This window comes from Rhodococcus sp. KRD197, from assembly GCF_017168235.1.
Classification (GTDB): Bacteria; Actinomycetota; Actinomycetes; order Mycobacteriales; family Mycobacteriaceae; genus Rhodococcoides.
In genome coordinates this window covers 57672-115342 of the sequence record NZ_JABFAO010000010.1, presented here as the reverse complement: position 1 = coordinate 115342, position 57671 = coordinate 57672, and the positions used below count along the sequence as shown (strand labels likewise).

51 protein-coding genes and 1 tRNA gene (2 of these 52 cut by a window edge) are annotated in these 57671 nt (G+C 65.4%); 30 read left to right on the top strand and 22 right to left on the bottom strand.

The window, feature by feature from the left end; translation table 11 throughout:
• From J1M86_RS15375 to dcd, 6 genes are all read right to left on the bottom strand, one after another.
• On the bottom strand, nucleotides 1–734 hold the 5' portion of the coding sequence (locus J1M86_RS15375; protein WP_206510546.1) for a fused (3R)-hydroxyacyl-ACP dehydratase subunits HadA/HadB. The gene continues 322 nt to the left of window position 1, outside the view; 734 of the gene's 1056 nt are visible here — the first part of the coding sequence; it begins with the start codon at nucleotides 732–734; the stop codon falls past the left edge of the window.
• A 103-nt stretch (nucleotides 735–837) separates the two neighbouring features.
• Nucleotides 838–1827: an Hsp70 family protein gene (locus J1M86_RS15370; RefSeq protein WP_241260132.1), complete on the bottom strand. Its 990-nt coding sequence runs from the start codon at nucleotides 1825–1827 to the stop codon at nucleotides 838–840.
• Nucleotides 1828–1918: 91 nt separating this feature from the next.
• Complete coding sequence (locus J1M86_RS15365; RefSeq protein WP_206510545.1) at nucleotides 1919–2887, bottom strand: hypothetical protein; 969 nt, start codon at nucleotides 2885–2887, stop codon at nucleotides 1919–1921.
• Between the two features lie 111 nt (nucleotides 2888–2998).
• The gene (locus tag J1M86_RS15360; protein ID WP_206510544.1) at nucleotides 2999–4447 is read right to left on the bottom strand and encodes a CYTH and CHAD domain-containing protein; all 1449 of its coding nucleotides are present in this window, start codon (nucleotides 4445–4447) and stop codon (nucleotides 2999–3001) included.
• A gap of 40 nt (nucleotides 4448–4487) precedes the next feature.
• Entirely contained in the window at nucleotides 4488–5903 is a 1416-nt protein-coding gene (locus J1M86_RS15355; protein ID WP_206510543.1) for an Hsp70 family protein, read from the bottom strand.
• Between the two features lie 107 nt (nucleotides 5904–6010).
• Nucleotides 6011–6589, bottom strand: coding sequence for a dCTP deaminase (dcd, locus tag J1M86_RS15350; protein WP_206510542.1), 579 nt, complete (start codon nucleotides 6587–6589; stop codon nucleotides 6011–6013).
• 117 nt (nucleotides 6590–6706) lie between these two features.
• Between dcd and J1M86_RS15345 the strand changes: the two genes are divergently transcribed.
• Nucleotides 6707–6777 (top strand) — tRNA-Gly (locus J1M86_RS15345).
• A gap of 227 nt (nucleotides 6778–7004) precedes the next feature.
• Complete coding sequence (locus tag J1M86_RS15340; RefSeq protein WP_241260131.1) at nucleotides 7005–7958, top strand: glycoside hydrolase family 16 protein; 954 nt, start codon at nucleotides 7005–7007, stop codon at nucleotides 7956–7958.
• Between the two features lie 6 nt (nucleotides 7959–7964).
• Here the strand turns inward: J1M86_RS15340 and J1M86_RS15335 are convergent, their stop codons facing one another.
• Nucleotides 7965–9134: a CdaR family transcriptional regulator gene (locus tag J1M86_RS15335; protein ID WP_206510541.1), complete on the bottom strand. Its 1170-nt coding sequence runs from the start codon at nucleotides 9132–9134 to the stop codon at nucleotides 7965–7967.
• Nucleotides 9135–9324: 190 nt separating this feature from the next.
• Between J1M86_RS15335 and J1M86_RS15330 the strand changes: the two genes are divergently transcribed.
• A complete protein-coding gene (locus J1M86_RS15330; protein ID WP_206510601.1) occupies nucleotides 9325–11043 on the top strand; it encodes an aldehyde dehydrogenase family protein in 1719 nt (572 codons plus the stop codon).
• An 8-nt stretch (nucleotides 11044–11051) separates the two neighbouring features.
• Nucleotides 11052–12626 carry a GMC family oxidoreductase gene (locus J1M86_RS15325; protein WP_206510540.1) on the top strand — a complete coding sequence of 525 codons (1575 nt, stop codon included), beginning with the start codon at nucleotides 11052–11054 and terminating at the stop codon, nucleotides 12624–12626.
• Here J1M86_RS15325 and J1M86_RS15320 read toward each other — a convergent pair.
• Complete coding sequence (locus J1M86_RS15320) at nucleotides 12610–13452, bottom strand: sulfurtransferase (RefSeq protein ID WP_206510539.1); 843 nt, start codon at nucleotides 13450–13452, stop codon at nucleotides 12610–12612. The two genes, J1M86_RS15325 and J1M86_RS15320, sit on opposite strands and share 17 nt — an antisense overlap.
• A gap of 382 nt (nucleotides 13453–13834) precedes the next feature.
• Here J1M86_RS15320 and J1M86_RS15315 point away from each other — a divergent pair, with 382 nt between their 5' ends.
• Genes J1M86_RS15315 through J1M86_RS15300 form a run of 4 tightly spaced genes read left to right on the top strand, consistent with a single transcriptional unit; the run spans nucleotide 13835 to nucleotide 16976 of the window.
• Nucleotides 13835–14536, top strand: a complete 702-nt coding sequence (locus tag J1M86_RS15315; protein WP_075840354.1) for a hypothetical protein — start codon at nucleotides 13835–13837, stop codon at nucleotides 14534–14536.
• Between the two features lie 36 nt (nucleotides 14537–14572).
• Nucleotides 14573–15820, top strand: coding sequence for a molybdopterin-dependent oxidoreductase (locus J1M86_RS15310; RefSeq protein WP_206510538.1), 1248 nt, complete (start codon nucleotides 14573–14575; stop codon nucleotides 15818–15820).
• Entirely contained in the window at nucleotides 15820–16314 is a 495-nt protein-coding gene (locus J1M86_RS15305; RefSeq protein ID WP_206510537.1) for a hypothetical protein, read from the top strand. Before J1M86_RS15310 ends, J1M86_RS15305 begins: the two co-directional genes overlap by 1 nt.
• Complete coding sequence (locus J1M86_RS15300) at nucleotides 16311–16976, top strand: methyltransferase domain-containing protein (RefSeq protein ID WP_206510536.1); 666 nt, start codon at nucleotides 16311–16313, stop codon at nucleotides 16974–16976. The genes J1M86_RS15305 and J1M86_RS15300 overlap by 4 nt, the downstream gene beginning before the upstream one ends.
• On the opposite strand, the gene J1M86_RS15295 is transcribed toward J1M86_RS15300, so the two are convergent.
• Nucleotides 16963–18288 carry a hypothetical protein gene (locus tag J1M86_RS15295; RefSeq protein WP_307786653.1) on the bottom strand — a complete coding sequence of 442 codons (1326 nt, stop codon included), beginning with the start codon at nucleotides 18286–18288 and terminating at the stop codon, nucleotides 16963–16965. The two genes, J1M86_RS15300 and J1M86_RS15295, sit on opposite strands and share 14 nt — an antisense overlap.
• A gap of 50 nt (nucleotides 18289–18338) precedes the next feature.
• On the opposite strand from J1M86_RS15295, the gene J1M86_RS15290 reads away from it, so the two are divergent.
• The 5 genes from J1M86_RS15290 (at nucleotide 18339) to J1M86_RS15270 (ending at nucleotide 21768) form a co-directional block, all read left to right on the top strand.
• Entirely contained in the window at nucleotides 18339–19139 is an 801-nt protein-coding gene (locus J1M86_RS15290) for an S-methyl-5'-thioadenosine phosphorylase (RefSeq protein WP_206510599.1), read from the top strand.
• Nucleotides 19139–20185 carry an NAD(P)-dependent oxidoreductase gene (locus tag J1M86_RS15285; protein WP_206510598.1) on the top strand — a complete coding sequence of 349 codons (1047 nt, stop codon included), beginning with the start codon at nucleotides 19139–19141 and terminating at the stop codon, nucleotides 20183–20185. The genes J1M86_RS15290 and J1M86_RS15285 overlap by 1 nt, the downstream gene beginning before the upstream one ends.
• A gap of 28 nt (nucleotides 20186–20213) precedes the next feature.
• The gene (locus J1M86_RS15280) at nucleotides 20214–20861 is read left to right on the top strand and encodes a glycosyltransferase family 2 protein (protein WP_206510535.1); all 648 of its coding nucleotides are present in this window, start codon (nucleotides 20214–20216) and stop codon (nucleotides 20859–20861) included.
• Entirely contained in the window at nucleotides 20858–21505 is a 648-nt protein-coding gene (locus J1M86_RS15275) for a DUF2064 domain-containing protein (RefSeq protein WP_206510534.1), read from the top strand. Before J1M86_RS15280 ends, J1M86_RS15275 begins: the two co-directional genes overlap by 4 nt.
• Nucleotides 21506–21606: 101 nt before the next feature.
• Nucleotides 21607–21768 carry a hypothetical protein gene (locus J1M86_RS15270; RefSeq protein ID WP_187346816.1) on the top strand — a complete coding sequence of 54 codons (162 nt, stop codon included), beginning with the start codon at nucleotides 21607–21609 and terminating at the stop codon, nucleotides 21766–21768.
• Between the two features lie 2 nt (nucleotides 21769–21770).
• On the opposite strand, the gene J1M86_RS15265 is transcribed toward J1M86_RS15270, so the two are convergent.
• On the bottom strand, nucleotides 21771–22205 hold the full coding sequence (locus J1M86_RS15265; RefSeq protein ID WP_083667996.1) for a MarR family transcriptional regulator: 435 nt from the start codon (nucleotides 22203–22205) through the stop codon (nucleotides 21771–21773).
• Nucleotides 22206–22246: 41 nt separating this feature from the next.
• Here J1M86_RS15265 and J1M86_RS15260 point away from each other — a divergent pair, with 41 nt between their 5' ends.
• Nucleotides 22247–22870, top strand: a complete 624-nt coding sequence (locus J1M86_RS15260) for a bifunctional 2-polyprenyl-6-hydroxyphenol methylase/3-demethylubiquinol 3-O-methyltransferase UbiG (RefSeq protein WP_075840361.1) — start codon at nucleotides 22247–22249, stop codon at nucleotides 22868–22870.
• Nucleotides 22871–22950: 80 nt separating this feature from the next.
• Nucleotides 22951–24786: an acyl-CoA dehydrogenase gene (locus J1M86_RS15255; RefSeq protein ID WP_075840362.1), complete on the top strand. Its 1836-nt coding sequence runs from the start codon at nucleotides 22951–22953 to the stop codon at nucleotides 24784–24786.
• A 91-nt stretch (nucleotides 24787–24877) separates the two neighbouring features.
• Here the strand turns inward: J1M86_RS15255 and J1M86_RS15250 are convergent, their stop codons facing one another.
• The 3 genes from J1M86_RS15250 to J1M86_RS15240 all read right to left on the bottom strand — a co-directional run bounded on the left by J1M86_RS15250 (nucleotide 24878) and on the right by J1M86_RS15240 (nucleotide 29260).
• Entirely contained in the window at nucleotides 24878–25369 is a 492-nt protein-coding gene (locus tag J1M86_RS15250; RefSeq protein ID WP_075840363.1) for a flavin reductase family protein, read from the bottom strand.
• Nucleotides 25370–25493: 124 nt separating this feature from the next.
• A complete protein-coding gene (locus tag J1M86_RS15245) occupies nucleotides 25494–27743 on the bottom strand; it encodes a VanW family protein (RefSeq protein ID WP_307786652.1) in 2250 nt (749 codons plus the stop codon).
• A 251-nt stretch (nucleotides 27744–27994) separates the two neighbouring features.
• Complete coding sequence (locus J1M86_RS15240; protein WP_307786651.1) at nucleotides 27995–29260, bottom strand: helix-turn-helix domain-containing protein; 1266 nt, start codon at nucleotides 29258–29260, stop codon at nucleotides 27995–27997.
• A gap of 150 nt (nucleotides 29261–29410) precedes the next feature.
• On the opposite strand from J1M86_RS15240, the gene J1M86_RS15235 reads away from it, so the two are divergent.
• The 5 genes from J1M86_RS15235 to J1M86_RS15215 are packed head-to-tail and all read left to right on the top strand — an operon-like array spanning nucleotide 29411 to nucleotide 34226.
• The gene (locus J1M86_RS15235; protein ID WP_206510532.1) at nucleotides 29411–30205 is read left to right on the top strand and encodes an ABC transporter ATP-binding protein; all 795 of its coding nucleotides are present in this window, start codon (nucleotides 29411–29413) and stop codon (nucleotides 30203–30205) included.
• A complete protein-coding gene (locus J1M86_RS15230) occupies nucleotides 30195–30917 on the top strand; it encodes an ABC transporter ATP-binding protein (protein ID WP_206510531.1) in 723 nt (240 codons plus the stop codon). Before J1M86_RS15235 ends, J1M86_RS15230 begins: the two co-directional genes overlap by 11 nt.
• A gap of 24 nt (nucleotides 30918–30941) precedes the next feature.
• Complete coding sequence (locus J1M86_RS15225) at nucleotides 30942–31820, top strand: branched-chain amino acid ABC transporter permease (protein ID WP_206510530.1); 879 nt, start codon at nucleotides 30942–30944, stop codon at nucleotides 31818–31820.
• Nucleotide 31821: 1 nt separating this feature from the next.
• Nucleotides 31822–32913, top strand: a complete 1092-nt coding sequence (locus tag J1M86_RS15220) for a branched-chain amino acid ABC transporter permease (RefSeq protein WP_206510529.1) — start codon at nucleotides 31822–31824, stop codon at nucleotides 32911–32913.
• Entirely contained in the window at nucleotides 32910–34226 is a 1317-nt protein-coding gene (locus tag J1M86_RS15215) for an ABC transporter substrate-binding protein (protein WP_206510528.1), read from the top strand. Before J1M86_RS15220 ends, J1M86_RS15215 begins: the two co-directional genes overlap by 4 nt.
• A gap of 181 nt (nucleotides 34227–34407) precedes the next feature.
• Here the strand turns inward: J1M86_RS15215 and J1M86_RS15210 are convergent, their stop codons facing one another.
• Nucleotides 34408–35706, bottom strand: a complete 1299-nt coding sequence (locus tag J1M86_RS15210; protein WP_075840365.1) for an acetyl-CoA C-acetyltransferase — start codon at nucleotides 35704–35706, stop codon at nucleotides 34408–34410.
• A gap of 129 nt (nucleotides 35707–35835) precedes the next feature.
• On the opposite strand from J1M86_RS15210, the gene J1M86_RS15205 reads away from it, so the two are divergent.
• The gene (locus J1M86_RS15205) at nucleotides 35836–37182 is read left to right on the top strand and encodes a 3-oxoacyl-ACP reductase (protein ID WP_206510527.1); all 1347 of its coding nucleotides are present in this window, start codon (nucleotides 35836–35838) and stop codon (nucleotides 37180–37182) included.
• A complete protein-coding gene (locus tag J1M86_RS15200; protein WP_206510526.1) occupies nucleotides 37179–38036 on the top strand; it encodes a MaoC family dehydratase in 858 nt (285 codons plus the stop codon). Before J1M86_RS15205 ends, J1M86_RS15200 begins: the two co-directional genes overlap by 4 nt.
• Nucleotides 38037–38228: 192 nt before the next feature.
• Here J1M86_RS15200 and J1M86_RS15195 read toward each other — a convergent pair whose 3' ends face one another.
• Together J1M86_RS15195 and J1M86_RS15190 are read right to left on the bottom strand one after the other, a co-directional pair.
• Entirely contained in the window at nucleotides 38229–38834 is a 606-nt protein-coding gene (locus tag J1M86_RS15195) for a TetR/AcrR family transcriptional regulator (RefSeq protein WP_206510525.1), read from the bottom strand.
• An 80-nt stretch (nucleotides 38835–38914) separates the two neighbouring features.
• Complete coding sequence (locus J1M86_RS15190; protein ID WP_206510524.1) at nucleotides 38915–40087, bottom strand: glycoside hydrolase family 3 N-terminal domain-containing protein; 1173 nt, start codon at nucleotides 40085–40087, stop codon at nucleotides 38915–38917.
• A gap of 92 nt (nucleotides 40088–40179) precedes the next feature.
• Here J1M86_RS15190 and J1M86_RS15185 point away from each other — a divergent pair, with 92 nt between their 5' ends.
• From J1M86_RS15185 to J1M86_RS15175, 3 genes are all read left to right on the top strand, one after another.
• The gene (locus J1M86_RS15185; RefSeq protein WP_206510523.1) at nucleotides 40180–40647 is read left to right on the top strand and encodes a universal stress protein; all 468 of its coding nucleotides are present in this window, start codon (nucleotides 40180–40182) and stop codon (nucleotides 40645–40647) included.
• Between the two features lie 109 nt (nucleotides 40648–40756).
• On the top strand, nucleotides 40757–40927 hold the full coding sequence (locus J1M86_RS15180) for a DUF2613 domain-containing protein (protein WP_075840369.1): 171 nt from the start codon (nucleotides 40757–40759) through the stop codon (nucleotides 40925–40927).
• On the top strand, nucleotides 40924–45177 hold the full coding sequence (locus tag J1M86_RS15175; RefSeq protein ID WP_206510597.1) for an alpha-(1->3)-arabinofuranosyltransferase: 4254 nt from the start codon (nucleotides 40924–40926) through the stop codon (nucleotides 45175–45177). Before J1M86_RS15180 ends, J1M86_RS15175 begins: the two co-directional genes overlap by 4 nt.
• Here J1M86_RS15175 and J1M86_RS15170 read toward each other — a convergent pair.
• Nucleotides 45160–46323 (bottom strand): acyltransferase, encoded by a 1164-nt coding sequence (locus J1M86_RS15170; protein WP_206510522.1) that lies wholly within the window; start codon nucleotides 46321–46323, stop codon nucleotides 45160–45162. The genes J1M86_RS15175 and J1M86_RS15170 overlap by 18 nt on opposite strands.
• Before the next feature lie 183 nt (nucleotides 46324–46506).
• On the opposite strand from J1M86_RS15170, the gene J1M86_RS15165 reads away from it, so the two are divergent.
• A complete protein-coding gene (locus J1M86_RS15165; protein ID WP_206510521.1) occupies nucleotides 46507–47640 on the top strand; it encodes a DUF3068 domain-containing protein in 1134 nt (377 codons plus the stop codon).
• 37 nt (nucleotides 47641–47677) lie between these two features.
• Here J1M86_RS15165 and J1M86_RS15160 read toward each other — a convergent pair whose 3' ends face one another.
• The gene (locus J1M86_RS15160) at nucleotides 47678–48871 is read right to left on the bottom strand and encodes a polysaccharide biosynthesis protein (protein ID WP_206510520.1); all 1194 of its coding nucleotides are present in this window, start codon (nucleotides 48869–48871) and stop codon (nucleotides 47678–47680) included.
• A gap of 26 nt (nucleotides 48872–48897) precedes the next feature.
• Between J1M86_RS15160 and J1M86_RS15155 the strand changes: the two genes are divergently transcribed.
• Nucleotides 48898–50616: a hypothetical protein gene (locus J1M86_RS15155; protein ID WP_206510519.1), complete on the top strand. Its 1719-nt coding sequence runs from the start codon at nucleotides 48898–48900 to the stop codon at nucleotides 50614–50616.
• On the opposite strand, the gene J1M86_RS15150 is transcribed toward J1M86_RS15155, so the two are convergent.
• Entirely contained in the window at nucleotides 50551–51774 is a 1224-nt protein-coding gene (locus J1M86_RS15150; RefSeq protein WP_206510518.1) for a glycosyltransferase family 4 protein, read from the bottom strand. The genes J1M86_RS15155 and J1M86_RS15150 overlap by 66 nt on opposite strands.
• Before the next feature lie 104 nt (nucleotides 51775–51878).
• Between J1M86_RS15150 and J1M86_RS15145 the strand changes: the two genes are divergently transcribed.
• The 3 genes from J1M86_RS15145 to J1M86_RS15135 are packed head-to-tail and all read left to right on the top strand — an operon-like array spanning nucleotide 51879 to nucleotide 55055.
• Complete coding sequence (locus J1M86_RS15145) at nucleotides 51879–52664, top strand: class I SAM-dependent methyltransferase (RefSeq protein WP_307786650.1); 786 nt, start codon at nucleotides 51879–51881, stop codon at nucleotides 52662–52664.
• Nucleotides 52665–52685: 21 nt separating this feature from the next.
• A complete protein-coding gene (locus J1M86_RS15140; protein WP_206510516.1) occupies nucleotides 52686–53570 on the top strand; it encodes an ROK family protein in 885 nt (294 codons plus the stop codon).
• A gap of 39 nt (nucleotides 53571–53609) precedes the next feature.
• On the top strand, nucleotides 53610–55055 hold the full coding sequence (locus J1M86_RS15135; RefSeq protein ID WP_206510515.1) for an aldehyde dehydrogenase: 1446 nt from the start codon (nucleotides 53610–53612) through the stop codon (nucleotides 55053–55055).
• A gap of 69 nt (nucleotides 55056–55124) precedes the next feature.
• Here the strand turns inward: J1M86_RS15135 and J1M86_RS15130 are convergent, their stop codons facing one another.
• From J1M86_RS15130 to J1M86_RS15120, 3 genes are all read right to left on the bottom strand, one after another.
• Entirely contained in the window at nucleotides 55125–56954 is a 1830-nt protein-coding gene (locus J1M86_RS15130) for a phosphoenolpyruvate carboxykinase (GTP) (protein ID WP_206510514.1), read from the bottom strand.
• Nucleotides 56955–57271: 317 nt separating this feature from the next.
• The gene (locus J1M86_RS26435) at nucleotides 57272–57613 is read right to left on the bottom strand and encodes a DUF6802 family protein (protein WP_241260130.1); all 342 of its coding nucleotides are present in this window, start codon (nucleotides 57611–57613) and stop codon (nucleotides 57272–57274) included.
• 31 nt (nucleotides 57614–57644) lie between these two features.
• Nucleotides 57645–57671, bottom strand: partial view of a hypothetical protein gene (locus J1M86_RS15120; protein ID WP_206510513.1) — the 3' portion only. The gene runs 1485 nt beyond the window's last position; the window shows 27 of its 1512 coding nt (coding positions 1486–1512); its start codon lies beyond the right edge, outside the window; the stop codon is at nucleotides 57645–57647.

Genomic DNA, 57671 nt, shown 5'->3' with positions numbered 1-57671 from the left:
TCGCCGGCAACACCCGCGTAGTTGACGAGGTCGCCGCGCGTGAGGCGGAACGTCTTACCCGGCAGGGTATCTCCGACAGATACGTCCTCGAACTTCACCGACGGCGCCGAGCGGTGGTCCACGGTCATCAGAGGTGGGTGCTCGACCTGCTCCTCGTCGTCGTGGTCCGATGCACTCGCTCGCGCGGCCATCGTGGTCGCGCCATGCATGACGAGACTCTCGGCGGCCTCGATGATCCCTTTGTCGACATCGCCGTCCCGGCCGATCAGCAGCGTGGTGTACGTGATCTCGACCAGCTCGTTGCGTTGGTTGGACACGATGTTCTTGGTGACCATCATGTCCTTGCCCATCACTTCCCGGTAGGAATCGAGGGAGACATCGCAGTACAGCTGGTCGCCGGCAACGATCGGCTGGTAGAACTCGAGGATCTGATCCGTCTGCAACATCTGGCTGAGGTCGAACCCGACGGCGATCTTTTCCAGCAGGCGTCGCTGCGCGAGCGTTCCAACGAGCGACATGAAGGTGAGCGGAGCGATCACATTGCTATGGCCGAGGGCTTTGGCCGCGTCGCCGTCCCAGTGCAGCGGGTTGAAGTCCTGCACCGCCCGCGCGTATTCGCGAACCTTCTCGCGGCCGACCTCGTAGTAGTCGGCGGTGCGGTAGTGACGGCCGATCATGGCCCGAACATGCTCGGCCGGGTCGAAGTTCTCGGTTGCTGCCACGTTCTCACTCATTCGTGGCAACCTACCGGTCGGGACGTCCCGAGTACATGCGCACCCTCGAGCTTGTGCAACGTCATAGGCATGCCTCTGTAAGTCTGGGCGAGGACCATAGTGTTCAGGCGCTGCTGCGATGGCGGGCCATCGGGCCGTACGTCGGAGTGCCGTAGGTGGTCGGCGGAGCTTCGATCGTCTTGACCGACACGAGCGGGCGACGCGTCCGGCGCCGTGCTGCGTCGGATGCGAGCAACGCCGCCCCGTGTGCGGTGAGCGATTCGGGCATGTTGGGAACGAGCACCGGCAGCCTGAGATCGCGTCTGAGGACGCGACGCAATATCGGCAGGTGCGCGCACCCACCGACCATCACGAGCGCGTTCACTGACTGGGGCGCGTCGACGATGACGCTGGCGGTCCAGCCCTCTATGTAGCGGACCGCTGACTCGACGATCTCGTCGAAAGAGCTACGCCACAACCGAACAGCTCCAGCGACGAACGGCCCGGGGATCTCGGCCACGCGTAGGCTCGATAATTGTTCGCGCGCGAGACCGATCGCCACCATGAGTGCGTCGACTCCGCTGCTCGACACCAGCTCGTCGGCCCCGTACGTCGACAGCAGATAGTCGCGGACGGCGTCGTCGCACACCTTTCCGCCGAACAGTGTTGTCCGTCGAGAGATCAGGACGCGGCCCGTCGCGGGTTCAGCGAGGGACACCGTCGTGCCCGAAGCCCCGATATCGCACACGGCGACGGTGCGGATTCCATCAAGTTGACCGGTGCCGCGAAGGAAGCGTAGTTGCGCACCCAGTTCCGACACCACGGTGAACCGTTCGGCCTCGTGCATCGCGAAGGCCGAGCGCTTCGCGCGTCCAGCGGGGTCGTCGGGGACGGCAATGACACGGTCGGCGGGGACGACGTGTTGGGCTGCGGCCGTCGTTTCGAGGAGTTGGACTGCTGCGGCGACCTGGCCGGCTGCCCCGAAGGATCGGACGACTCCAGCCGAGCACACTGATTCGTCGGCGATCGCGAGGGCGGCAGCTCGAGCTGTGGTGGAGCCGACAGAGACTCCCAACACCGTTTTCATGGCTTCCTCGGCTTCGACAGCAGGCATTCCGACCGTCGGATCGTATCGTCATCACCCACCCTTGGGTAGGCTAATGGGCCAATTTACAATCCTCAGGTTTGTTTGAGCTATCGGGTGACTACTCGGCCTCTGTCGTCGATTCGGGCGCTTCGACGGTGGGCTCGGCAGTGACCTCGTCCGACGGTTCGGGCTCCTCGGTGGGGCTCTCCGTCGGATCAGTTGTCGGATCGGGCGTCGGATCCGTTGTCGGATCGGGCGTCGGATCGGGCGTCGGATCAGGTTTGGGATCAGGTTTGGGGTCCACCGGACCTGACCCACCACCAGGAGTCGTGGGGTCGCTGGTCGCGGTGGGGGGCTTCACGGGATTGCCTGGCGTCGTCGAAAAGGGCGGTCCGACGGTCGGCTCGACCACCGGCGGCACCAGCACCGCACCGGCGCCCGACGCGTAACCGGGGACGACGTCGGCACCGACCCCTTCGGGTTCGGCCGGATCAATAGGGGCCGGCGCGGGCTCGGGCGCGACCACACGCTCCGGGTCGGCCGTCGCGCCGGCTGCGCCCGACGGGTAGACCATTTCGTTGGTCGGGGTCGACTCGCTTGCCGGTTGCGAGGTCATCGCCCACGCGGTGACGCCGCCCAGCGTGGCCAGCACACAGGCCCCCACCGCGGCGACGGGCCATGTGCTGCGGTGTTCCACGCGCGAAGGCGCGGGAGCAGCGAGCGGCTGCACCTCACCGACAAGCAGGGCAGCGCTGACATCCGGGGTGAACGCATCCGACAAACTCTCGTGAAAAATATCGACGACGAGCGGCGGCGTCGACTCGCTCTCGGCCAACGCGTCGGCGATGATTTCGCGTTGCAGCGCGTTTTCGCAGACCACAGCAGCGCCGTCCACGTGCAGGTCGTTCTGCATCGCCTGTACTCGCATGAACCCGAGAGCGGCGGAGACCGCGCCGCCGATTCCACCGGGCGCAGTGGCCACAGGGACGATCCGACTGGCGACGGGGCCAAGCTCAGGGAGCGAGGTGTCGACGAGCGACGCCGTCACCTCGTACGTGCTGACGTGCACGCCCAATGCAATACGCATGGCTGTTGCACTCCCCCGGTTTCGTCGGACACCGCCCCCCGCAGAGAATGCGGACAATCAGTCGGTTTGTTCGGCGATGAGGTTACCCCGTACCGAGGAAATCCGTAATTCCTAGAGATCGAACGCAGCGATTTCGGCCCTGGCGTCGCTGGCGGCCTGCAGTTCTCTCGCGTAGAGCAGGCCGAACGAGAAACCGTTCTCACCCGGCGTCACACCTGCTGTGCGTCCGAGTTCGAGCAGTGCCGCGGCCGCCACCACTGCGTCCTGGTGCTCTCCGAGGATCTCCTGCACGGACGTGAACCGCTCGATTCGCGTCTTCGCCGCCTTCTTCCCGACGATGGGCTTGACCAGTTCCGCGGCGTAGCGGGCGCGTTTTGCCGCTTTGCGGGCCCGATGCATCGCCTCTACCTCGCCGCCGTCGATGGCCTGTGCGACGCGCTTGGCGGCCTTCTTTTCCGCCTTCCGCGCCATTTTGTCGAGATCGCCTTCAGTGGTCTTCGAGGCGCCCTCGGCGATGGGTAGCCCACGAGAGTACTCACGCAGCTGCGCGAGCAAGACCCGATAGCGATCCCCGTCGAGTTCGGTGGCAATCGCTTCACGGGCTCGGATCTGCGCGGCCAGCAAGTCGTTCTCGATTCGGGCGGCGACTGGGCCGAGCAGCAGATGATCCGGCATGTCGTGCACGGACTCGGAGAATCGGGCGCGCAAGACCTGGCGGTCGCGAACCTCACCGAGCACGCTCGCGTACCAGGTCAGTTCGGCATCGAGTTGGACGGCGCGATCCTCGTCGAAGACGTCGCCGAAGACGCGGAGCGTACTGCGGTAGCGGCGAATCGCCACGCGAGTCGAGTGGATGGGATCCATGCCGCGGCGAAGGTAGACGTCCCCGGCGAAGATGGCTTGCGTTTGCTGGTCGAGGTACTCCGCGACGACGCCCAACGCTCCGGTGTGGGCGGGCTCGGAATCGGATTTGAGGGCGCGATGCAGTTTGGACGAGTGCGCGCTGCGCACTGCCCCGGCGGCGACGAGCGCTTTGCCCACGCGCTTCAATGTCGACTCCGACCCGGCCGGTCCGAGTTCGACTTCCCATTCACGCCAGCCGTGACCGTCGGCTCCGGCGAGATCGACGGTGACTGTGTCGTCGGCGATCTCGGCGACCACGGACCCGTCTCGATCGAGCAGGCGGTGCGCGCGTCGCAGCGATGTCAGCGTCGCCACCCGAGCCAACGGCTTGCCGAGTGCGGCCCCGACGAGAAGGCTTTCCATTTCGTGCGGGACGGACGAATCCTCACCCGTTCCGAGTGGCAGTCGAATTTCGGTGCGCGCCTTGTCTGCTGGGACTTTCGCGTGCCATCCGGTGTCGGTGTCTCCGCGCCGACGCCGCACCGTGATACCGCGAGCAAGGAGGTCGAGGTCCTCGGTGTCGAAGTACGTGCTGATCAACTGCACTTCCGAGGTCTCCACGGACCCGTCCTCGGGAATCACTTTCTCCAGCGAAGGTAGGACGAGTTCTGAGTCCGCGTCGAATTTGTCCTCGCGCTCGGTCTGTATCGAAGCCATGAGAGGAGTGTGCCGGAAAAATGTGAACAACCGCCAGCAATCATCGCCCTCGCGTCGCGATCGGCGCTGCGGTGGTAACGGTCGTCGTCCTCGTGGTATCAGGAGGGGCGGTCGTGACCGGATCGCTCTCACGCGTCCGGGTTTCGCGCGTGGTGGTCTCCGGCGACGAGGTCGTCGTAGGGGTGCTCGTTTCGCGCTGCCGCCGAACTGTCGTGGTCACGTCCGCGGTGGGCTCGGCCTGTTCGGCGCTGGACTCCCGATACGAGGGGGCTGAGGGAATGTCACTGACAGGTGAGGTCGGCAGCACGGTTGGCGTCACCGACACTGCATCGGACGAGGGTGCGGCCGGCGGCAGCGCTGGGGACGTCTCGACTTCGGAGACGGTGATCACAGGAGTGAATTCGACCACCGGGGACGCGTCGGGCCCATTCGACGTGGTCCCCGCCGCCCCGGCGACACCACCCGCGGCCATCGCGATGACGGCCCCGCCGAGGTAGCGAGAACGTCGCAGCCGCGTGATTCGTCGTGACGAGGTGTCACTGTGCCGGGGTCGGTCCGAGGAGCCCCTGGGGTGGCTGGCAGCGGGCATGGCTGCGAACCCCCGCGCCAGTCCGACGGCTCCGCGGGCGGCGAGCATTTCCGGTCGGCGTGGCACGAAGATCGGCACTTCGATCGTGTCGAACAAGATCTGCCGGACAATCTGCATGTTGGCGCCCCCGCCGACCGCATACAGTGCGTCCACGCGTGGGCTGTCCGCGAACACCGAACGTGCCAGGGCGACGGCGCCGCGCACGTTCTCGCGGATGAGTGAGTCGAGTTCCGACCGATGCAGAACCACACTTCCACCGGGGAACGGCCCGGGCAGCTCGACGGCGGTGACGGAGGAGAGCTGTTCTTTGGCCGCGCACACTGCCTCGATCATCGAGGTCCGCTCCTCGGACCGGTCCGGTTCGGTACCGAGGAGGAAGGTGCTTATCGCGGCGTCGCAGGCATCCCCGGACAGCACGGCGCTGCGTCGACTTGCGTGGACGCGACCGGACTCGACGTCGACGACGGAGACGGTGACGCCACCGGCACCGACGTCGAACAGTGCGACCGTGCGTTCACTGACGATCTCGCCCAGTTCTTGCAGCGCGCCGATCTGCGATCCGATATCGGTGACGAGCGCCAGACCGTCGGAGTATTCGACGCCATAGGCCTCGGCGGGGTTCTTCTCGCGCAGCGCGAGGACAGCGGTGGTGGAAACGTTCTGCTCACGCGCAAGTCGGTGCACGGACCAGGTGACCGAACCCCATGGGTCCTCGGGCGACTGCGCTGGCTGCAAAAAAGACTCGGTGCTGTGCGGTTGCTCCGCAGACAGTTCCTGGGACGCGGACAGGTGCTGGGACACGGACAGGTCCATCGACACCGCACGCAGCCCTGCCACTCCGAGGGATGCGCCCAGTACGGCAGACATCGAAACCCCGCTCCGGTAGGTCCCGACCCACTTCGGCAAGCGCCAAGGCTACCGCCAAAACCGGGAACGCACCATGTTGCGGGCTCCGGAAAAGACCTTTCGACGGCTCAGTCGGTGGGTGACCGAACGAAGTTCAGGTATGCCTTCGACGGTGTCGGGCCCCGTTGCCCCTGGTACTTCGACCCCACCGAGGCGCTTCCGTACGGGTGCTCGGACGGACTCGACAACCGGAACAGGCACAGCTGACCGATCTTCATCCCTGGCCACAGGGTGATCGGCAGGTTCGCCACATTGGACAGCTCGAGGGTGATGTGGCCGCTGAATCCCGGGTCGATGAATCCGGCCGTCGAGTGCGTCAGCAGGCCGAGTCGCCCGAGTGAGCTCTTGCCCTCGAGCCGCCCGGCCAGGTAGTCGGGAAGCGTGGTGAGCTCGAGTGTCGACCCGAGTACGAACTCCCCGGGGTGCAGCACGAACGGTTCACCCTCGGCCGGTTCGACGAGAGAGGTCAGCTCGTCCTGCTGTTTCGACGGATCGATGTGGGTGTATCGGGTGTTGTTGAAGACGCGAAAGAGCTTGTCGAGCCGCACGTCGACGCTCGACGGCTGAACCATCGAGGCGTCGAACGGGTCGATGCCCAGGTTGCCGGCGGATACTTCGGCTCGGATGTCGCGGTCGGAAAGCAGCACAGCGGAAGGTTAACGTCTGCACTGGTGGATGGCTGGACCGGCCGCGCGACCACACCGATCAGGGCACCCGGGGGCGGTGCTAAAGTAGTCCGGCGCAGGGCCCCCGGCCCTGCCCGCGCCGGTGTAGTTCATTGGTAGAATGCGACCTTCCCAAGGTTGAGAGGCGGGTTCGATTCCCGTCACCGGCTCTCCCCGTTCGGCCCTTCACGGTCCGATCCTTGCCAACGCGAAACAAACCGCTACTCGGCAGTCGGCAGCAGAATCGGAAATACTGACCGTAAATTCCCAAGCGTTTCCCACCGTGCCGATGCACAATTGTTTCTTCTTGTCTTTCCGATCATTGATTGCATTAACTTCGTGCTAGACCTTTCTCATGCATTTGTTCCTCCACAATTGACATGACAGGAATACGCTCATGAAGTGGATCGCGCTCGCAATGGCACCGGTCATTTTGGCTGCCCCCTACACATATCCGTTCAACCCGCCGCCGCCTCGCCCGACCGTTTCATTTCCTCGCCTGGAGAATCCCTTTTATCCCCGTCCGACCACACCACCTGCCCCCACCACGACTCTCACGACGACGCAGCCGCCGGTGACAACTCCGCCGGTGACATCTCCGCCGGCGCCGACGACGCTGCTCTGGGAGGATCAGTTCAACGGCAACGGAGCGGTCGATCCCAACAATTGGGGATTCCAAATAGGCCGGTGGGGAGCAACTTCGGGTGAACAGCAGTACTACACCGATTCAACCAACAACGCATCGGTCAATGGTGGGTCGTTGAACATCACCGCACGCAAGGAACGACCACCGGACAGGAAAGGTACACCCAACAACTTCACCAGCGCCCGGGTCGTGAGTATCGGAAAACAATCCGTAACCCCGCCGGTGCGTCTGGAAGCATCCATCAGGATGCCGCAGCAGGCGGGGCTGCTCCCCGCATTCTGGTTATTGGGCCTGGAACCGGGCCATGAATACAGTTGGCCGCGTCAGGGCGAAATAGATATCGTGGAAATTCCAGGAACATACGGACCGTCCTTCAATATTCACGGGCCCGCAGTAAACAATTCGAATACAGATATCAAGACGGGTAGTGACATCCCCCCGCTTTCCGACGGATTTCACACATATCGGGTCGATTGGTACCCGGATCGAATTACGTGGTTCGTCGACGGCACCGCGCACTACACGGTGACGAAGGCCCAGTACGAAGCAATGGGCGGGAACTGGACTCCCTTCTCCGGCGCCTGGCCGCACTACGTGTTGTTCAACCTGGCCGTCGGCAACGATTGGGTCGGCAAAGTTCCGGCCTCTACGCGGTTCCCGCAGACGATGAGCGTGGACTGGGTCAAAGCGAGTCGCATCAACTGACTCGCGTCAGGTGCGGGCGCACAGCTGGTGCGCCCGCAACCCGACGAACAACTCCGAGGCCTGAATCGGGTCGAGGAAGTCGCGGCCGGTCAGCTCGCCGATCCGCCGGAGCCGGTACAACACCGTGTTGCGGTGGTAGTGCAGGTGGGCGGCAGCGTCGCTCGTCGACCCCCCGGATCGAAACCACACGTCCAAGGTGGTGAGAAGACTGCTTCGCTCCTCCTCGGGCAGAGCGAGGAGCCCGCCGAGGATCTGACGCGACGCGATGCGGGCCGCGACGCGATTGCCTACGAGCAGCAGCGGTATCGGGACCGATTCGTAGCGGGTGGAGGCCCCGTCGTCGACGACGGCACATGCGCGCGCCAGCCGCGCCTGCTCGACAGCCCTGGGTATAGCGGATGATGACCCGAACACCGCACTGACGCCGATGTTTCCAGTTCCGTCCGCGATACCGTCGATAACGGCGTCCAGCGCTGCGTCCGTTTGGGCGAAGAACAGCCCGACCACTCCGTCGACCGCGGTGTCCCAGACCGTCTCGACGCCGGGAGCGGAGATCTCGGCGCACCGACTTCTCGCGCACCGCGCATCCGCGAACACGACGACGAAGCTGCCGCGTTCGGGTATGCGGAAGGTTCGCAGCGCGTCGGCAACGGACGCTGAGTTGGCTCCCTCGGCGAACAATGCACGCACCAGCCGGCGCCTACTGTCGGCATCCTGCTCGGCGCGGGTGTCGACGCTGATCCGGTAGGCCTCGGCGGCTGCGTCGGAGCAGACGTCGACCAGTGCCCACACTTGAGCGGCCATCTCGAGCAGGGTGCGCGAGGCGTCGCCGTCGGAGCGCGCCATGAGTTCTTCCCAGATGAGGCGACCGCCCAATCGAAACGCGTGCAACAGCGCGGCGAGCGGCACTCCCTGCTCGGCTTTGAGTCGCCCCGCGGCTCTCGCGGCGTCGAGGTCGACCGGTCGTTCGCCTGCCAGATCGACGATCATCTCGGTGATATTCGCCAGGCAGGCGCCGCGAAGTTGATCGGTGCTCAACAGCGTGGATTCAGCGTAGGCGTGCTCGGCGGACAGTATGCGGCGGACCAATTCGTCGGCCATTTCCTCCACGGCGTCCAACAGGGGCGCGGCCAGCTCGCTGGCGCTGGGTGCGATGACCGAGTTCGTGTTCGCCATCGGCCCAGGCTAGCCCGCCTACTGTGCTCCGCGCCACACCCAGCTTGTGCCATCGCACAACAAGATCATCGAGCTGAGCTGCGGGCGCCTATGGCGCCGCAACGACCGGGAAGACGACAATCACAGGCACCTGCGTCGCCAGACCGAACGAGACGAGTGAGCCGAATTGACCGATCGAACCGACAGCCATCTGCACGTCGCCGATGCCTCCGACGCCGAGACCCGCACCGGGATCGACTCGGCTCTCGAGGACCTGCACGGCGGTGAAAAGACCTGGGCTTCGCTGTCGTTGCGCAAGCGACGCGAGCTGATCGAGCGTGTCCGTGACCTCACGGTGCGGCACGCGGCGGAATGGGTCGCTGCTGCGGTCTCCATCAAGGGACTCGACGACTCGTCGCCGTTGGTGGGTGAGGAATGGATATCGGGACCGTATGCCTTCGCCGGCGGCACGGCCACCATCGCGCAGACGCTTCGCGCGCTCGACGAAGGAAACAGCCCGCTCGACGGTGCCGAGTTCGGTTCCGCCCCCGGAGGCCGCACGACGGTGGAGGTACTCCCGCGAGGAGTCTTCGACAAACTCCTGCTCAACGGTTTCAGCGCGCAGGTCTGGCTCGAACCCGGAGTCGACGCCGACACCGCGAAGCAAACAGCGGGTCTCGCGCAGCTCACGCCCTCGGACACACAGGGCATCGGGGTCGTACTCGGAGCGGGCAACATCATGTCGATCGCTCCGCTCGACACGCTGTACGAACTGATCGCCAACAACCGGGTCGTGGCGTTGAAGCTCAACCCGATCACAGACCCGATGCTGCCGGTGCTGACCAAGATACTGGCTCCGCTGATCGCTGTCGGAGCTGTTCGAATACTGACGGGCGGAGCAGCGGTCGGCACCTATCTCGTCGGTCATCATCTAGTCGATCACGTTCACATGACCGGCAGTGCTGTCACGCACGACGCGATCGTGTTCGGGCCGGGTGAGACCGGTGCCGCCCGCAAGGCCGTCGGCGATCCGCTGCTGACCAAGCCGATGACCAGCGAACTGGGGGGAGTCTCGCCGACGATCGTGCTGCCCGGCGAATGGAGCAGCGCGGACATCAAGTATCAAGCCGAACATGTAGCCACACAACGACTTCACAACGGTGGATACAATTGCGTGGCCTCGCAGGTCGTCGTGGTTTCGTCCGGGTGGAAGCAGCGCGACGAGTTCGTCGCCGCAGTGCGCAGCGCGCTCGCGTCGGCGCCGGAGCGCCGCGCCTACTACCCGGGCAGCAACGGACGCGTGGAGTCGGCGGTGGACAGTTACCCCAGCGCTCACCGACTTGCCGGCGGCCGCATTCTCATCGAGGACCTCGATCCCGGCGAGGAGACCACCCTGCTCAACACGGAGTACTTCGCACCCGTGCTGGGGATCGTCGAACTTCCCTACGAGGGAGACCAATTCGCCCGTCAGGCCGTCGCCACGGTGAACGAGCAGTTCATCGGAACGCTGGGTGTGAACGTGATCGCACATCCGAAGACCATTGCCGAGATGGGTTCTCGGTTCGAGAACATGCTCGCAGACCTGCGCTATGGTTCGATCGCCGTCAACGCGTGGACCGGTCTGGCATTCCTCAGTCCCGCCGCGACGTGGGGGGCGTTCCCCGGGCACACCATCGAGGACATCCAGAGCGGAATCGGCATCGTGCACAACGCTCTTCTCATCGACGGTGCCGAGCGGACGGTGGTGCGGGGACCATTCCGTCCGTCGCCACGCTCGTTGCTCAACCAGGAGTGGACCATCTCACCGAAGCCGCCGTGGTTCGTCACCAATCGCACGGCAGCGACGACCGGGCGCTTGCTGACCGCTTTCGCCGGAAGTCCGTCCTGGGCGAAATTGCCCGCCATTTTCGCGTCCGCACTGCGTGGGTGAGGAGAACCATGTCTGATCAGGTGATAGCTGACTACGTGGTGGTCGGGGCTGGATCGTCCGGCGCCGTGCTGGCCAATCGGTTGAGCGCAGACCCGCGCAACTCCGTCGTCCTCCTCGAGGCCGGCCCCGAGGACAAGAACAAGTTCGCGCACATTCCTGCCGCGTTCTCGAAGCTGTTCCGCAGCGACGTCGACTGGAACTACGACTGCGAGCCGCAGCCGGAACTGAAGGGACGCAGCATCTTCTGGCCGCGCGGCAAGATGCTCGGCGGATCGTCTTCGATGAACGCGATGATGTGGGTGCGCGGCTTCGCCGCCGACTACGACGAATGGGCATCGCTGTCGGACTCGACATGGTCCTTCGAGAACGTGGTGCCGTACTTCCGCAAGATCGAGAGCATCGAGAACACCACGGCCCTCGACGCCGGGCAGGCGGGGCCGTTGGTGGTGTCCAACCAGCGAAGCCCGCGCGCATTGACACAGTCCTTCCTCGAAGCCGTCCAGCAGGCAGGCTTTCCCGTGGAGGAGGCGAATCTACCGGAGCCGAAGGGCTTCTCGCAGACGATGGTGAACCAGAAGCGCGGTGCGCGGTGGAGTACCGCCGATGCGTATCTGAAGCCGATCCGCAAACGCTCGAATCTCACGGTGCTGACCGAAGCCCATGTAACGCGGGTAATTTTCGACGGATCCGCCGCCGTCGGCGTCGAGTACGTCCGCGCCGGTGTCACGAGAACCGCCCGGGCCACCAAGGAAGTGGTGCTGGCCGGCGGTGCTGTCAACACACCTATGCTGTTGATGCACTCCGGGATCGGCGACCGAGAGCAACTGGCTGCGCACGGCATCACCGTCAAACATCATGCACCGCAGGTCGGCAAGAACCTTACCGATCACCTGTCCGCACTGATCGGCTGGAGTGTCGAGCGCGACTCGCTGTTCTTCGCCGAGAAGATCCCGCAGCTGATCAACTACCTCGTTCGGCGCCGCGGAATGCTCACCTCGAACGTTGGCGAGGCGTACGGCTTCATGCGAAGTCGCGACGGTCTGAAGTTGCCGGACGTCGAATTGATCTACGCACCTGCGCCGTTCTTCGACGAGGGTCTCATCGCCCCCGATGCGCATGCTGCCGTGATCGGATCGATTTTGCTCAAGCCGGAGAGCCGCGGCGAGATCAGCCTCCGATCCGCGGATCCGACAGCCAAACCGATCATCGAACCCAACTACCTCAGCGATCCCGAGGGCGCCGACCGGGCCGCGATGATCGAGGGCTTGCGCATGTGCACCTACATCGCATCGCAACCGGCACTGAAAGGGCTGCTGGGCAACATCGTTCGCCCGAGCGGAGACCCGGATGATCTACTCACCGAGGCGTTGGAGCAGAACGCGCACACGCTGTATCACCCGGTGAGCACATGCCGGATGGGCAACGATTCGACGAGTGTCGTCGCGCCCGATCTCCGAGTGCGCGGCGTCGACAAGCTTCGAGTGGCCGACGCGTCGATAATGCCGACCATCATCCGAGGCCACACCCACGCACCTGCCGTCCTCATCGGGGAGAAGGCCTCGGACCTCATTCTGAGGGGTTGAATTCTGAGGGGCCTGTCGCGACCGGGCGCTTCGGGTCGTTCGACCACTGCGACCACGACCCCGGGTAGAGCGCGGCGTCGACGCCGATCATGGCAAGAGCTGCGATTTCGTGTGCCGCGTTCACCCCGGAGCCGCAGTAGACGCCCACCGGTCCGTCGAGATCAGCGAATCGTTCACTCAGGGCGGCGGGGGTGAGGAACAGTCCGTCCGAGTCGAGGTTGCCTGAGGTCGGGGCACTGACGGCGCCCGGGATGTGCCCTGCTCGCGGGTCGATCGGTTCGGTGATGCCGCGGTAGCGCTCGACGGCTCGGGCATCGAGCAGGGTGCCGGACTCGGCCCGCGCTGCTGCCTCGTCGGCGGTGAGCGTCGGTAGGTGGCCCTCGCCCAGTTCGATGTCTCCCTCTACGAGGGCATACTCCTGACCCGCAGCCGTCTCGTAGCCGGCGGCCGTCCAGGCACCGAGTCCGCCGTCGAGCATGGTCACGTCCTTCAGCCCGGCCCACCGCAGCAGCCACCAGGCCCGCGCGGCGGCGAGGTTGCCGGCGTCGTCGTAGACCACCACCGGTACTCGCGAACTGATGCCCCACCTGCGTGCCGCAGCCTGCAAGGTATTTACAGACGGCAGCGGGTGGCGTCCGAGTTCGGGTGTCCCGGGTGCGGCAAGCTCGGTAGGCAGGTCGACGTACACCGCGCCGGGGATGTGCGCGTCGAGGTAGTGGCGGTGCCCGTCAGGATCGCCCAACGCCCAGCGCACATCGAGCAGAACGGGAGGTACCAGGCTGCCGAGCGCTGCCTTCAGCTCGTCGACGTCGCGCGTGACTGTCATTGATTGCCTTCCGAAGACCGATCCGATGGCTCTGAAGCGTATCGATTCGTTGTCGCGGGCGGCCTATTCGAGCCCATCGCGCGCGTTGAATAACGGTTCCATATCGGGCCGGTCTCGAACGCGACACGGGCCTACTACGAGTAGCGAAATCGGACATTCCGTACACATGAGACCCGAAAACCGTGGCAACCTGGTTCTACGGAGGCAATCAGCTGCACCCTTCGACAGAAGAACGACGACTCACGACCCTGAGCTTCGCGGGCTCAGCACACGCGAATCGCCGCACTGAGCGGCAGTTGTCGGATACAACCCATCCGACTCGGCCGCAGCGGCGAATAACCCATAACGCTCAAGACGTGAGCAAACGAAAGGTAGAAACGACATGATCTCCATCCGTAAAGTCATGGCCGCCACCGCAGTTGGTGCAATGACCCTCGTACCTCTCGCTGCCTGCTCGAGTGACGACGCAGAATCGCCAGCGGCAGAGACAACTTCGGCAGTCACGTCCGAGGACAGCATGACCGAGACCGAAGAAATGGTCGAGCCTGTAGCCGAGGTCGACGACCTCAGCAACGGCGTCGACACCGCCGTGGCACTCGACATGGGCTTCACCGACGCGCTGACCACCCTCGGCCTGACCCCGGGCACCGTCGGAACCGCAGCTCTCGCCGACGGATCCCTCATCTTCCCGATCACCGGTGGTGAGGTCACGTACTACGAGCCCGGTTCCATCGATGGCCCCTACGTTCAGGGCGAGATCATGCACGACGGAAGCGGACTGTCCCTCACCGCAGGCGAGACCGTCGTCGAGCTGACCGACTTCGTCATCGACCCGGGCACATCGGAACTCATGGGCACCGCCACCGTCAACGGCGAGGTCGCAGCCGAGGACGCCGTCATCTTCGACCTCGACGGCGCAACCCTGCAGCCGCTGCGGACCGAAGGCGACAACGCAATTCTGCAGGGCACCCAGGTCTTGATCTCCGAGACCGCGGCCGGCCTGCTGAACGACACGTTCGGGACCGACGCTGTCACCCCCGGCCTGCTGGTCGGTACAGCAACGATTACCATCGCCACCGCGTAAAGTGTCGAACATGCCCGGGCGCGAGCGTCACCGAAAGTGACTACTCGCGCCCGGGCGCGTTCTGCCCGCTTTCGCAGCCCTCTGCGGGGTCCATGGTTCACCTCGATCCTCGGCGCCGTACTGCTCGTGGGTCTTCCCATCGTCACGGTCACCGGCCTGCTGTCCTACATCGCGTACGGTCCGCAGTTCGGCCAAGCCATGCCTGCCGACGTCGGTTGGTTGCGGCTCCCGCAATTCGATTGGCCCACAGACCCAGCGTGGCTCTATCGCCTCACCCAGGGACTACACGTCGGCCTCGGACTCGTGCTGATTCCGATCGTGCTGGCCAAGCTCTGGTCGGTCATCCCGAAACTGTTCAGCACGCCGCCGATTCGATCGCCGGCGCAGGCGCTCGAGCGCCTGACGTTGATCGCTCTGGTCGGCGGCATTCTGTTCGAGATCGTCACCGGCGTACTCAACATTCAGTACGACTACATCTTCGGCTTCAGCTTCTACACCGCCCACTACTGGGGCGCCTGGGTTTTCATTGCCGGGTTCGTCAGCCACGCTTGCCTGAAAACACCGTTGATGATTCGCACTCTGCGCGGTCGCTCGTTGATGCAAGTTCTGCAGGAGAAGCAGTTCGAGCAGGAGAGCGGCACCTCGGACCTCATCGCCGACGATCCGTCGGAGCCGACGATCAGCCGCAGAGGGGCGTTGGCACTCGTCGGAGGAGGTGCGCTGTTCGTCGGGGTCCTCACCGTCGGGCAGACCACCGGAGGTTTCCTCCGCAATGCCGCCCTTCTGCTACCCCGAGGTAGATCTTACGGCGACGGCCCCAACGACTTTCAGGTCAACAGGACAGCCGTGGCCGCGCAGATATCCGAGAAGGACACCGGCGCAGACTGGACGCTCGACCTCACCGGCGGCTCCAGCCCGACAATCCTCAGCCGCGAGGAACTGCTACGCATGCCTCAGCACACCGCCGTACTTCCCATCGCCTGCGTCGAAGGATGGTCGACGACGCAGACCTGGACCGGCGTTCGACTTCGTGACCTCGCCTCGCTGGCCGGCGTCGCGAATCTCGTTTCGGCACAGGTGACCTCGATCGAGGAGAACGGCCCCTTCCGCCAGGGTGAGCTGCAGTCCAACCAGGTACTACACCCCGATTCGCTGTTGGCATTGAAGGTCAACGGCGTCGACCTCTCGGCCGACCACGGCTACCCGGCGCGGATCATCGTTCCCGCGCTTCCAGGTGTCCGCAACACGAAGTGGGTCCGTTCCATCGAGTTCAGGCGGGTGTGATGAGAGCTTTCGCCCGGTTCTACGGCGCACACCCTTTGCACCTGCTCACCATGGGCTTCGCCTTCGCACTGGTGGGATACGTGGTGCACGTGGCCGGCATACAGACCTTCTGGAATCGCGATGTGTGGTGGCAGTCCATCGGGGTCTGGTTCGTCGGAGCCGTCCTCGCCCACGACCTACTTCTCTTCCCGCTCTACGCCCTCGCGGACCGATCGCTGAAGACCGGGCTGATCGCTGTCCGCGGACGCGTACCCCAGCTGCAAGCATCGATATCCCCGCTCAACTACATTCGTGTTCCCGCCCTGGGAACGGCACTGACCTTCGCGCTGTTCTTCCCCGGCATCATCGGTCAGGGGGAGGTAACATTCACCGCGGCAACGGGACTGACGCAAGATCCATACCTCGGCCGGTGGCTCGCGCTCACGGCATGCCTGTTCGGGGTCAGCGCGCTCATCTACGTTGCCCGCATTTCACTGCTCAGGAGACGGACATGACCGTGACGGCCGACGAGATGTTCCGCCGCGCCTCCGCCGGACTCCCCTGCTGGATGGGTCACGCCGACGGGTCCCGCGAAGCTCTCCCCATCGCCCGGTGGATGGGCGGCGAGGCGTCGAGCATCGAAGATCGTGCTGTCGATGCGTCCCTGCTCGGCCACTGTTCGGGCTCCACCCTCGACCTCGGTTGCGGCCCCGGCCGTCTCACCGAAGGACTCGTACGACGCGGCATCTCAGCACTGGGCGTCGACACCTCACGCGAGGCGGTCGACATGACGGTCGGTCGCGGCGGCCGAGCGGTACTTCGGGATCTGTTCGAACCACTGCCCAACGCCGGAGAATGGGAATGCGTGTTGCTCGCCGACGGCAATATCGGCATCGGCGGCGATCCGGTTCGGCTCCTGCGCCGAGCAGCCGAACTCATTCGCCCCGACGGCGCGGTCATCGCCGAAGTCGACGGCCCGGGGGCTGCACTGGTGCAGCCCAAGACCGTGCGCTGGGAGACCGAGACCATGGCAGGTGACTGGTTTGCGTGGGCCAGCGTCAGCGTCGACGCGACAACCGACCTGGCCCGCGCCGCCGGCCTCACCGTCGTCGACATCGTTCCCCTGCACGGCAGGTACTTTGCGCGCATGGAGAACGCGGCGCTCACCAGTTCGTGAACAGCAGATGATTGATCGCCAGCGCCGCCGTCACTTGCAGAGCGAGCCAGAACCTGTGGGTGCGCTCGGGCAACACCGCGGGCGCGAGCAGCATCCACATCGCGAACGGCAACCAGATTCGCTCCACCTCGGCCTTACTCAGCTGACTCAGATCCGCGGCAGTGACGGCAGCGATGGCGCCGATCACCAACAGGTTGATCGGCGCAATCCGGGTGAAGATGCGCGGGAACGCGGCGGGTACAGCGACACCGACCGCGCAGAAAAGAGCCGCGATGTTGGCCCAACCCCAGTATGCGAACGGCCGATCCGTCGCGATGCCCTGGTAGTACCGCTCCTTGACCAACTCGTAGCCGTCGAACCACCAGAACCCGTACGCGGAGAAGATCGCGGTGACGATCAGAGCGCCGATGACGGCCCCGATCATCGGTTTCGCCGTGCGAGCAGCGATCAGCACCGCCACCGCCGGCAGCCCCATCAGCACGAGCCCGTAGTTGAGGTGGATCCCGAAACCGAGCAGCACCCCCGCCCCGATCGACGCCGGCCACAGGTACTTGGTCGTCGAGACCGCGAGCAGCGCGATACCCCAGGCCACGACTCCCATGAAGAACGCATCTGCCGAGGCAGCGATCCAGATCGCCGTCGGTGCCAACGTGACGAACGGCGCTGCTCGACGGGCCATGCTCTCGTCGCCGAGAGCCCGGACCGCGACGAGGACCGCGGCTGCGGCGCTGGAGCCGACGAGCACGGACAGTCCCGACGCCCAGGCTCCCCCGCCGAGGCCGATTCGATCGAGCCACACGAACGTCAGCAGGGCGCCAGGTGGGTGACCGGAGACGTGCGTGGTCCACGAATCGGGTTGGAAGTCGAGGATTCTGCTGGAGAACTCGCTCAGGGTCGCCGGGATGTCGGTGATGCTCGGGACCTCGTGCAGGTACTCGTCGTTGGAGGTCAACCGGTCGACGAATCCGCGTCGCCACCCGTCGACCATCGCCAGCGACATCGCCCAAGCAGCGGACGTCGCCCACACCACCAGCAGCAACCGTCGCCACGGCAACCTGCGTGCCAATTCGGGCCCCCACAGCACACCGGCCACGGCGATGAGGACCGCGAACGGGGTGCCCCAGCCGAAGTGAATCTCACGGAACCCGAAAAGCGGTGCAGCGTCGGCAAAATCACGCACCTGCTGCGGTGTCCTGTTGATGATGGGGGTGATCAGCTCGTTGCCCAGGTACGGCACGACGAACGCGACCGCCACGAGGGCCACAGCCAATACGGCAGCGAGAGACTCTCTCCAATAGCGGATAGCGTTCACCTAACGTCGAAACGATTGTGACGATGCTCAGCATAGAAGAGGGCGGAACAATGCAGGCCATGACAACGCAACACCGAGCCGATGTCGCCGTGATCGGGGGCAGCGGCTTCTACTCGTTCTTCTCCGCCGATGCCCGAACTGTCTCGCTCGAGACGCCATATGGACCCACCAGTGGCGACATCACTATCGGCGACGTCAACGGTCGCAGCGTCGCGTTCCTGCCTCGGCACGGTGCCCGGCACGAGTATTCGCCGCACACCCTTCCATACCGCGCCAACATGTGGGCGCTTCGGATGCTCGGTGTGCAACGGGTTTTCGCTCCCTGTGCAGTCGGCAGTCTCGTACCCGAGTACGGTCCGGGCACCGTGGTGATCCCGGATCAGCTCGTGGACCGCACCAGCGGACGCAATCAGACGTACTTCGAAGAAGGCGGCGTGCACGTAGAATTCGCCGATCCCTACTGCCACGAGCTTCGCGGGGCGGCCCTGCAGGACGGCGTCGTCGACGGTGGGACGATGGTGGTGGTCGAAGGCCCACGCTTCTCGACCCGCGCGGAAAGCCAATGGTTCGCCCGGCAGGGCTGGACGTTGGTGAACATGACCGGTCACCCCGAGGCCGTCCTGGCCCGCGAGCTCGAGCTCTGCTACACCCCGATCGCACTCGTCACCGACCTCGACGCCGGAATCGAGGCCGGTCAGGGTGTACGCGCCGTGGACGTGTTCGCTGAGTTCCAGAAGAACATCGAGCCACTGAAAGCGCTCGTTCGCGCGGCCATCGACGCCGCCCTCATGGGACCGTGCGAGTCGTGCCGGGTGCACGAGGGCGTCGATCTCCCGATCGAGCTGCCCTGATGCGCATACTCCTCACCGGCGCAGCGGGATTCATCGGCCGCCATATCCGCTCGGCCCTATCGCCCGACCACGAGGTGATCGGCATCGACGCGCTTCTCGCTTCCGCCCACGGTCCGATCGACGCCATGGACGGGATCATCCGAGCCGACGTCCGCGATCACGACGCGCTCGTCCAACTCCTCGGCGGCGTCGACGTGGTCTGTCATCAGGCGGCCGTGGTCGGGGCAGGTGTCGATGCCGCCGACGCACCGGCCTATGCCAGCCACAACGATTTCGGCACGGCCGTGCTGTTGGCGGCGATGGCCGAAACCGGGTGCCGACGGCTGGTGTTGGCCTCGTCGATGGTGGTCTACGGCGAAGGTAGGTACCGAAACACCGCCGGCGACATCGTCGTTCCCGGCCCCCGGACCGGTCTCGCCGAGGGCCACTTCGACAACACCGATCCGGAAACCGGGGATGCCTTGGAGTGGACGCTGGTCGAGGAGGACTCTCCGCTGCAACCGCGAAGCACCTACGCGGCAAGCAAACTGGCACAGGAGAATTACGCTCTCGCATGGTCCTTGGCCACCGGCGGATCGGTGACTGCATTGCGGTACCACAATGTGTACGGTCCGCACATGCCACGCAACACACCGTATTCCGGGGTGGCCGCGATGTTCCGGTCATCACTGGAATGCGGGTTGGCTCCGCAGGTGTACGAGGACGGCAAGCAGGCCCGTGATTTCGTGCACGTGCAGGACATCGCCGCCGCCAACGTCCGGTCCATCGAAGCCAACTTGCCCGGATTCACTGCCTTGAATGTCTCGTCCGGACACCCGATCACCATCGGTGAGGTAGCCGCCACCCTGTCCGAGGCGTGCAACGGACCTTCCCCCGAGATCACCGGTAAGTACCGCTCCGGCGACGTACGACACATCGTCGCGAGCCCCGAACGTGCCCACACAGTGCTGGGATTTCGTGCGACCATCGGTCCGGTCGAGGGACTTCGCGAGTTCGCTACCGCACCACTGCGCGACGCCGAGGGCACCGGTGCGCCCCGTGTTTGAACCGCGCCCCATGTTTGAACCGCGCCCCATGTTTGAACCGAATGCGGTCACGGTCGTCCTTCCGTGTATGAACGAGGCCGGGTCGCTGCCCGGCGTACTTGCTCGCGTGCCCGAGGGCTACCGCGTGATCGTCGTGGACAACAACTCCACGGACGAGACAGCTGCGGTGGCAACGCAGCTCGGAGTAGGCGTGATTCGAGAGGAGACCCCCGGGTACGGTTCGGCGGTCCACGCCGGGGTGGTCGCGGCCGACACGGAGGTGGTCTGCGTCCTCGATGGCGACGGTTCGATGGACCCGCAGGACCTACCACCTCTGGTCGCCGCCCTCACCGACGCAGATCTTGTGGTGGGCCGACGCGCGCGGGGACACTCACCGCTCCACGCACGCATCGGCAATGCGATTCTGTCGATGCGCCTGCGCACCAAGTACGGCCTGCCAGTGCACGACCTCGGCGCCGTGCGCGCTGTACGCAGGCAGCCGCTCCTGGATCTGGGCGTGACGGACCGCCGGTCCGGCTACCCGCTGGAACTGTTGGTTCTCGCCGCGCGAGCCGGGTGGACGGTGGTCGAACTCGACGTCTCCTACAACCCCCGAACCGCGGGCGTGTCCAAGGTATCCGGCTCGGTCAGGGGAACCGTCGTCGCCGTCCGAGACTTCTGGAAGGTTCTGTCGTGAACGTGACTGCCCTCGTCGTCGCGAAAGCCCCTGTGCCCGGTCTGGCCAAGACCCGCCTCGCGGCGAAACTCGGCGACGAGGCCGCCGCGGATATCGCCGCCGCTGCACTGTTGGACACCCTCGACGCGGTGGCTGCGGCCGAGTTCTCGGCTCGGATCATCGCCCTGACGGGTGACTTCGCCCAGGCGAGCAGGCGTGAGGAACTGCAGGCGGCATTCGCGTCGTACACCGTGGTGGAGCAGCGCGGCGACGGGTTCGCGGAGCGGCTGGTGCATGCGCACGCCGATGCCGCGGGTGCGCCCGTGTTCCAGATCGGCATGGACACGCCGCAAGTGACGCCCGCGCTGCTCGACTTCTCCGCTGCCGCCCTCTCCGGCGGGGGTTCCGTGCTGGGCATGGCCGAGGACGGCGGCTGGTGGGGCCTCGGCTTGACGAACTCGGAACTCGCCCGCGCACTGCTCGATGTTCCGATGTCGACGCCCGATACCGGCGCAAAGACGAGGGCTGCGCTCGAAGCCCTCGGCGCCGAGATCCGGTTGCTGCCCGTCCTCCGCGACGTCGATCACGCCGAGGACCTGCAGCCGGTGGCGGAGAAGTGCGCGTCGGGCAGTCGTTTTCGCCGGGCCGTGCAGCGGTACATCTGAGCCGACCGTTTCCGATCGGTTACCTTTCCAGCGTTGTATTGCAACAATCGAAAAAACCGTTTTCGCAGCTTTTTCACAGGGCTGAGTGCTAAAAACGTTTTGTGACCGTACTACTGATAGGCGCAGCGATCTGGATGGTGATGGCATTGCTGGTTGCCGTCGTCCTCGGCCGCGTCTCCAGGCGTGCCGACACCGAGGAACTGGGCTCCACTCGGTGCTGGGACACCAGTGAGATCGACGAGACTCTCCAACACGACCGATAGGTTCACTCGACCCGTTCGACGATCGAGTTCACGATGTCGGCAGCTCGGGCCAGGGTTTCACGCTGCTGTGGTGTGAGCGCACCCAATTGATCGGCCAATAGCCGCTCCCGTTCGGCGATGTCCTCGCTCGCCATGATTCGACCTCTCTCCGTCAACGTCAGCAGCACCTGGCGTCGGTCGGTGGCATGCGAAACCCGTTCCAGCAGGCCCATCTGCACCAGCGCATGTGACGACCTGGAGATCGAGGGCGGCTTGATCCGCTCTCGCATCGCGAGTTCGCCGGTGGTCATCGGACCGTCCCGAAGGATGGTCGTCAGAATCGACAGCTGAGCCACGGGAACGGTGTCCCCGGCGTGCCGCAGACGGAGTCGTCGGACGAGTCGCATCGCCGACACCGCCAGGTCCCTGGCCAGGTGCATGTCCGATTTGTCGCTCACCCGCACAGGCTATCGTGCGCCCGAAGCCGCATACTCGAACCATGGACGCCGAAGCATGGGATGCGAAGTACTCGGCACACGATCTCGTCTACGGCGCACCTCCGAATCAGGTTCTGGTCGAGTTCGCGACGGCATTGCCGCGTGGACGGGCGCTGGATCTCGCGTCGGGCGAGGGTCGGAACGCGCTGTGGCTGGCGACTCGAGGCTGGGAGGTCACGGCAGTGGACTTCTCCGCCGTGGGCTTGAGAAAAGGGCACCGAATTGCCGAGCGCGCCCCGAAATCGGTACGTGACCGGTTGACCTGGGTACACGCCGATGTGACCGAGATCGCACCCGATCCGCAGTACGACCTCGCCCTGGTGCTCTACCTCCACCTACCGGCCGAGCAACGCCGAACTGTGATTCGCGCCGCAGTCAGCGCCCTCAAACCTGACGGAATCCTCATGATTCTGGGTCACCACACCGCCAACATCACGAAAGGGGTGGGTGGCCCGCAGGACCCCGAAATCCTCTACACACCAGATGATTTGGCTGCAGACGTGGGAGATTTCGTCGACATTCGAGTGTGCGAACAACGCGTACGACAGCTCGAGAGCGGAAACGCTATCGATTCGTTACTACTCGCCAGTAGGTCCCGCCTTGGCAGCGGGAATGAACGAGGGTAATATCCACATATGTTACCGACGAGTAGCTAACTTGGGCGGTACTCACGAGACCGCACCACCGACTGGAGAGCGAACGCGCAATGGGCCATTACAAGAGCAACCTTCGGGACCTCGAGTTCAACCTCTTCGAGCTGTTCGGGCTCGACGAATCCCTCTCGGGCGACAACTTCGGCGACCTGGACGGCGAAGCCGCCCGCGACATGCTTCGCGAGGTAGTGCGCCTGTCGGAGGGTCCGCTGGCGGAGTCCTTCGCGGACGCCGACCGCAACCCTCCCGTGTTCGACCCCGAGACGCACACGCTGAAGCTGCCCGACTCCTTCAAGAAGTCGTTCAAGGCGCTCTACGACGGCGAGTGGTGGCGCGTCGGCCTCGATGAGGAGGTCGGTGGCATCCCCGCACCGCGCAGCCTCGGCTGGGCCATCAACGAGATGCTGCTCGGTGCGCAGCCCGCAGCCTTCATGTACTCCGCCGGACCTTCCTTCGCCAACGTGCTCTACCACAACGGCACCGAGCAGCAGAAGGAATGGGCCAAGATCATCGTCGAGCGCCAGTGGGGTGCCACGATGGTACTCACCGAGCCCGACGCCGGATCCGATGTCGGCGCAGGCCGCACCAAGGCGATCAAGCAGGAAGACGGCACGTGGCACATCGAGGGCGTCAAGCGCTTCATCACCTCGGCCGTCTCCGATGACCTCTTCGAGAACACGATGCACCTCGTGCTGGCTCGCCCCGAGGGCGCCGGACCGGGAACCAAGGGTCTGAGCCTGTTCTACGTGCCCAACACGCACTTCGACTTCGAGACCGGCGAAATGGGCGAGCGCAACGGCGTTTTCGTCACCGGAGTCGAGCACAAGATGGGCCTCAAGGCATCCGCCACGTGTGAGCTCACCTTCGGCGGCCACGGCATTCCGGCCAAGGGCTGGCTCGTCGGCGAGGTCCACAAGGGTATCGCGCAGATGTTCGACGTCATCGAGCACGCTCGCATGATGGTCGGCACCAAGGCCATCTCCACGCTCTCTACCGGCTACCTCACCGCACTCGAGTTCGCCAAGGAGCGCGTCCAGGGCGCCGACCTGACGCAGATGACCGACAAGAGCGCCCCGCGCGTCACCATCACGCATCACCCTGACGTGCGTCGCAGCCTCATGACCCAGAAGGCGTACGCCGAGGGCCTGCGCGCGGTGTACCTGTTCACCGCAGCTCACCAGGATCCCATCACCGCCAAGCAGGTTTCCGACGCAGACGAGGACATCGCCTACCGCGTCAACGATCTGCTGCTCCCCATCGTCAAGGGTGTCGGCTCCGAGATCGCCTACCGTCAGCTGGCCGAAAGCCTGCAGACACTCGGTGGTTCCGGCTTCCTGCAGGACTACCCCATCGAGCAGTACATCCGCGACTCCAAGATCGACTCGCTCTACGAGGGCACCACGGCCATCCAGGCCCAGGACTTCTTCTTCCGCAAGATCGCTCGCGACCGCGGCGTTGCGCTCGCACACGTTGCGGGACAGATCAAGTCGTTCATCGACAGCGAAGCCGGCAACGGACGCCTCAAGGCCGAGCGCGCGCTGCTCGCCACGGCACTCGAGGACGTGCAGGCCATCGTCACCACGATGACTCAGCACCTCATGGGCGCGCAGGAACAGCCCACCGAGCTGTACAAGGTCGGGCTCGCATCGGTGCGTTTCCTCATGGCGTTCGGCGACCTGCTCATCGGCTGGTTGCTGCTTCGCCAGGCCGAGATCGCGATTGCCGCACTCGACAACGGTGCAGAAGGCAAGGACAAGCCGTTCTACGAGGGCAAGGTCGCCGTGGCATCGTTCTTCGCCAAGAACATTCTGCCCGAGCTCACCGCAACCCGCGGCATCCTGAGCAACATCGACCTCGACGTCATGGAACTGGACGAAGCTGCGTTCTGATTCCCGTCAAGTTCTTCGACCGAACAACGGCCGCACCCCGCTCGGGGGTGCGGCCGTTGTCGTCGGCGGGGTTCGGCGTCTTCGAGGCGCGTTACGCCTGCAGTTTGCGAAACTTGCTGGCGTGGAAGATGATCGGATCGATTTCGCTCTGCACTTCGAGCGAGTGAATACGCAGCAATGCGATGACGTGATCTCCTGCGGGCACCTGCTGATCGATGGTGGTATCGAGCCACGCCGTCGCACCGCCGATGAACACCGCGCCCTGCTCGGTGGTCTGCAGATCGAGGCCGGCAAATCGATCACCAGTCTTGGCCGCCAGCGTGCGGACGGCCTCGTTGTGCGCCTCACCGAGGACGCTGACGCCGATGCTGCGCAGCCCCTCGAGCCTGGGCCACGTCGTCGATGTGTTCTGGATGCACACCGCTACCAGTGGTGGATCGATCGACACGGCGACGAAGCTGCTCGCGGCGAGGCCCACGGGCACACCGTCGACCTCGGCGGCGATAGCGACCACTCCGCTAGGGAACTGCGCATACGCCTGACGAAGAGTCGCCTGGTCGAGATCGGTGTGCGTGAGCGTCATGGAGAAGCTCCCTTTCCTGCGATCGCTGGCAGTGCGGCGACAGGCCGAGGCCACCGCACTGCGTCCACGATACGAGTTTCCGCGGCGCAATGCGGCACCGATCTCGTAGCGCCTGCGACAAGGGCTATTCCTCGTCGTCCCCGGGATCGCTCGCCGGTTCGTCGGCCGGTTCAGGTGCGGGTTCGGGTGCGGGATCAGGCTCCGGGGAGATGCAACGGACGATCGGGATCGGGTCGTACTTGACAGTTCTGGTGTTGCGCGAGATCTCGCTGCCCGTCTCGATGTCGGTGATCACCCGGGTGTTGCTGGCCGTGAATCCGGGACCACCACCAGAGGGCACGCATCCACTGCCCGCGGGCAGCGTGATGGTGTTGGGGCTCGTCGGATTGCTGCGGGGCCCAGTGATCGACTCCACCTCGACCGTCTTGGTGCCCCACAACCGGACAGTGACGTTCGAACTGGTGCCGAACGACTCGATGACCACACCTGTCTCGGCCGTATTGGTGAACTGCAGATCGATGGCGCCCTCGAACACGGTCGCTTCACGCGCCTCCGGATACCGGCTGATGTAGTAACTGTGCTCGGTATGGCCGGCATCCTCCATGCCCGCGAAGTACGCCGCGTTGTACAGCGTGGTCGCGAACTGACTGATGCCACCACCGACCGCACGATCGGGCCGACCGTTGTCGATGATGCCCGATTCGACGAAACCCTGCGCGTAGCCCCGGGGGCCGGTGTACCCGTTGAGCGAGAACGTCTCTCCCGGCTCGACCAGGGCTCCGTTCACGATGTCGGCGGTGAGCCTGATGTTCACTCCCGACGCGTACTCGAATCCTCCCGTCGTGTACTCACCGATGACTTCCTTGATGCCGAGTGCCTCTGCCCGCTCGGTGGTCAGCTCGGGCGGCGCCGGCTCGTAGACCGCCTCCGCGGTGCGCGCATCGGTGGACGCGAGCAGCACCGGGAGCTGCTCGAGCGTCCTCGGCCACTGCACGAGATCGCCCACGACTCCGGGTACGACAGTCGGCACACCGCCACCGAGCGCGAACGACGCGTCCTTGGGAGGTGTCTCCGTAGACGCCAGCTGCGGGGCGAGTACACCGATGGCGGCGTCGACGTCGTAGCGCGGTATCAGCGCGCCTTCACCGTCGGATTCGAAGGAGAGCACCCGCGCGATGACATCGGGCTCGAGCACAGCATTGGTGTTCTCCCGCCCCGAGAACACCACCGGCGCGGACACCGCAGGTCGTGCGACCTCGGCGAGCACCCGATCGACCTCGTCCTGATGAACCGTGACATCCACCATCTCGACGGGGACATCGACGGTACCGAAAGCCCACCTCGTCTCGACGGCCTCGCGGGCACCGGCAACGTCCATCGACCGGCCAGGGGCCGGGGTGACGGCGACCGGGGTGACGCCTTCGAAGACGATGTCTCCTTCGACGGGTACTTGGTCGACCTGTGCCCGCAACGACTCGACGGCCGCGTCGAGAGCCACCGGGTCCGCGGTCGATTGGACACCGATCTCGCGATCGGAAAAGAACGACATCAGGCGCGTGAACGGATTGATCGGTTGCGAACCCGCACGATCGAGGGTCGCCGCCCAGTCGACATCGAGGCCCGCAGCCGCAGGCACCAGCTCGAGCTGCTGCTCACCTGCGTCGATCTGCACGGGCTGCTCGACGCGGGGACCGAGCTCGGACCGCAGCAGAATGTCCGCGTCCTCGTTCGAGAGTCCACCGACCTCGATGCCGGCGACAGTGACGCCCCTGGGGACCGAACCACTCGACGACAGAATGTCAGCGGTGTAGAGGACCGCGAGGACGGCCACGACAGCGCCGGAGAGCACCGCGACCTTGACCCACGGCGGTTTGCCTGCCGCGGGCGGCACTGCTGCGGGCGGCACTTCTGCGGGCGGCACTGCTGCCGGGGGTACTGCTGCCGTCGGCGCGTCCGAGTTCACCGCGGCCTCATCGACAGGCGAGTCTGTCACCAGGGGAAACACCTCAGTCGATGTCTCGTCTGCTGCCGAATCGGGCTCGGAACTCTCCTCGACAGCGGCACTATCAGCGTTTTCGTTCACAGCAGGGCCATCGGCTTCCGCGTCGGGAACCGTCTCGTCGGGAACCGTGTGGTCCGAGGGAGCAGGCGCGTCAGGGTCGATCGCACTCATCACCTCGGTGACAGCGTCGTACGGGGCAATGTGTTCGGGGACATCATCGTCGAAATCAGCATCATCGAAATCAGCATCATCAACAGAAGCGTCATCAACAGAAGCGTCCGACGGTGTCGATGCTTCGTCCGAAGGTGCCGGCTCTTTCTCGTGCTTACCCTTGTCGGTACCACCGACGCTGCCGTCTCCACCGACGCTCACGTTCTCGACCCTCCCGAACCCCCGGACATCATTCACAACTTTCGTGCCGAGCTTACGCATCGACCCCGTCGACATTCTCGGCGAGCACCGAAGATCCCGGAAAAGCAAGAGGCCCCACACCGCTGCCGGGTCGGGGGTCGGGCAGCAGTGTGGAGCCACTACGACTATCGCGCCGTTCTGTGATGCGTTACAACTCGCTACCGATTGTTTCAGATTTCATTCACCTGAATGACCCGGACGAACCGATGACCTCAGTCGACGCCCACAGCATGGGCCCAATGCCCGGTCTTGACCAGGGCAAGCGTCAGCAGCAACCGGTCCTGCGGATCGGTGAGGCGACGCCCCGTCAGCTCCTCGATCTGCCGCACCCGATAGATCACTGTATTGCGGTGGCAATACAGCACCTTCGCGGCGTTGGTCGGCGACCCATCGTTGGCGAGGACGTACGCGAGCGTGGTCAGCAACGTCTCACGCTGCGGGGCAGGATGAGTCCACATCGCGCCCAACGCGTGATGCACCAGCAGCTCCGATGATTGGGCGTCGGCTGCCATGATCACGCGCGGCAGTCGGTCGGTGGCGAGCGCGACGCCCGGCCCGCCGTCGATGGTCTCCGCCGTCAGCGATGCCAGCCGATAGGCGGCCGCGAACGAGGCCAACCCGTCAGGAGAGTGCGCGAGGCCCACCTTCCCGGTTGCGCGCGGCGCCAAGGCGTCGACCACCGACTTCCACGAACCGCGAGTGAGCGCGACGAGGGCGAACTGATGACCGTCGCGGATGTTCCAGTGCGATACCGCGCCGATCTGGTCGAGCGCGTCCTCGGGTGCCGGCAGCGGGGGCTCACCGTGATCGTCGAGCAGCCCGACGATGCAGGCGACGTGCTGCGATGGCGACAACCCCAACGTCGCGCGGGCTTCGAGAACGAACGCGGGATCACCGCCCCTACCCGTGCGCAGACCGTCGAGGACCGCGAGAGCGTTGGCCAGATCGCGCTGCTGCATACGGGCGCTCTCGCGACGATATGCGTCGACGAGGGTCTCGTACTGCGAGTCCAGCGCACGCCACAGTTGTTGTCCGGCAATGATCAGCAGCCGATCGTCGATCACCGAGCTGTTCCGTCGGCGCTCGAGCATCAGCTCCTCCCACAGCGTGCGAGAGCCGAGCGTGTACGCCTTGAGCACGAGTTCCATGGGGATCTCCTGCCTGGCGCGCTCGCGGCCGGTACGACGCCACACTTCCCTGGTGACGTCGGTCTCGGCCGGCGCACCGGACAACGTGTGCAAACCCTGACGGATGTGCTCACGCGTACTGCGACGGATTTCGACGGCGATATCGGGCGCGGGCGAGGCGAGGTAGGCCGGTTCCTGTTCGATGAGGGCCAGCGTGATGGAGTCGGCGATCGCGTCGGCCCGGGTCAGCAGCGTCGCCCAGGCTTGCTGGATGGCCTGCTGATCCGCCTGCTTGGAGGCCCGATCGACAGGCGGGAGACCCGGTGCGTTCTCGGCCTCGGGTTCGCTCACCTCCCTACCTTTGCGCATTACGCCTACTCGAATGGGTGAATTGACCACCTCTGGTGTCCCAGGACCCAAACATTTTGTGCGCTGCGCCTATATCGCGTCTTGTGCGCAGGGACCATAGTGAACGCACACACGAATGTGAGGTGCATCACTTTGCTCGACAGTTCCACCGCAACCCCCGCCTTCGAACTCGCTTCGATCGACGTATCGTTCGGCGGCATCGTCGCACTCGACGGCGTCAGCCTGGACGTTCGCCCCGGCGAAGTCCTCGGAGTGATCGGACCCAACGGAGCAGGAAAAACCACCCTGTTCAACGTCGCCTGCGGCCTCGTTCGCCCCCAGTCGGGGACGATCACCCGAAACGGTGACATCCTCCGAAACCTCAAACCCCACCGCCTGCCTGCGCTGGGAATGAGTCGGACGCTGCAGGGTCTCGGACTGTTCGACCGCATGACGGTGCTCGACAACGTCATGATCGGAGCAGACCGAACCGCCCGCACCGGATTCTTCGCCGGGCTCCTCGGCCTGCCCAGCAGTTCCAAGGACGACGCCACCGTCCGCGCCGAGGCCCTCGCCACCCTCGAACAACTCCGCATCGCCGAGTACGCCCTGCGTCTGCCGCCCAGCCTGCCCTATGCGGTGCGCAAACGTGTCGCGCTGGCCCGCGCTCTCGTCAGCAAACCATCGCTCGTACTCCTCGACGAGCCGGCCTCCGGGTTGTCCTCCGACGAGATGGACGAACTGAGCACGCTGATCCGCACACTCGCGGTGGGGCACGCTTCGGTGATGTTGGTCGAGCACCACATGGACCTCGTCATGAGTGTCTGCGACCGCATCGTCGTACTGGACTTCGGCAAGGTCATCGCCCAGGGCACGCCCGACGACATCCGCGAGAACCCCGCGGTCCTCGACGCCTACCTGGGAAGGGATGTCACACATGACAACTGACACCATTCAGATCGGCATCACCGACCTCACCGTCCAATACGGACCGGTCACCGCCCTGGATTCGGTGTCGATGACCATTCGCGCCGGCGCGACCACCGCGGTCCTCGGCGCCAACGGTGCAGGCAAAACCACGTTGCTGCGCACCATCTCCGGCCTGATCCGGCCGAAAGCAGGAAGCATCACCTTCGGCGGCGAAGAACTCGTCGGCGTCTCCCCGGATCGCATGTCGCGCAAAGGCCTGGCACATGTCCCCGAAGGCCGTGGTGTCATAGCGGAACTGACCGTCGAGGAGAACCTCCGGCTGGGAGCACTCGGACGCAACCGCGCGCACGACGCCGTCACCCTCGACCAGGTCTACGACATCTTCGTTCCCCTCGCCGGGCGTCGAACATCCTCTGCGCACACCCTTTCCGGTGGAGAACGTCAGATGCTCGTGATCGGTCGCGCTCTGATGGCGACGCCGTCGGTGCTGCTGTTGGACGAACCCTCTCTCGGTCTAGCGCCGAAGATCGTCGCTCAGATCTTCGAGATCATCGCCACCCTCGTCGACGCGCAGTCGATGACAGTCGTACTCGTCGAACAGAACGCACGCAGTGCGCTGTCCATCGCCGAGCATGCCGTCGTCCTCGACCTCGGCAAGGTCGCCGTCGAAGGACCGGCGACCGTACTCGCCCAAGACCCAGCCCTCCGCCACGCCTACCTCGGATTCTGACGAACCGAAAGGACGCCACCGACAGTGCAGCAACTGCTCACCATCCTCCTCAACGGCGTGACGAGCGGCATGATCTACGCCGCCTTCGCGCTCGCCCTCGTGCTCATTTGGCGCTCGACGCGCATCGTCAACTTCGCCCAAGCCCCGATGGCAATGCTCACCACCTACATCGCACTCGTCGTCATCGACGCGGGCTACTCCTACTGGATCGGTTTCGCGGCAGCGCTCGTCAGCGGACTGATCCTGGGCGCTCTCGTCGAACGCCTGGTGATTCGCTTCGTCGACAGCTCCTCGCACATCAACGCCGTCATTCTGACGCTCGGACTGTTCATCGTCATTCACGCCTTGGCCGCGATCATCTTCGGCAATCAATTCCGTTCCTTCCCAGCACCGTTCGGACTCACCGGCCGAACCATAGGAGATATGAACATCGCCCTGACCGGGTACGACATATTCAAGGTCGTCGCAGTGTTGATCGTCTTCGGCCTACTGGTGTTGCTGTTCCGCTTCACCGATCTGGGCCTGAAGATGCGGGCCAGCGCATTCGAGCAGGAAGTCGCCAAACTGCTCGGCGTACGGGTCAGCCGCATGCTCACCCTCGGCTGGGCGCTCGCCGCGGTTGTCGGTTCGCTCGCCGGTCTGCTCATCGCCGGAGGCTCGCTCGTGCACCCCGGATACATGGACTCGATCGTCGTATTCGGCTTCGTTGCAGCGGTTCTCGGCGGTCTGGACTCACCGGGTGGTGCCGTCGTCGGCGGCCTACTGATGGGCGTCGGTCTGAGCTTCGTAAGCGGGTATCTCGGCCAGGATCTGGTCGCGCTCGCCGCGCTGATCATTCTCATCGTCGTGCTGTTGCTGCGACCGAGCGGGCTGTTCGCCGGCACCGCGGCAAGGAGGGTCTGAGATGAGCACATCCGTCACCAAGTCCCCGTCCACAGGTATCACCACGAAGTGGGCGCAGCTGACCGCAACGCCCGTTCGTCGGCACTTCGTCGCCGCGGTCATCGGACTGATCGTCATCTTCGCGGTGCTCGAAAGTGTCAGTACCTTCCGGCAGAGCCAACTGACCTCCGTCGCCTACCTCGCGATCGCCGCCGGCGGCCTGACCCTCCTGACCGGCATCAACGGCCAATTGTCGCTCGGCCACGGCGCATTCATGGCTGTAGGCGCCTACACCGCGGCGCTGATCCTCCGAGCTCAGGACGGCAGCTGGGTGGTTCCCGTCGTCTTGCTCGCCGCCACTGCCGTGTCCACTCTCGTCGGGTTCGTCGTCGGAGTCGCGGCCGCTCGCCTACACGGCCCGTATCTCGCCGGCGCAACACTGGCGCTGGCCGTTGCCGTACCGGGTCTCGCGCTGTACTTCTCGGAGTACCTCGGCGGTGAACAGGGCCTGACCATCCCCTCACCGGCGGTGCCGACCTTCCTCGACGACGCAATGTTCTTCATCACCGGAAACGACCTGAGCAGCACCAAGTTCATCTCGTACATCAGCTGGACGCTGCTCGTTGTCGTGTTCTTCCTGCTGGCGAACGTCTCGTCGAGTCGCATCGGTCGACGATGGCGCGCCGTTCGCGACGACGAGGTAGCCGCTGAACTGGCCGGCATCGACCTCGGTCGCGCTCGAATCCTCGCGTTCGTCGTCAGCGCCGCCTGCGCCGGAGCGGCCGGAGCCGTCCTCGCCATGGCGTCGAGAATTGCGGCGCCGAGCGGGTTCACGCTGGTGTTGTCGCTGACACTGCTCTCAGCGGTGGTGATCGGAGGCTTGGGAACCCTCGCTGGGGCTCTGATCGGCGCCGCGTTGCTGACCTACATTCCACCCGTCGTGACCAACCTCGGCCTCGACCTGGGGCTGTCCAGCCTCCAATCCGCCGAACTCGCCCCACTCGTGACCGGAGTCTTCACCGTTCTCGTCATCTTGTTCGCGCCGCTCGGCCTCGTGGGTTCCTACCGAAAATGGCGATTCACCAGAAAGTTCGCCAGAAAAGGGGAGAAATGAAAAGTTCGATATCACTCGCGGCCCGCGTCACGGCGCTGACCGCTGCAGTCGCACTCGTCGCAGCCTGCGGCGCAGGTGGCCGCGACGAGACCGAGGAGACCTCGGAAGGATCGACTGTCGGCATCACCGACACCTCGGTCAAGATCGGTGGCCACTTTCCACTCACCGGCGTCGCGTCACCGGGATACAGCGAGATCCCGACGGGTGCGCAGGCCTATTACGACTTCGTCAACGCGGCGGGCGGCATCAACGGCCGACAGATCGAGTACGTGGTGCGCGACGACGCGTACGACCCGACAACGACGACGCAGGTGGTCAACGAACTCGTGCTGCAGGACGAGGTGTTCGCCGTCGTGGGTGGACTCGGAACCGCAACTCACAGCGCGGTCGTCGACTTCCTCAACGAAGAAGGTGTCCCCGACCTCTTCGTCTCCTCGGGCGCGATCATGTGGGGCAACGACCCCGAGCAGTACCCCAACACCTTCGGATGGCAGCCCGACTACCAGGTCGAGGGCAAGATCATCGGTGACTGGGTGCTCGAGAACAGGCCTGACGCCAAAGTCGGACTGTTCCTGCAGGACGACGACCTCGGCCGAGACAGCGAGGAAGCCGTCCGGCAGTACCTCGACGACCAAATAGTCGAAGTTGTCCGATACACCTCCGGCAACACCGATGTGGCGCCGCAGATCGCGGCCCTGCAGGCAGCCGGTGCCGACCTCGTACTCGGCTTCAACGTGCCGTCGTACACCGCGCTCAGTCAGCTGACGTCCATGCGACTGAACTACGACCCCGAATGGTTCTACAGCTCCATCGGCTCCGACGTGAACCTGGTCGGATCTCTTCTGGGCCGGTTCTCCGAGGGCGCTGTCACCGGCGCGCAGTCGCTCGAAGGCATGATCTCCCTCGAGTACATCCCCGGTGTCGATTCGACCGACAACCCGTGGACTCAACTGTGGCAGCAAGTCTGGGACGAACACGGTAACGGTGAACCTCTGACCAACTACCGCGTCTACGGCATGAGCCAGGCCTACGCATTCGTCCAGGCATTGCAGGCAGCGGGCGAGAACCCGACCCGCGAGGGCATCGTCGCCGCGATCCAGGACGGCGGAATGGACTTCGAGGGACCGCAATTGGCGCCTTACCGCTACTCCGAGGAAAGCCACCTCGGCATCTCGGGCGCCAGCGTCTTCCAGATCCAGAACGGCGTACCCGAGTACCTCACGCCCGTGCTGCAGACCGACATCGGCGACTCCCCGGTCGAGGAATACACCGGCGAACCCGCAACTCCCCCGGCAAACGGAATCCCGGAGTAAGCACCAGATACACAGGACGCGGCGCCCGAGTTTCCTTCGGGCGCCGCGTTTTTTGCTCTCTGGAAGTCCGCTTTCGACAATGCACGATCGGCAGATCCGTAAACCCCTCGTTCAACGGATCCGCCGACCGTTTGCCCCCTGGGTCGAGCGCCGAAAAATCAGCGCTCGAAGTTCGAGACGCTCAGCGTTCGATGATTGCGGTGACGCCCTGGCCACCGGCGGCGCAGATGGAGATCAGGCCACGACCCGATCCCTTCTCCGCAAGCATCTTTGCGAGCGAGGCGACGATGCGGCCACCGGTCGCGGCGAACGGATGGCCCGCTGCCAACGAGGATCCGTTGACGTTGAGCTTGCTCCGGTCGATCGACCCGAGCGCACTGTCCAGGCCAAGCCGTTCCTTGCAGTACTCGTCGCTCTCGAATGCCTGCAGCGTCGCGAGCACGACGGATGCGAACGCCTCGTGAATCTCGTAGTAGTCGAAGTCCTGCAGCGTAAGCCCGTTGCGTGCGAGAAGACGCGGAATGGCGTAAGTCGGTGCCATGAGCAAGCCATCCTTGAAGGAGGCATTGCCGTGGACGTAGTCGACAGCGGCAGTCTCGGAGTCGACGAGATGCGCAAGAACGGGCAGGTTGTGCTCCGAAGCCCACTCATCGCTCGACAGCAGAGCGGCCGACGCACCGTCGGTGAGAGGCGTCGAGTTGCCGGCGGTCATCGTCGCGTCGCCGAGCTTCTTGCCGAAGGCAGGCTTGAGCGTCGCCAACTTCTCGACGGTGGATCCGGGACGCAGGTTGTCATCGCGGGTGAGGCCGAGGAACGGCGTCACCAAGTCGTCGAAGAAGCCGCGGTCGTAGGCCGCCGCCATGTTCTGGTGACTCGCAGCCGCCAGAGCGTCCTGCTCTTCACGGCCGATCCCGAACTCCTTGGCGGTGACGGCAGCGTGATCGCCCATCGACATGCCGGTGCGCGGCTCACCGTTGCGCGGGATCTCGAGTCCGAGCATCGACGGGCGGACGTTGGCAAGCAGCTTGAGGCGGTCCGGGGTGGACTTCGCGCGATTGAGGGAGAGCAGGAACTCACGCAGGTCGTCGTTGACGCCGATCGGCGCGTCCGAGGTGGTGTCGACGCCGCCGCCGATACCTGCATCGATACGGCCCGAGGCGATGGCATCGCCGACCGCGATGATCGACTGCAGTCCCGTGCCGCACGCCTGCTGGATGTCGTAGGCCGGGGTGTAGGGGCTCAACGCGCTGCCGAGCACGGTTTCGCGGGTGAGGTTGAAGTCGCGACTGTGCTTGAGGACCGCACCGGCGACGACGAGGCCGAGGCGCTCGCCCTGGAGCCCGAACCTGCTGACCAGACCGTCGATCGTGGCGGTGAGCATGTCCTGGTTCGATGCCTGGGCGTACTTCTTGTCCGAGCGGGCGAACGGGATGCGGTTGCCACCGACGATTGCGACCGGTCGTAGCTGCTTGCTTGTCACTTTACGTCTCCAAACATCGCTGAAAATAGCCCTGGTGGAGTTTCATCTTACTGGCGAGTAAGTTGGTTGTCGACACCCGGTCATGTCCTTCGTCTCCATCCGCGAAGGCGCCAAGTGAAAGGTAGGATAGTGGCAGCCACCAAGGGAGCCCCAGACCTGTACTCAACATTCCTGGCGTCCGCGCCGGGAGCATTCATCGCCAAGCAGGCCGGTCTGCCGCAGCCCGAGAACCTGCGGCGGTACAAGGAAGGCGAGCCACCACTTGCCGGCCCCGTCCTCATCGGCGGTAGCGGTCGACTCGTGGAACCGCTTCGGGAGCTCCTCTCGGACTACCCGCAGGCCCAGCCGCACGACAGCAAGTACGGCGCCCTGGTCTTCGACGCCACCGGCATCGGAAACGTCTCCGAGCTCGAGCAGCTGTTCCAGTTCTTCCAGCCGGTCATCCGCAACCTCGCGTCGTCGGCCCGCGTCGTCGTCATCGGAACGACTCCCGAGGAGACCGCCAGCGTCGACGAGCACATCGCCCAGCGTGCACTCGAAGGCTTCACCCGCAGTGTCGGCAAAGAGGTCAAGCACGGCGCCACCGCCCAGCTCGTCTACGTCTCCCCCAAAGCATCGACCGGACTCTCCGGGCTCGAGTCGACCCTTCGATTCCTGCTCTCGGCGAAATCCGCGTTCGTCGACGGCCAGGTCATCGCCGTCGGTGACGCCGACTCCGAAGCCCCGGCCTCGTGGGACAAGCCGCTCGCCGGCAAGGTCGCCGTCGTCACCGGTGCTGCTCGCGGAATCGGCGCGACCATCGCCGAGGTGCTCGCTCGCGACGGCGCAACCGTGATTGCCGCGGACATCCCCGCTGCGGGCGATGCACTTTCCGAGGTCGCCAACAAGATCGGCGGCACCTCCCTCTCGCTCGACGTCACCGCCGACGACGCCGGCGAAGTACTTTCCAAGCACCTGCTCGAGCGGCACGGCGGCGCGGACATCATCGTGCACAATGCCGGAATCACCCGCGACAAGACGCTCGCAAACATGGACGAGAGCCGCTGGAACTCGGTCATGGGCGTCAACCTTCTTGCACCGCAGCGGATCACCGACCACCTGGTGGAGACCGGCGCACTGAAGGAGGGTGGACGCGTCGTGGACGTCTCGTCCATCGCAGGCATCGCAGGCAACCGCGGCCAGACGAACTACGGCACATCCAAGGCGGGCGTCATCGGCCTCGTGCACGCGTCGGCGCCTGTTCTCGCGAAAAAGGGAATCACGATCAACGCCGTGGCACCCGGTTTCATCGAAACCGCGATGACGGCCGCCATCCCGTTCGCCACCCGTGAAGCAGGACGACGCATGAGCTCCCTTCTGCAGGGTGGCCAGACCGTCGATGTCGCAGAACTGGTCTCGTACTTCGCTAGCCCTGCCTCGAACGCCGTCACCGGCCAGATCGTCCGCGTGTGCGGCCAGAGCCTGCTCGGCGCATGAGCGTCATCCAGCTCTCGGAGCAGCCGAAGACCTCCGATATCTACGCTGCCGCAGCACTCGGAGCCCTGCCGTTCCTCGGCTCCAAATCGTCCTCGGTACCGGACACGGAATTCGAGCTTCGCGGCCTGCGGGTGGATCCGGACAACCTGGCCGGGTACTGCCGGGCGACGGGGCTCCGGTTCGGTGACACGCTGCCGGTGACCTACCCGTTCACGCTCGTGTTCCCGACGGTGATGAAGCTGATGGTGTCGAAGGGATTTCCCTTCGCGGCCATCGGATCCGTACACGCCGAGAACGTGATCGAGCAGCTGCGGCCCATCTCGGTGTCGGAGCCACTCGATATTCGAGTGCACGCGGAGAACCTGCGCGAGCACCGAAAGGGTTTGCTGGTCGATCTCATCAGCGAAGTCAGTGTCGGGCGTGAACTCGTCTGGAAGCAGACCTCGACCTTCCTGAGTCTGCAGAAGACCTCACTGTCCGGTGGGCCGCGCGAAGCTCCTCCCGCCGACGAGGTGCCGCCGCCCCCGACTCGTACACTCCGCGTCGATCAGAGGACGATCAGCAAGTACGCGGCCATCTCGGGTGACCGCAATCCGATTCACGTCTCCACCCTGGGCGCCAAGGCCTTCGGCTTCCCGAAGACCATCGCCCACGGAATGTGGAGTGCTGCAGCAATTCTCCAGATCATCGAAGGCAGGCTTCCCGGCAAGTCGACCTACAAGATCCGGTTCGGCAAGCCGATCGTTCTGCCGTCCACCATCAACGTGTACGCAGAATCCGTTGGCGCAGGCTGGGACCTGTCGCTCAAGCACCCGAAGAAGGGGTACCCGTACCTCACCGCCACTGTGCGGTAAATGCTCCAGCATCACCCGCGGGGGTGACCGAATGTCACATTCGGTCACCCCTTTTGCGTGCCCCGACGGAGCGAATGTCACATTCGGTCACTCAGAGTGTGCGAAGGTGACATTCGGTCACCCCGACGGAGCGAATGTGACATTCGGTCACTCAGAGTGTGAGAAGGCCCCATTCGGTCACCACAAAGCGGCTCAGGGCGTGGACGCGCTCTTCTTGCCCGCCAGTCCGCGCCAGGCGAGGTTTTCGAGGAGGTCAGCGGCGTCGCCGACCTCGATCTCTCCACCGGCGACGCGGTCCGCGACGGCTTCACCTGCGCCGACGAGGGCGACGGCCATCAGCGCGAAATTCTGGCCCGGTTCGGGGTCTTTGGTGCTCATCTCGAGCAGTCCTGCGGTGAGCTCGATGAGACGATCGCGGCTGCTTTGGACCTGCGAGGCGAACGCGGTCTGACCGATGGCCTGGCGATAGAGCACCATCCACGATTTGCGGTGTTCGCCGACGAATCCGAGGAACCCGAGCAGGGCGCTTCGGAGTTGCTCGCGTGGAGTCAACGACGGGTCGGCGGCCGGGGTGAGCGCCTCGACGAACTTGACGCCTTCGCGCGCGATGCATGCAGCGAACAGTTCATCCTTGGAGCCGTAGTACAAGTAGAGCATCGGTTTGGATATCGCCGCCTGCTTGGCGATCGAATCCATGGAGGTCTCGTGAAAACCTTTGTCCGAGAATACATCCACCGCAGCGTCTAGCATTTGCTGTTCTCGCACGGCGCGGGGCAGTCGTTTGGTGCCGCCAGCCATGTGTCCTCCAAACAACGTCGAACCCATGACATTACTCCACGGTAAGGAAGCTCGCGTCCCCAGCGTCGACGTGTCGGAATCTAGCAGGCACCCTTGAATCGCGCGACAGTCGCTGCGGAGCGATCGACCTGGTCTACAGGCAATCGTCCCGTCGAGACAGCATCCTCGAGGTTGTCCAACACCTGAGGGACGTCGTCGGTGGTGAGCCACAACGCTACATCGGCGCCGGCGACGACTGCCGCCTCCACTGCGGAGACGATGCCGAGACGGTCGGTGATGGCCGCCATCCCACTGAGATCGTCGGTGAAGATCGGACCGGTGAACGGTGCCGCACCGTAGCCGACACCGTCGCGCAGCAGCGACATCGCGGCCGGACTGATGCTGGCGGGCACACCGGGGGCCGTCAACCCGGGCACGTCGAGATGCCCCATCATGACGCCGACCCCGGTGGGCGAGAGCGCCGCGAAGGGAATCAGATCCGACTGCATCAATTGATCCAGCGGCGGCGTCGACACCGCGCCCGTGTGCGAATCTCCCGATCCCGAGCCGTGACCGGGGAAATGCTTGATGACGGACGCGATCCCGGCGTCGCGCAGCCCCTGCGCGTACGCGCCTGCGTAGGCCACCACCTGGTCGGGATCGGCGGAGAAGGACCGATCGCCGATCACCGAGTTGTCCGGTTGACTGCTGACGTCGACGACGGGGGCGTAGTCGACGGTCACACCCAGATCCTTCAGCCCGCGTCCCCGCTCGAGCGCCAGCTGGTAGGTCTCGTCGACGGTCATCGTCTGCGCTGTCTCCCGCGCCGAGGGGACCTCTCCGAGCAGATTCGCGACGCGGGATACGCGGCCGCCCTCCTCGTCGATGGTGACCATCGGCGGCACCGCCGCGGCGTCGACGATCTGCGGGACCTCTCTGTTCGCCAGCGTCGCGGTGTCGGTCCAACTCCCGATGAAGATGCCGCCGACCTGCTCGCGGGCCATGATGTCGACCGCGTCGGCCGTCCCGGTGACGCCGACGGTGAGTAGTTGGGCAAGACGCTGCCGCTCGGTCAGGGTTCCGACGAACACCGCGCACGCGTCGACCGGAGGAGCAGGTTCGGTCGTCGGATCCGGTGTGAGCGATGTGGAGGACGCCGCAGCGACCGTCGGCGACGGAGCAGCCGCCTCCGTACCTCCCCCAGCGCACGAGGCAGTGACAGAGACACCGACCAACAGCGCGGCTACGGAGAGGGGCGAGCGGAGCTTCGTCATGGCAACCGACGGTAGCCGACACCTCCGACGCACCGCGAAAGGACGCCGTCACGCGATAGGCTCGGACAAACGCGACATCAGGAGGAAACACGATGCCTGCAGATCTGATTCTCATCGCCTACGACGGCTCCGACAACGCGAAACGCGCAATCGAATACGCCGGGCGGTTTCTGATGACAAAGCGCGCACTCGTCGTTACGGCCTGGGAACCGATGGTGCGTCAGGCCGCCAGACTGTCCGGCCTTTCCGGTGTCATGCAGCCGGAGTGGGTCCCCGACGACGAGGCCGAGGACGTTGCACTCACCGACGCCAAGATCATCAACAGCGAGGGCGTCAGGCTCGCGGGGGAGGCCGGTCTGAGCGTCGAGGGACACTGCACCGAATGCACCACGGCAATCTGGAGCGCCATCGTCGAAAAAGCCGACGACCTGGACGTGGACATCATTGTCACAGGCACCAGGGGCACTACCGGTCTGCGCTCGCTACTGCAGAGTTCGGTTGCCGACCACGTGCTGCGACACAGCCACCGACCCGTTCTGATCGTTCCGCCGGGCAAGTAGCAGCGCGTGCAACCCAGGACGGGCCGATCCAGGTGATAGCGTGATCCGCGCGCGGGGGATTGTCAGCCGTCGCTCGTGATTGCCGTGTCGAGGAAAGTGGAGTACCGAGATGAAGTTCGCTGTCCCGGGGATTATTGCTGCTGTGGCCGGTGCGGTGTTGGGCGCAGGTGCCGTGTTCGGAGTGACGGCGGCGGCGTCGGACAACACCCGTCCCGAGATCGACCGATCGGGCAACGCTGATTCCTCGCTGTTGAACCAGGTCGAGTACGGCAGCCGCTGAAACTCGGCGCTTCGATCTCTTCCGAACCACTCGGTCGTAGATGGCTTCTCGGTGTCTCGGCTCTGGCGCTTGCGCTTTCCCTTCTGCAGGTTCCCGGCTACACCGTTGCCGATACCAAATACGACCTGACGCAGAATCCTCTCGGATTTCTTGCGCGCGCCGCGCATCAATGGACCGCCCAAGCACCACTCGGGCAGGTGCAGAACCAGGCCTACGGCTACTTCTTTCCGCACGGAGCGTTCTTCGCGCTCGGTGACGTACTCGCGATCCCGCCGTGGATCACGCAGCGCATCTGGTGGGCGCTGCTGCTGATCGCCGGATTCTGGGGAATCGTTCGGCTCGCCGAAGCTCTCGGTATCGGCAGTCGCAGCTCGCGTCTGATCGCCGCGACCGCCTTTGCGCTCTCCCCGCGCGTCGTCACGACCCTCACGTCGATCTCGTCGGAGACGATGCCGATGATGCTGGCGCCGTGGGTGCTCATTCCCATCGTTCGGGCCTTCGGATCCACCCCGCAGAACTGGGGGGTGCGGTCACTGGCCGCCCAATCGGCGTTGGCGGTGGCATTGATGGGTGCCGTCAATGCCGTCGCGACGGCAGCTGCCTGCCTCGTCGGCGTCGTCTGGGTCCTGTGTCACCGCCCGAACCGCCGGTGGCTCGTCTTCTCCGGCTGGTGGACGGGATTTCTCCTTCTCGCGACGCTGTGGTGGATCGTTCCGCTGCTGCTGCTCGGGCGAGTCAGCCCACCGTTCCTCGATTACATCGAATCCTCCGGCACCACGACGCAATGGGCATCGCTCGCCGAGATTCTGCGCGGCACCAGCAGTTGGACGCCGTTCGTGTCCCCGGAGCGCGTCGCCGGCGCCGTTCTCGTCACCCAACCCGCCGCCGTCATCGCGACGGGCGCAATCGCGGCCGCCGGGCTGGCTGGACTGGCGATGCGTTCGATGCCCGCACGCGGTCGCCTGACGGTTCTGCTGTTCGTCGGCATCGTCGGACTCACCGCAGGGTATGTCGGCGAGCTCGGTTCCCCCATCGCCGACAGCGTCCGAGTGTTTCTCGATTCCGCGGGCGCACCGCTGCGCAACGTCCACAAACTCGAACCGCTCGTCCGAATTCCACTGGTGCTCGGGCTCGCTCACCTGCTGGCGAAAGTTCCACTGCCAGGCTCTGCCGCGCCCGCGGAGTGGCGTCACGCGATCGCCCACCCGGAGCGAGACAAGATGGTCGCCGTGGCCGGGCTCGTTCTCGTCGCGCTGACGTTCTCTACGTCGCTGGCCTGGACCGGAAAGCTGGCCCCTCGCGGCGCCTACGAGGCCGTCCCCGACTACTGGCACGACGCCGCGGACTGGCTCACCGAGAACGCGTCGGGCACCTCCCCCGACGGTTCGGACGCGCAGCGTGCCCTCGTCGTCCCCGGCGCCCCGTTCGCGCTGCAGACATGGGGCCTGACCCGAGACGAACCGCTGCAAGCCCTCGCCACGACGCCGTGGGCGGTGCGCGATTCCGTGCCGTTGACGCCGCCCGGCGCGATCCGCGCCCTCGACTCGGTGCAACGGCTCCTCGCCGACGGTCGCCCGTCGGCTGGACTCGCGGATACCCTGCTCGGTCAGGGCATTCACTACGTCGTCGTCCGCAACGATCTCGATCCGGAGTCCTCCCGCTCGGCGCGTCCGGCGTTGGTCCATGCAGCGCTCGACGGCTCCCCGGGGCTCGAGAAGGTGGCCGAGTTCGGCGACGACATCGCGCCGGGGTCGACCGAGGACGTCACTGTCGACGGGGACCTGCGGCCGCCGTATCCGGCAGTGGAGATCTACACCGTCGGTGCTTCTACCGCAGTGTCCGGGCCGTACACCGTCGATCTCGACCGTGTGCCGTTCGTGCAGGGCGGCCCGGAGTCGCTGCAGCGGTTGAACGAGCAACGGGGACGGGGTGTTCCGCAACCGGTCCCGCAGGGCCCGGTGATCCTGGCCTCCGATGCCGAGGCCGCCGGTTTGACGGTCGACGAGGTGACCGTGACGGACACACCGACACGACGTGAAACCGATTTCGGTCAGGTGGACAACCACAACTCCGCGTTGCGGTCGGTCGACGAGCCGCGTCGCTCCCTCAACGAGGTCGCCGACTACCCGGTCGACGGCGCCGAGACGGTGAACGCCGAATGGGAGGGTGCGTCGATCACGGCATCCAGTTCAGCCTCGGACGCGACGCAGATCGGCGGCACGAAACCGGGTAACGGCGTCGCCGCGGTCGTCGACGGTGATCTCGCGACGAGCTGGGTCAGCAACGGAATCGACAGCGCTGTGGGCGAGTGGCTCCAGCTCGATTTCGACGAGCCCCTGCGAGGGGGTCTGCTTCGTCTGCGCACGAGTCCCGGCACCATCGGCGATCCGGTTCGATGGCTCGAAATCACCACCGAGAACGGAAGTACCGCCGCACGGGTCGACGAGCCGGGTGAGCCCATGACGGTATCGCTGCCCGGTGGCTCCACATCATGGCTGCGGATCACCGCACGGTCGACGGTGGGCGGCACCAACGGGAGTCAGTTCGGGATCAGCGAGCTCTCGGTCGAGGACTACTCCAACAGCGATGCGCCCCAGCAGCTTTCGATTGTGCACCGCACGGTCCTCCCGGAGGTCGCAACCGGCGCGGACGTCACTGCCTGGGAGCTGAGCCAGGAGTTCCCAGGGCGGTCGGGCTGCGTCGACACCCAGGATCGCATTCGCTGTAGCAGCGGACTCTCCGTCGCCCCGGAGGAGCTGGGGCGCTTCACCCGCACCCTCTCTGTGCCGCAGGGGACTGCAGTACTCCCGGAACTGACGCTGCGCACGCGGCAGAGCCCGGAGCTCGAATCCCTGCTGTCGCAGCCCGGCCGTCCCGTCGCGACCGGAGCCTCGGACGTCGGCGACCTCCAAGGCTCCGCCTTCGCGGCAACCGACGGCGATCGACGCACGTCTTGGACCGCCGCCCCGTCGAGCATCGACAATCGCGCCGGCACCCAGCCGACGCTCACCATCTCCCTGCCGGAGCCGACCCTCGTCGACGGGTTGACACTCACCCCCAGCCGCGGCGCCCTGCCTGTTCATCCGACATCGGTCGCGGTGGATCTGGGTGCCGGGCCGCAGGTTCGCGAGGTGGACCCGGACGAAGCAACGACGATCGAATTGTTCCCGCAGGTGACCGATCGAATCGTGCTGTCGCTGGTCGACTGGGACGACGTGCTCGACAAGAACTCGCTCGGCTTCGTGCAGCCCACGCCTCCCGGGCTGGCCGAGGTCGCCGTACTGTCCGGCGGTCGCGAGGTGGGCGCTCCCTTCGATGCGGAGCGGAGCATCACCGTCGGCTGCGATGTGGGCCCGGTCATGTCGATCGCCGGCCAGACTGTCCGCGCTTCGGTGACGGGCACTGCAGCGCAGCTTCGTTCGGGTGCGCCGCTGCGAGCAACTCTGTGCGAGGGCCCATTCCCGGTCGAGAACGCCGATCTCAATCCCATTCCGCTCCCAGAAGGCCGGCAGGACATCGTCGTGGACCCGGGAGCGGCATTCTTCGTCGACGGGGTTCGCCTGCGCACCATGCCGGTTCCCGCTGTGAGTGCGACAAGTTCGGCGCCACAGGCGGTCGAGACGAATCGATGGGATGCCGACCGCCGCGAGATCGACGTGCCCTCGCACGACACCGACCGACTGGTTGTCGTCCCGGAGAGCAACAACATCGGCTGGCGCGCAACGGGGCCCGACGGCAACGAGCTGACCCCGGTGACAGTCGACGGATGGCAACAGGGCTGGATCGTGCCCGCCGGAGCAGCCGGCACGGTCACGCTCGAGTTCGCCACCGACGGGTGGTACCGGCTCGGCATCTTCGGCGGACTGCTACTGCTGATTCCGTTGACGTTTCTGGCACTGCGGCGTGGCCGCGTCGACGGCGACAGTCCTCCGCTTCCGTGGCAAAGCAGAGTGCTCGCCTGGGCGGCGTTGGTGGCCGCAGTGGCCGTGACCGCCGGGGTTGCCGGAATAGTCGCGACGGTTGTCGTGGCGGCTACAGCGGAGTTCCTCAGGCGCCGATTCGGTGCAGGAGCCGAAGACCGAGTGCTGGTCGGTCTCGCCTGCGGCGGAACGTTGCTGGCGATTGCCCTGCTGTCGACGGGCCCCTGGCGGGCACCCGACGGCTACGTCGGGCACTCGTACGCGATCCAGCTGGCGGCGCTGATCGCGCTGATCGCGGTGGCCGTGAGCGCGCTACGCGCCCGTCTGTGACGTGCTCTGTGCACGGGCGCGCCGAGACTTCAGCGCCCGCCGCGCCGGCTCCTCGACGAGCGCGTAACTCGCTGCGGCGATCGGGATCGACAACGCCACGGTCACGGCCAGCACCAGCACGAAATGCCCCGAGAACGGGATGATCCCGAATACCGGGAACACCATCGCCAGAACCACCAGGTGCCAGATGAAGATTCCGTACGACCATCTGCCCAACGTCAGCATCACCGGGTGCTCGAGAATCCGGTGCTTCGACGCAGCGCCATCGCCGAGGACGAGCGGCGCCAGCAACGCGAACGCGAGGACGCCGCCGAGGGCGACCTTCATAGCGAACTGCCATGGCTCCGGACGCACCAGCCCCTCCGGGCCCGCGAGTGGCGTCGCCGACAGTACGAATGCCACTGCTGCTATGCAGGCGATGACGACGCGGCGGGCAGCCAGGCGGTGCAACCACGTTTCGCGGCGCGTCGAGTACTCGGCAAGCAACATCCCCGCCGCGAACCATGGAAGGTAGCCCGGCAGCCAATTGTCGTGATTGATTCCATCCAGCGTCGGAATCGGGAGAAAGGCCCACGACAAACTCAGCGCCGACACACCCGCCAGTAGCGGAATGCGCAGATGGGCACGATCACCGCGCAGCAGCGTCATCGCGAGAGCTGCGATCGGCAGCAGCAGATAGAACGCCACCTCCACCGACAGGGACCACATCTGGGTCAGGCCCTCGGTCAGGGTCAACGGCACGAACACCTGCGTCAACGACAGATTCGCCACCCACACCTTCCAGCTGCCGCCCGCATCGGGCAAGAACAGCAGGGTCAGCGTCACAGCCACCCAGTACGCCGGCAGGATTCGGACGGCGCGAGACCACAGGTACGTCCCGATGGGCTGAGCGGTGCCCAGCCCCCGCGCCTGGGCGGCATGAGCGCGCCAGAGCAGAAATCCGGACAACGCAAAAAAGATTGCGACCGTCAGATCGAACCGGCCCCAAATGCGCCCCACCACAGGTGACGCCGCAGCCCCCGTCTGAAATGCAACGTGGGTGACGACGATGCCGAGCGAAGCGAACGCGCGCATCCCCTCCAGTGAAGGAATGAACCCACGCAGCGGCAACACGTCCGGCGCCGACGATTGGATGGGAGTGTTCATTTCCCGACCAGTCAAGCATTCCCTGCACAAGCAGTGTCACTCGCGCCCACGCGAGGTGATCACTGTTACTGTCACCAAACGACGTGGCGATACCAATCGGACACTCCAGCACGGGCGTACCCTGCCCGAACCTGTCGGGTGGAAGCAGCGGCGCGCCGGAACACGACCAAGGGAGATTTTTACATGGCGGAGCGCTCAGGGCCGAGCCGGATAGTTGCCCTCATACTCGTTGGCTTGGGCGCATTCCTGCTGGTAGCGGCCATTATGATTCCCACCTACACGGTGCCCCGTCTCGAGAAGACACCGCTCGATCTCGAGGTGACCACCGTCTCGACGGGCACCGGAAGCGTGCTGGATGCCGCATCACTCGCTGCTGGTAGCGCCGTGGTGGACGAGGACGTTCCCTTCGTGTCGCAGCGCTTCGTCACCGTCGAGGAGCCATCCGGTGCCGATGACATCACGCTGCAGGCCGGAACCACTCTTCGACGCACCGATGTGCAGGGCGAGACAGGACTTCGCTCGGCGACCGTCGACCGCGTCACCTTGGACCGCGTGACGAGCATGCCCGTCGAGAATCCCATCGGAACCATTCAGGTTCAGGCCGATGAGCCCGCCGACGAAGTGCCGCACACAGGACTGCAATACAAGTTCCCGTTCGGCGCCGAGCAGAAGTCGTACCCGTACTTCGACATCAACGCCCGCGTATCGCAGGACATCGACTTCGTCGAAGAGACCGAGATCAATGGCACGCCGGTCTACAAGTACGAGCAGACCATTGCCCCGGTCGACCTGTCCTCCGTGGTCAACATCCCCACCAACCGCGTTACTCTGCCTGCCGCCACGTGGGGGGTCGAGGGCGGCGAAACCCCGGTCACGATGACCCGCTGGTACGAGAACACCCGCACGCTGTGGGTCGAACCCAAGACCGGCGTCGTCGTCAAGGGCGATGAGCAGCTCCACCAGTACTACTCGCGCACGGCAGGCGACCCCGAGGTCGACGTCCTGCGGGTTCCGCTCACCTTCGACGAGAACACCGTCGAGTACCAGCTGCAGCAGGCCCGTGACGGCATGGACCAGATTTCGTTGTTCGGGCGCACCGTCCCGATAGTCCTCGGCATCCTCGGTCTCATCGCGCTGATCGTCGGCATCGTGCTCGGAGTACGCGGCAATCGGGGCGACCATCGGCCCGCACGTGGCAACGCGCCGCGGCGCAACGATGACGGTGGCGGCGCGGCTGCACCGACCGAACCCCGTAACCGCGACTGGACGACGGATCAGACCGAGGTCATCCCCCGCACGAACCTCTCCAAGGAGTAGGCGACTTCGTCGCATGTGAGTGGAAATACGTGTCCCACTATGTATTTCCACTCACATGCGAAGCGCCTACGAGGGCAACCGCGCCGACGACGAACGCGCACACTGCCGCAACGGAGGCCGCGATCACGACGAACTGCACCAGTGTCGACGCGACGGTGAGCAGCAGCACCACCTCCACGGCCAGCCCGGCCCACGCGACCAACGCCAGCGACATCCGGTTTCCCGCGATAGCCCACAGCAACCCGCTCTGCAGCAGCGCGAGGCACGCACCCTGCAGCGCAAAGATCCACAGATACTCCTGCACGGGCGCGTAGTCCTCGCCGGCGATCAGAGGCACCAACGGCGCAGCTACCGCCGCACCCAGCACGAGCACCGCTCCCAAGCCGGCGACGACTGCCAGCGCGGACCGCAGTGCGGCCGCCGACTCCGTGGGGTTGGCCATCCGCGGATACAGCACCACGCCGACGGCCTGCGGTAGCCAGAACGCAGCTTTCGTCGCGATCGCACCAAGTGCGTACAGGCCCGCCTGTTCCAAATCGAGCAGCGCTTTGGCCAAGAAGAGATCCACTGCCGACATCGCGATGAGCGCCAGCTGCACCTGCGAGGCCCGCAGCACCACAACGACACCCGTCGACCCGCTTCGGCTACCTTCGGTCGCACTCGTCGCCAGCCGGGCACCGAGGGCCACCACTGCGGTGCCGAGGGCGCTGGCCGCCAGCACGAGCCCGGGCCCGCCGCCGAGGACGAGCACGCCCACCGCCGGCGCCACTTTCCCCAGGCCAGCGGCAGCCAGGACGAGGCTGAGCCGACCGAATCTGCCAGAGCCTTGCAGCAGGCCCTGCTCCGTCGCGAGCAACACCAGCACGGGCGCGACGACGAGGGCCGAGGCAGTAGCGAGGACACCCGTGTCCAGAGCCCATGCGACGGCGGGCGCAAGGAGAACCGCGATCACCGCCACCAACGCAGCCGAGCGATAGCCGAGCGCGCGCAGTTCGGTGCCGCCGCGACCGTGCACCACTTCCCGGGCGACGACGGACTGCAATGCCAGCGCCGGCACCGCGAGCACGAGCTGCGCCGCGAGGAGGCTCGCGAACTCCGCATATCCGCCGACACCGAGAAGTCGGCTGGCCGGCAGGTGCAGCAGATACGAGGCCGCATTGGCGGCCATCGACCCCATCGTCACGTACGTCATTCCGGCGACCGCCGACGTGCTCACGGCGCGGGAGGACATGCGGACACGGTATAGGGTGCTGGGTCATGCGTTGGTACGGGTCGAGGTTCGGATCGAGGTTCGGCTGGGTGCCCGCGCTGTACAGCCTGGTGCTGTCCGTTCTGGTCCTCGGTCCGATGCTCGGCCCGGGCTACCTCCTGCTGCGCGACGCCGTCAGCACCCCGCGGTCCTACCTCACCGATTCGGCGCTGGGAACGACCGACGCCGCTGCGCGGGCGGTTCCCCAGGATGCCCTGGTCGCGTCACTGTCCACCGTCGCCGACGGCGGTATCGTCGTCAAAGCGATTGTCCTGCTTGCGCTGTGGCTGGCCGGCTGGGGTGCCGCACAGATGGTGCGCACCCTGCTCCCGACCGTAGGCACCCCCGCTCTGCTGGTTTCGTCGACCGTCGCCATCTGGAATCCATACGTCGCCGAGCGGCTGCTGCAGGGCCATTGGAGTCTGCTGGTGGGCTACGCCGCCCTCCCGTGGACCGTTCTCGCCGCGCTCGCGTGTCGGCGGGACGGGCGATGGGCCTGGTTGGCGGTGTCACTCGCAGCGGCCGGGTTGACGCCCACCGGTGCGATCCTGGCTGCGGTGACCGCCCTCGTCGTCGTCGCCACGGGTCGTTCTGCGCACAGGATCGGCCTGACCGCCGCCCTCGCGGGGTGTGCCTCGCTGCCGTGGCTGGCAGCGACCGCAGTGACCGGCAGTGGAACCGTCGGGACAGACCCGGCTGGCGTCGCAGCGTTCGCGGCCCGCGCCGAACCAGGTCTGGGCACGCTCGGCAGCCTCGCCGGCCTCGGTGGAATCTGGAACTCCGATGCAGTTCCGACGAGCCGAACTACCTTGTTCGCCCTGGTGGGGACTGCTCTGCTGCTGGCGATCGTTGCGCTCGGACTGAGGCCTCTCTGGCGCCGACGCGGACACCCCGTCATCGTCGTCCTCGCCTTCCTCGCCGCCGTCGCGGTTCTCCTACCGGCGCTCGCCGCCACCGGACCGGGAATCGGTGTCGGCGAATGGGCGGCGACCGATTTGCCCGGGGCCGGACTGCTGCGCGACGGGCAGAAGTGGGTGGCGCTGGCAATGCCGTTCTACGTGCTGGCGGCGGCCGCGGGGACGGCCTGGGTCGGAGCCAGGCTCCGCTCTGCGTGGCTTCCGGCCGTGATTGCAGTGCTCGCCATCCTCATCGCGCTACCCGACCTGGTGTGGGGAGTAGGCGGCCGACTGATGCCCGTGCACTATCCGTCGTCGTGGTCGGCTGTTGCCGCCGAGCTCGAGGGCGGCGACGGCGATGTTGCCGTTCTCCCGGCCGGGATGTTCCGGCTCTTCCCCTACAGCGGCGACGCGCCCGTTCTCGACCCCGCTCCGCGCATGCTCCCGCTCGACGTATTGCAGACCGGTGAATTGGTTGTGGCAGGCGGAACAGTGCGCGGTGAGGGAGTACGCGCGCGCGATGTCCAGGACGCCCTGATCGGCGGCGAGCCCGCCACTCGGTTGGGTGAACTGGGCGTCGGTTGGGTGCTGGTGGAGCTGACGACGCCCGGTGAGCTCGGCAACTCGGCCCGCACACTCGAACAGCTCGATCTTGCCTACCGAGACGACGAGCTCACGCTGTACAAGGTGCCCGGCACTGTTGTAGTAGACACGGGCGACGCGGCCACCAACCTCGTCGTCGCCGCCCACCTCGCCTGGGCGGCGCTACTGGTGAGCGGGTTGCTGTGGGCGGTAGCCCGCCCGATCCGGGCTCGACGCCACCAGACCTGACATGTGGGTACCGGTCATCGATGCCACGAGGACACTGCGCACGCCGTCCGCGGTCTGCTCCCACGAGAACTCGCGTGCTCGAACCCGGGCCTTCTCGCCCAGGTCCGAACGGGAGTCGGCGTCGACGAGCAGTTCACCGAGCGCATCGGTCAGCGCCTGAACATCGCGTTCGCTGCCGTCGCCACCGACCAGCACTCCCGTCACACCGTCGATGATCGAGTCGGTCAGACCCTTGGAGCTGCGGTATCCGACAGTGGGTACGCCGTGCTGAGCTGCCTCGACGACCGCCAGACCCCAGCCCTCTTTGCGCGATGGCATCACATGCACCCAGGACCGCCCGAGCAGTTCGTGTTTGCGATCCTCGTCGACATGGCCGTGGAAGGTCACCGCGCTCGCGATCCCGAGCTCGTCGACACGCTCGCGCAGATTCTCCTCCCACCAGCCGCCGCCGATGATGTCGAGCTGCAGACCCGGTATCCGGAACCGCAGCGCCGCAACAGCTGCGAGGGCATCCTCGATCTGTTTGTGCGGCACCAATCGGGACAGCACGGACAGCGACGGATACGGCGTCCGAGTGTGGTCACCGCCCACCGGGGCGCGATCAGGCACCGAATCGGCACCGTTGCGGACGACGGCAACGCGCTCACGGGCAACCCCGAGCGCCACCAACTCGTCCGCCGACGGCAACGACACCGTCAAATACTGGTTCCGACGGTGGACGAGCGGCGAGACCCTACTTTCGAGCCACCATCCGATCTTGGCCATTACAGGGCCGGCCACCGGCCACTGCTCCCGATGACAGTGATGGACGAGCAACGTCACCGGCGCGCCGGTGACCATCCGCGAGAAGAAAGGAATGCCGTTCTGCGTGTCGATGACAGCGTCCGGCCGAATCCCCCGCAGCGGGCCGAAACCGAGACGCCCGGCAACGATCGCCCCGAGCGCACGCGGATACACCGACAACCGGCCACCCGCGCGACTGATGCGAATACCGTCGACCACCTCGTCGGCGAGAGCACCCGGATACGACGCCGTCCGCAGCGTCACTCGCACTCCCTGGGCAGCCAAACCGGCGCCCACCTGCTCGAGATATCGCTCGCTCCCACCGCCCTGGGGATGACCGGTATCGCGCCAGCAGAGCAACAGCACCTCGCGCACGCTTGTCGTCTCCCATCGCGGCTGAACATGAACTTCACGACACACTAACGGTTCGACCGGCCCTACGACCGACCGACATGACACCTCGCCTAGTCTTCTTGCTCGTGCGCACAGGTATCCGGGGCCGATCGGCGGTCACGCGGCTGTTCGCACAGCGAGCCACCCTGCAGCGATCGGTCGGGCTGCTGCGCGACTTCGGCCACGAACAAACTGCACCCGACGTCTTCTACGGGGCGCTGGCCAGGGACTCCGTCGAACTGGTCGGTGATCTCTACCGAGGTCTGACCGGCGAGACGCTGCACGAGCGTGTCGTCCTCGACGTCGGCGGCGGACCTGGATACTTCGCCGAGGTCTTCCACGCCCACGGAGCCCAGTACTTCCCGGTCGAACCCGACGCCTCCGAAATGCACGCCGCCGGCCTTACCGTGCACGGCAGCGTCCGCGGATCTGGAATGGCGCTGCCCTTCCGAACCAGCAGCGTCGACATCTGCTTCTCCTCCAACGTCGCCGAACACGTCCGCGACCCGTGGCTCATGGCCGAGGAAATGCTGCGCGTCACCAAGCCCGGCGGTATGACCGTGCTGTCCTACACCCTGTGGTTGAGCCCGTTCGGAGGCCACGAAACCAGGCCGTGGCACTACCTCGGCGGGGAGTATGCAGCCCGACGCTATGCCCGCACCCACGGCCAGGAACCCAAGAACCGATTCGGCGTATCCCTCTTCGATATCGGCGCCGCCGACGGACTTCGATGGGCGCGAGCAACCCCGAACGGAACCCTCGTCGCCGCATTCCCGCGCTACCACCCGCGCTGGGCTTGGTGGCTCATCCGCATACCCGGACTGCGCGAGCTATTCGCCAGCAACCTCGTGCTCGTCTTCCGGGCGCACTGATGCTGTGAGTACGTTGGAAAGATGACTGCGCTGGCATTGGATATCGGAGGAACCAAGATGACCGCGGCCATCGTCGGAGACGACGGCAGGCCAGGCGAGGCGTTGACGGTTCCGACGCCGAAGGCCGAGGTGTGGAAGGCGTGCACGGACCTACTCGACGCAGTTGCTGTCGGCGCCGATATCGACAGGATCGGGATTGCGTGCGCCGGACCGGTCGACACGACCGAAGGTGTCGTCGCGCCGATCAACATCGAGGAGTGGAAGGACGGCTTCGCGATCGCGAATGCCGTGCAGGAGCAGTTCCCACAGGCCTCGACTTCGCTGGCCATGGACGGAGGTTGCGCAGCGCTCGGTGAACACAAGTTCGGCGCAGCCCAGGGCGTCGACGACGTTCTCAGCATCGTGGTCTCCACCGGCATCGGCGGCGGGCTCGTGCTGGGGGGCTCCATCGTGGCGGGACGCAGCGGCAACGCCGGCCACGTGGGCCACATCGTGGTGCCGGGATCGACGACACCGTGCGCGTGCGGCGGTTTGGGTTGCGTCGAGACAGTGTCGAGTGGGCCGTCGGCCGTGCGCTGGGCCCAGGAACAAGGGTGGACCGGCACCACCGGGGCCGAGCTGGCGGGGGCCGCAGCCGATGGCGAGGTCGTGCCCATCACGGCCCTCCAGCGGGCCGGAGTTGCCCTCGGGCAAGCCATCGCCTCGGCCGTCGCACTCGTCGACGTGAATCTCGTCGTCATCGGCGGCGGTTTCGCGCAGGCAGGTCCGCCGCTGTGGGATCCGATCCAGGAGTCGGCGGCGCTCCATGCGCGTCTGAAGTTTCTCGGAGGACTCGAGATCGTACCCGCCAAGCTCGGGGCGATGGGGACGTTGACAGGCGCGGCAGTCCTCGCGGCTTCGGCATAGCTCCTTCCCAATTTCTATAACGTGTTCTAGTGTCGGTGCATGACCGACTTCGACACACTGTTCATCGGCGGACACTGGACCACGCCGTCGACCGAGGAGACACTCGAGGTCTTCTCCCCCGCTACGGAAGCCCGCGTCGGAAGCACTCCCGTCGCAGCTCCCGCCGACATCGACGCCGCCGTCGCCGCAGCGCGGACGGCGTTCGAATCCGGGCCCTGGGCCCGCTCAGCCCCCACCGAACGAGCACAGGTTCTCTCCAGGGTCGCCGCGCTCATCGAGGAGCGCTCCGCGGAACTCACCGAGGTGATCTCGGACGAGATGGGTGCACCGCACGCGATGGTCGGCATGCTTCAGCAGACGCCGGCGTTGGCGGTGCTCGCCTACTGCAGCCAGTTGGCCGAGACCTTCCCCTGGCAGGAGACCCGGCACGGCGCCTTCGGACAGACCCGCGTCACACGCGAACCAGTCGGCGTCGTCGCGGCCGTCATCGCATGGAACGTGCCCCTGTTCCTCGCCGTCAACAAACTCGCGCCCGCTCTGCTCGCAGGCTGCTCGGTACTGCTCAAACCTGCACCCGAGACCCCACTCGGCGCGAACCTGCTGGCCGACATCTTCACCGAGGCCGGCGTTCCGGAAGGAGTCCTGTCGGTGCTCCCCGGCGGAGCGGAAACCGGCGAATATCTGGTATCACATCCCGACGTCGACAAGGTGACGTTCACCGGCAGCACAGCCGTCGGGCGATCCATCGGGACCATCGCCGCCCAGCAACTGAAGCGGTGTTCACTCGAACTCGGCGGCAAGTCCGCAGCAATCCTGCTCGACGACATGGACATTGCGTCGACGATGCCGATGCTGCTGATGTCGGGTCTGATGAACAGTGGGCAAGCATGCGTGGCGCAGACCCGCATCCTCGCGCCGCGCTCACGGTACGACGAAATTCTCGACGCCATGGTCGCCGGACTCGGATGGATGACCGTCGGCGATCCCAAAGATCCTGCGACACAGATGGGTCCACTGATCTCGAAGAAGCAGCGCGATCGCGTCGAGGGATACATCGCGAAAGGAAAAGAGGAGGGCGCTCGGATCGTGTGCGGCGGCGGACGCCCCGAGGGCCTCGGCACCGGCTGGTACGTCGAGCCCACGATTTTCGCCGACGTCGACAACTCGATGACCATCGCACGGGAAGAAATCTTCGGCCCGGTGCTCGCTGTCATCCCCTACGACTCGGTGGACGAGGCGATCAAGATCGCCAACGATTCCGACTACGGCCTCGCAGGCTCGGTGTGGACGACCGATATCGACCGAGGCCTGGAAGTTGCTGCCCAAATTCGGACCGGCACATACGCAATCAACTGGTACGCCTTCGACCCCGGATCACCTTTCGGCGGGTACAAGAACTCCGGTATCGGACGCGAAAGCGGGCCCGAGGGTCTCGACGCCTACTGCGAACTCAAGTCGGTCCTCATGCCGCCGGGATACATGTGAAGCACCGATACATGTGTAAACACCTCCGCCGCCCGTATGTACGGGCGGCGGAGGTGTTTACATGCTGCTCTAGCCCAAACGCTGCTTGAGGGCGTCGAACTCGTCCTGGATGCCGGTGGGCAGCTTCTCGCCGACGAAGTCGAACCACTCCTGGATCAGGGGGATCTCCGCCTTCCACTCGTCGACGTTCACTGCGAGCGCCTCTGCTACGTCGGCCGTGGACACGTCCAGGCCGTCGATGTCGAGAGCGTCGGCGGTGGGAACCACACCGATCGGCGTCTCCACACCCGCAGCCTTGTGCTCGATCCGCTCGACGATCCACTTGAGGACGCGGGAGTTCTCACCGAATCCTGGCCAGAGGAAGCGCTTGTCGTCTCCGCGGCGGAACCAGTTGACGTAGAACACCTTCGGCAGTTTGGAGTCGTCGGCGTTCTTGCCGAGGTCGATCCAGTGCTGGAAGTAGTCACCGACGTTGTATCCGAGGAACGGCAGCATCGCCATCGGATCGCGTCGAATGGTACCGACGGTGCCCTCGGCGGCAGCGGTCTGCTCGGAGCCGACGGTGGCGCCCATGAATACGCCGTGCTGCCAGTCGCGGGCCTCGGTGACCAGGGGGACGGTCGTCTTGCGTCGTCCACCGAACAGGATTGCCGAGATCGGCACACCCTGCGGGTCGTCCCATTCCGCTGCCATCGACGGGCACTGGGCCATGGGGACGCAGTAGCGCGAGTTGGGGTGTGCGGCGTTCTCGCCGGACTCGGGCGTCCAGTCGTTGCCCTTCCAGTCGATCAGGTGCTGCGGGGTGCCTTCGAGCCCCTCCCACCAGACGTCGCCGTCGTCGGTGAGACCGACGTTGGTGAACACGGAGTTGCCCTGGTCGATGGTCTTCATCGCGTTGGGGTTCGAATCCCAGTTGGTACCGGGTGCGACACCGAAGAACCCGAATTCCGGGTTGACGGCGTACAGGCGCCCGTCCTCGCCGAAGCGCATCCACGCGATGTCGTCACCGATGGTTTCGGCTCGCCAGCCCGGAATGGTCGGCTGGATCATCGCGAGGTTGGTCTTGCCACACGCCGACGGGAACGCCGCAGCAATGTAGTAGGCCTTGTCCTCGGGAGAGATCAGCTTGAGGATCAGCATGTGCTCGGCGAGCCAGCCCTCGTCGCGGGCCATCGCCGAGGCGATACGCAGCGAGTAGCACTTCTTGCCGAGCAGCGCGTTGCCGCCGTAACCGGAGCCGTAGCTCCAGATCTCGCGCGACTCCGGGAAGTGGGTGATGTATTTGGTTTCGTTGCACGGCCAGGGCACGTCGTCCTCGCCCTCGGCGAGGGGTGCGCCGAGCGAGTGCAGTGCCTTGACGAAGAATCCGTCGGTGCCGAGCTTGTCCAGAACAGCGGATCCCATGCGCGTCATCACACGCATCGATACGACGACGTACTCGGAGTCGGTGATCTCGACGCCCAGCTTGGGATCGTCGGCGCCGAGGGGCCCCATGCAGAAGGGAACGACGTACAACGTGCGTCCGCGCATGCAGCCGCGGTACAGATCCGTCATGAGGCCGCGCATCTCGGCCGGATCCATCCAGTTGTTGGTGGGCCCGGCGTCGATCTCGCGCTCGGAACAGATGTAAGTGCGCGACTCGACACGGGCGACGTCGGACGGATCGGAATTGCCCAGGAACGAGTTGGGCTTCTTCTCGTCGTTGAGACGAGTGAACGTGCCGGCCTCGACCAACGCCGTGGTGAGCCGTTCCCACTCCTCGTCGGAGCCGTCAGCGAAGACCACACGATCCGGCTCGGTGAGTTCTGCCACCTGCTGTACCCAGGCGAGAAGCTCGCGGTGCTGGGTTGGAGGAGCGGCGTCAGTGCCGCTCAAACCGGGAATGGTCGCTGAGGTCATCTAACTCTCCTGGGGTGAGCCGGAACCAGATTCAACACTCGTTCGCTGGCGGGCATTACAGCGAGGCGTTTGCAGATCTGACCTTCCCCTCTCGGTGGGGAGCTGCCCGATCACTCGATCCGCGTATACCGCATAGTACCGGCAACGTCAATCGAGGACACGGGCGCCGGGTGTCCTGGACCTAGGTTAACGGTGGATGTCACTGTTCCGGCACCAGGGTGTTGTCCGATTGGTCACAGAAACGATTCAGCTCGCGGGCAAGAGGGGCCGAACAGTCCCCGAGCTGGCGCAGAGCCATGTCAATACATATGCCCGCCCTACTCGAAGACCTCTCCTTCGCTTGTCTGCTCCCAGCGCGCGGACCCGTCGGCGGCTCTCAGGATCTCCCAGGATTGGTAATGGCCGCCACGTCCGATGGTGGTGAACGTATCGATCACACCGTCGAGGTCGCGGTCCCGTGCGACCGTCATTCCCGCATCCGTATAGCTGACTCGGCTCTCGAAATACGAGTCTCCGTCCACGTCGAAAAGCTCGACACCGTTCGCTCCGAAACTCGACACCCCACCGACACCCGCAACCGCAGCCGAGCTCGCGTCCGGTTCGGCACCGACTGGGTCGGTCAGGCCGGCTCCCAGTAGCAACGCCTCATCGATGTCCATACTCGAACTCCAATCGTGACGACGTTCTCGTCTAACTGCTCAGACGCGCGCGGGGCCC

Excerpts from the sequence above, each read along its gene's own strand:
- J1M86_RS15370 (WP_241260132.1), bottom strand. The coding sequence starts at position 1,827 with ATGCCTGCTGTCGAAGCCGAGGAAGCCATGAAAACGGTGTTGGGAGTC.
- J1M86_RS15365 (WP_206510545.1), bottom strand. The coding sequence starts at position 2,887 with ATGCGTATTGCATTGGGCGTGCACGTCAGCACGTACGAGGTGACGGCG.
- J1M86_RS15360 (WP_206510544.1), bottom strand. The coding sequence starts at position 4,447 with ATGGCTTCGATACAGACCGAGCGCGAGGACAAATTCGACGCGGACTCA.
- J1M86_RS15355 (WP_206510543.1), bottom strand. The coding sequence starts at position 5,903 with ATGTCTGCCGTACTGGGCGCATCCCTCGGAGTGGCAGGGCTGCGTGCG.
- J1M86_RS15340 (WP_241260131.1), top strand. The coding sequence starts at position 7,005 with ATGAAGTGGATCGCGCTCGCAATGGCACCGGTCATTTTGGCTGCCCCC.
- J1M86_RS15335 (WP_206510541.1), bottom strand. The coding sequence starts at position 9,134 with ATGGCGAACACGAACTCGGTCATCGCACCCAGCGCCAGCGAGCTGGCC.
- J1M86_RS15325 (WP_206510540.1), top strand. The coding sequence starts at position 11,052 with ATGTCTGATCAGGTGATAGCTGACTACGTGGTGGTCGGGGCTGGATCG.
- J1M86_RS15320 (WP_206510539.1), bottom strand. The coding sequence starts at position 13,452 with ATGACAGTCACGCGCGACGTCGACGAGCTGAAGGCAGCGCTCGGCAGC.
- J1M86_RS15315 (WP_075840354.1), top strand. The coding sequence starts at position 13,835 with ATGATCTCCATCCGTAAAGTCATGGCCGCCACCGCAGTTGGTGCAATG.
- J1M86_RS15305 (WP_206510537.1), top strand. The coding sequence starts at position 15,820 with ATGAGAGCTTTCGCCCGGTTCTACGGCGCACACCCTTTGCACCTGCTC.
- J1M86_RS15300 (WP_206510536.1), top strand. The coding sequence starts at position 16,311 with ATGACCGTGACGGCCGACGAGATGTTCCGCCGCGCCTCCGCCGGACTC.
- J1M86_RS15290 (WP_206510599.1), top strand. The coding sequence starts at position 18,339 with ATGCAGGCCATGACAACGCAACACCGAGCCGATGTCGCCGTGATCGGG.
- J1M86_RS15285 (WP_206510598.1), top strand. The coding sequence starts at position 19,139 with ATGCGCATACTCCTCACCGGCGCAGCGGGATTCATCGGCCGCCATATC.
- J1M86_RS15280 (WP_206510535.1), top strand. The coding sequence starts at position 20,214 with ATGTTTGAACCGAATGCGGTCACGGTCGTCCTTCCGTGTATGAACGAG.
- J1M86_RS15260 (WP_075840361.1), top strand. The coding sequence starts at position 22,247 with ATGGACGCCGAAGCATGGGATGCGAAGTACTCGGCACACGATCTCGTC.
- J1M86_RS15255 (WP_075840362.1), top strand. The coding sequence starts at position 22,951 with ATGGGCCATTACAAGAGCAACCTTCGGGACCTCGAGTTCAACCTCTTC.
- J1M86_RS15250 (WP_075840363.1), bottom strand. The coding sequence starts at position 25,369 with ATGACGCTCACGCACACCGATCTCGACCAGGCGACTCTTCGTCAGGCG.
- J1M86_RS15230 (WP_206510531.1), top strand. The coding sequence starts at position 30,195 with ATGACAACTGACACCATTCAGATCGGCATCACCGACCTCACCGTCCAA.
- J1M86_RS15220 (WP_206510529.1), top strand. The coding sequence starts at position 31,822 with ATGAGCACATCCGTCACCAAGTCCCCGTCCACAGGTATCACCACGAAG.
- J1M86_RS15215 (WP_206510528.1), top strand. The coding sequence starts at position 32,910 with ATGAAAAGTTCGATATCACTCGCGGCCCGCGTCACGGCGCTGACCGCT.
- J1M86_RS15200 (WP_206510526.1), top strand. The coding sequence starts at position 37,179 with ATGAGCGTCATCCAGCTCTCGGAGCAGCCGAAGACCTCCGATATCTAC.
- J1M86_RS15195 (WP_206510525.1), bottom strand. The coding sequence starts at position 38,834 with ATGGCTGGCGGCACCAAACGACTGCCCCGCGCCGTGCGAGAACAGCAA.
- J1M86_RS15190 (WP_206510524.1), bottom strand. The coding sequence starts at position 40,087 with ATGACGAAGCTCCGCTCGCCCCTCTCCGTAGCCGCGCTGTTGGTCGGT.
- J1M86_RS15185 (WP_206510523.1), top strand. The coding sequence starts at position 40,180 with ATGCCTGCAGATCTGATTCTCATCGCCTACGACGGCTCCGACAACGCG.
- J1M86_RS15180 (WP_075840369.1), top strand. The coding sequence starts at position 40,757 with ATGAAGTTCGCTGTCCCGGGGATTATTGCTGCTGTGGCCGGTGCGGTG.
- J1M86_RS15170 (WP_206510522.1), bottom strand. The coding sequence starts at position 46,323 with ATGAACACTCCCATCCAATCGTCGGCGCCGGACGTGTTGCCGCTGCGT.
- J1M86_RS15165 (WP_206510521.1), top strand. The coding sequence starts at position 46,507 with ATGGCGGAGCGCTCAGGGCCGAGCCGGATAGTTGCCCTCATACTCGTT.
- J1M86_RS15160 (WP_206510520.1), bottom strand. The coding sequence starts at position 48,871 with ATGTCCTCCCGCGCCGTGAGCACGTCGGCGGTCGCCGGAATGACGTAC.
- J1M86_RS15155 (WP_206510519.1), top strand. The coding sequence starts at position 48,898 with ATGCGTTGGTACGGGTCGAGGTTCGGATCGAGGTTCGGCTGGGTGCCC.
- J1M86_RS15140 (WP_206510516.1), top strand. The coding sequence starts at position 52,686 with ATGACTGCGCTGGCATTGGATATCGGAGGAACCAAGATGACCGCGGCC.
- J1M86_RS15135 (WP_206510515.1), top strand. The coding sequence starts at position 53,610 with ATGACCGACTTCGACACACTGTTCATCGGCGGACACTGGACCACGCCG.
- J1M86_RS15130 (WP_206510514.1), bottom strand. The coding sequence starts at position 56,954 with ATGACCTCAGCGACCATTCCCGGTTTGAGCGGCACTGACGCCGCTCCT.
- J1M86_RS26435 (WP_241260130.1), bottom strand. The coding sequence starts at position 57,613 with ATGGACATCGATGAGGCGTTGCTACTGGGAGCCGGCCTGACCGACCCA.